This is a genomic window from Flavobacterium rivuli WB 3.3-2 = DSM 21788 (assembly GCF_000378485.1).
Lineage (GTDB): Bacteria > Bacteroidota > Bacteroidia > Flavobacteriales > Flavobacteriaceae > Flavobacterium > Flavobacterium rivuli.
On the sequence record NZ_KB899981.1, the window covers coordinates 1 to 43,771 of the forward strand.

The following is a 43,771-nucleotide window of genomic DNA, read 5'->3' on the forward strand; positions in this document are numbered from 1 at the left end:
CTTGGTGCTAATGACGCAAACTTTGCCATTTGCTTGTTGGCTTCTTCATACTTGCCTTCTGCCTTTAGCATCTGGGCATATTTGTAATAGGTCTCGGCATCCTGCTGTGTCTCTGTTGCCTTGGCAAACCAGGTCACGGCTTCTTTGGTGTTAAACATATTATAATATGTTTCTGCCAGCTGCTTATTTACATAAGCGTCTTTGTTCTTTATGTCAAGGTAGGCTTTTGCGGCATCTACATATTCGTAGCGGGCATACAGCTTATCTGCTTTTTCGGTATCCTGGTTTTGTGCCGTTACTGCTGTGGCGGCGAACATAAAACTAAGGGTAATATATAAATTCTTCATGTTTTGATGGGTCGCTTTAGGTTAGAAATAACGTGGTGAACGTGATACTTTTTTCGGGAAGTTTAGGTCGAACAGCAGCATGAACTCATGCGATGCCGGGGTGGTTACCTTAAGGTCGCTTGTTATGTGGTCATACGCATACCCTATTTTAATGCTCGGGGTTATGGCATAGTTTACCATACCGCCAAAGCTGTCGTCTACCCTGTAGGTGGCACCTATCTCGAACTTATCGAAGAACAATGCGTTAAGCGACCCGTCTATCGATGGGTCTACCCCAAAGGCTGACTTTACCATGAACGATGGCTTTAGCTTAAAGTTGTCGCCTATCTCGAATACATACCCTCCCGTTAAGAAATAGTGTGATACTTCTGAACCGTAGTTAACCCCGTTAAAATCAAGGTGTTTGCTTTTTAGCATATTGGGTACAGAGAAGGCTACATAGTATTTTTGGGTGTAGTAAAAGATACCCGTACCTACGTTAAAATAGGTTTTGCTCAGGTTTTGCGAAAAGGCAGGGTCACCGGGAGCCGGTACATAGCCGTTGCCTATATCGTCATACAGCCCTACTTTATGGAAGGTCGCTCCTGCTTTTAAGCCTAATGCCAAACGGTGCTCTCCGCCCAGCTTAAGGGTGTACGAGAAATCTGCATATACGTTGGTTTCGTTTACAGGGCCTATCTTATCGGTTATGGCCGATAAACCAAGGCCTACATTTTTACCCACGGGGCTGTGGCCTGAAAATGTCCCGGTGCTTGGTGCACCCGAGATATCTACCCACTGCTTGCGGTACAAAAGGCCAAAGGACAAGTGCTCTTTTGAACCTGCATACGCCGGGTTAATAACATTCATGTTGTACATGTACTGTGTGTAGTGGGGGTCTTGTTGTGCTAACGCATCGGCGATCCCAACCAGTGCCAATAATGCAGCAAGGTATATTTTTTTCATGTGTTTGGTTTTCTTTATTTGGTTTTTTCGAATGTTAATACTACGTGCTTAAACTCCATTATTACTAAAGTTTGAGCTGTCATTGGCAAAAAAACAAAGTTTATTTTGGATAAAAACGTTTTCTCTGTTATTTTTTTAAATAGCCGCGCCCAAATTTATAATAAATTTATTGTAAAGCCCTAATAATTAGTTTCGGAAATATTAATTATTTTATAACTAAATCCTACTTTTAACTCTTTTGTGAGGTAGGTTTTGCAAAGGAGCCGACATAACATGAAAAACATTAAAATAGTATTTTCTCATAAATTGTTTACTTAAGATATTCTTTAGTTCTCGAAAATAAGCAAAAAAAATTAAGATTTGTTAATAACTGTTAAGCATAATGCAATTTTAACTAAAAGAAACAAATTAGATTGCATTTGTTACAATTTTTTGAACTCCAAAAAAAAGCGCATACATAAAGCAAAAGCCATACATTATATACTGCACAGTCTTTATATATTTGCATTACTATATATTATAATGAGTACCACACACAAAATATACTTCGCATCCGATCAGCATTTTGGCGCACCAACACCCGAAAAAAGTTTTCCGCGTGAGCAAAAATTTGTAGCCTGGCTGGACGAAATTAAAAAAGACGCTACCGTAATTTTCCTTTTAGGCGACCTGTTCGACTTTTGGTTTGAATATAAAACAGTTGTACCTAAAGGCTTTATAAGGGTATTAGGCAAACTGGCCGAACTTCGCGACAGTGGCATTGCTATACACTATTTTGTGGGCAACCATGATTTATGGATGAGCGACTATTTTGAAAAAGAGCTTAATATACCTGTTTACCACCGCCCACAGGAATTTATTTTTAACGACAAGATATTCTTTATAGGCCACGGCGACGGTCTTGGCCCCGGTGATAAAGGATATAAACGCATGAAAAAAGTTTTTACAAATCCTTTCTCTAAGTGGCTTTTCCGCTGGCTGCACCCCGATGTGGGCGTTAGGCTCGCACAATACCTTTCTGTAAAAAACAAATTAATTTCCGGCGACGATGATGTAGTTTTTCTTGGCGAAGAAAACGAATGGCTGGTATTATACAGCAAGCGCAAACTGGAAACCAAACATTACGACTACCTTATTTTTGGCCACCGCCACCTGCCTATGGTTATTAAACTGGGCGAAAAATCGGAGTATATAAACTTAGGCGACTGGATAAGTTACTTTACCTATGGTGTTTTTGATGGTGCTACGTTTGAACTTAAGGAATATAGATCGCCAGGAGAAACCGCTTAATTCCTGCAAACCGACCCCAAATAGTCTAACAAGTTTATATTAAAAATAGTTCCCTCAACAAGGTCTTTAATTTGCATTAGCTCTGTTTTATTAACGGCAAGATCTATCTGGTTCAACGGTGTTTTTAGTAAAAATTTATGGCATTGAGCGCGATGGCAGCAGCTACCACAACTATTTTCGCGGCAGGTTTCGTCTATAATATCTGCAAATTCTGCAATTTGTTGATGGGTAAAATAAAAACCGGTTTCTTTAAAAATAATCTGCACTTTTTCTCTCAGCACCTCATCATCTTTTTTCCAGTGAAAAGCTACGCCAAAATCATTATGATATATTTGTTCAACTTCTTTCATGCTAACTTGATTTGAGACAAAAATAGTAATTATTTAAAATCATTCTAAATAAAATTAAAATAATTTCTAATAATTTTTCAAAGCACAACACAAGGCATTTTAATAACGTAATTCCTGCTGTTCGCTATATCCCTCCTGCGTCGCGGATGTCGCTTCCATCAGGGCTACACTACTACTTTGGTGGTTTTTTTAAGGCTTGGGATTTGAACTCAATTGGAATTTAAATTTTGACCTTTGGTATTTATTCCTCACACCTAATATCCCTAAGCCTCAGCTGCAACGTAGTTTCGCCATTCCATACATTTTCATCGATAGAATATACTGCATCAAAAGCATTGCCTTTACAGGCAAGATCTTTTTTGGCGGCAAGCCCAAAGCCTATCGCCCCAAATCCTTCCGTGCCTTCCTGCTTAACATAAAGTTTAAGATGCTCTTCGCCTTTGCCTATTGCTTTACCAAAGCCACTATCTATAAGGTTTTGGGTTAAAAATACCGGCGTCATATTGCCGGGGCCAAAGGGCTCAAACTGTTTTAATATCCTGAAAAACTTAGGCGTAATATCACCCAGATTAATTTCGGCATCTATAGATATTTCAGGAATTAGCAGGTCAGGATGAATAGTATCAGCCACCACGGCTTCAAACTTTTGCCTGAATTGTGGGTATTGCTCTTCTTTAAGTGTTAAGCCTGCCGCATACATGTGCCCGCCAAATTGTTCCAGATGTTCGGCACAGGCTTCGAGGGCATTGTACACATCAAAATCTTTTACAGATCGTGCCGACGCTGCTAACTTATCGCCGCTCCGTGTAAATACCAGTGTAGGGCGGTAATACGTTTCTATAAGCCGCGACGCTACAATACCTATAACACCTTTATGCCAGTCTTCCTGAAACACAACTGTGGTTTTTTTATCGTGGTCGCTGTTACGCTCTATCTGTAAAAGTGCCTCGGCAGTAATTTGTTTATCAAGGTCTTTGCGGTCGGCGTTGAGGCCTTCAATTTGTGCAGCAAAACCTTCGGCTTCTGCAAGGTTAAATTCGGTTAGTAACTGTACTGCATAGTTACCATGTTTAATGCGGCCGGCGGCATTAATGCGCGGGGCAATTACAAATACCACATCGCTTATGGTAAGCACCTGCTTTTTAATATTCTGGATAAGTGCTTTTATTCCCGGCCTGGGACTGGTATTTATAACCTGTAACCCAAATTTTGCAAGTACACGGTTCTCTCCCGTTATGGGTACAATATCGGCAGCAATAGCCGTAGCTACAAGATCAAGATACGATATAAGGTCATTTATAGTCTGGTTCCGGTTCATGGCCAGTGCCTGTACAAGCTTAAAGCCCACGCCGCAGCCACAAAGCTCATCATACGGGTAATTACAATCGTCGCGTTTAGGGTCGAGTACCGCAATGGCAGCGGGCAAGGTATCGCTGGGGCGATGGTGGTCGCAGATGATAAAATCTATTCCTTTACTATTAGCATAGGCTACTTTATCTATGCTTTTTATACCACAGTCGAGCGCTATAATAAGGGTACAGCCGTTATCATCGGCGTAGTCTATTCCGGCGTCAGATACTCCGTAGCCCTCCTTATACCTGTCCGGGATATAGGTATCTACATTAGGGTAAAAACTTTTTAAGTATGATGACATTAACGATACGGCGGTAGTACCATCTACATCATAATCGCCAAAAACCAATATGTTCTCGCCCTTTTCTATAGCGGTTTCTATACGCTCTACCGCCTTATCCATATCTTTCATTAAATATGGGTTATGAAGGTCATCCAGCGATGGGCGAAAAAACTGCCTTGCCTCATCATACGTATGCACCCCGCGCTGTGCCAGTAACGAGGCCACAGCACCATCTACCCCAAGAGAAGTTGCTAAATGGTTAACGTTTATAGGGTTGGGTTGTGGTTTTAAATTCCAGCGCATGGTAATGGTTTAGGCACCCAAAAGTAGAAAAAGCAGCCCTGATTTCCCTGCAAATCTATATATTTGTTTTAACCAACCCGCCTTATGCACAGCAAACAAAAATTGTTAATCAGGATTACCTGTTTTTTTTGGCTTATAGCTAAAATTTGTGCCTGCAAAGCGTGGCTGGCCACCTGCAGGACCTATCCTGTTGTTGCCCCTCTGGATTTTCTGGATGCTGTACCGCCCATTATACATACCATATTGTATGGCCTGACGCTATGCGGACTGGTGCTCTTACTTATCTTTCCTCAAAAGAGATTGTTTATTGCCGCAACATTTATAGTAATACTATGCTCCTGCTCGCTCGATGTGCTGCGCTGGCAACCGTGGGAATACCAGTTTTTATTTTTTCTGCTTATTTTTATTATTAACCACAACAATACTAAGGCATTATACAGTGCCATTGTTTTTGTAATGGCATCGGTTTATATTTACAGTGGTCTGCATAAAATAAATGGTGGCTTTCTATATTCCGTCTGGGAGTTGCTTATGTTAAAGAGGTTCTTTGGGTTGTCTAACGCCACAATTGTATTATACAAATTACATTATGCAGGGCTTGCATTGGCGGTAATAGAAACCGCTTTGGGAGTTGGCCTGCTGGTTATGAAAAATAAAAAGCTTCCTGCCGCCCTGCTAATAGTTATGCACGTTTTTATAATAATTATGCTGGGTAAAACGGGAATTAACCACAACAAAATTATACTGCCGTGGAATGCTGCCATGATATGCTTCCTGTATTTTTATTATTATAAAGAACATTACCGGTTTTCGTTTACCGTTATAGCAAACCCAAAAAATGCGATGATACTTTTGTTTTGGGGAATAATGCCGGCCCTGAGCTTTATAGGATATTGGGATGCTTTTTTATCGTCCAGCCTTTATTCCGGCAATTCAAAACAACTGCACATCTGTATTAAAAATGTCGAACCTGTACAATCACTCAGCCCTTACTTCTCTAAAAATGACCGCCGCAATCTGTGCAACGGACAGGTAAAAATAAGTATGTATGAATGGACGTATACCGAAACAAGCATGCTGCCCTACCCTGCAGACTGGTACTTTAAAAAATTTAAAGCCAAATTTAAAAAAATGTACCCCGGTACCGAAGCCCAATTTGTTATCATTGCTTTTCCTTACAAGGAGAGGGAAACACTGAAGTAAATTATTTTAAAATAATTGTTGCAGGCTGCAATAGTATTTGTTTCTCTCCCTTAGATACTACGAGGTTTGCAGGAGGCGAATCTTCCGCACCGATTATTAATATCTCTATTGCATAAGTATATCCATCTTTTTTAAACACATAGCTATGGTTGCCCCCGCTACCGTCAGGTACATACTTACCATTGGTAATAATTATATCCGGCTTGTCGGTCATTTTTGCCGAAACCTTCCAGGCGGCATAACGGTAATTGGCATGGTCAAGGTCGTCTATCCTTATAAGGTATTTTTTAGTCTTTAAAATATGTACCGGCCTTGCAAAATTACTTAAAGAAGCATGTACCGATTTTCTATCCTTAGCAATAAGCTGTTCTTTAATCTTCGCTTCCGCCGCCGACTGGTAATTTACCGATGTTAGCCTGCCATCATAATCCAGCCACACCTCGCCATCCAGAAACATCATGCCGCGCCAGCCACCGGCATACCAGTCATGATTAGCATCGGTTTTTGATATAAGCCCAACAAGCTTAGCATCAAAAACTTCATCGTAACGCTTTATAAATTCAACTTTATTTTTAATGGTGGGTATAGGGTATTCGCGTTCAAAAGGGAAAGTAATCCTTTTTGCAATTGCTGCCTTATTAACGGCTTTAACCTCGGCAATAAAAGCATTTATCTCTTTTTTATGCTGCGATGTTAAACTATCCTGAGCATGGAGCGAGAACATAAACAAGATACTGCAAAAAGTAAAAAGAAGCTTTTTCATATTTTAATGATTGGTTATATAAATATATGCAATATCTAAGCCAATCATTTTAAAGGAAGGTTAAACTATTAGCCACCAACAAGAGCAACAAAGGTTGCTGTATGATGCGGACAAACTATCTTTTCCTCGCCACAAAACGTATTACAGATCCTTTTCCATTATGATAAATACCTTCGTTAAGGTCGATCTCTTTTTCTTCAAGTTCGAGAAAATCATAATTAGCAAAATCAGAACGCACCTCATCAATCGAAAATAGCGAATCGATATCTTTTGGTCCGCCCACTTTTTCGTCGCGGGCTATATACTCAAGGTGTTTTTTACTAAAGGCTTCAAAAATTACAATACCGCCACTACGCAGGTACTTATCAAGCCCTTTGTGAATAGCCGATTTTATTTCAGCCGGAAAGTGAGCATAGATTAACGCAACAGCATCAAAAGATTGCGGGCTATAGCCTAATGTGTCAAGCTCGCCTACTTTATAATTGATAGTAACATTATTTCTTTCAGCCAGTTTTAGTGCTTTGTTTTTGCCCTCGCTGCTAATATCAAAAGCCGAAGCCTCCCATCCAAGCGTTGCAGCAAAAACAGCATTACGCCCTTCGCCCTCAGCAGGAAAAAGTATCGTGCCTGCTTCGAGTTTTTCTAACTGTTCTTTTAAATAATTATTGGGTAGTTCGCCATAAGCAAATGCCTCGGCGCTGTATCGGTTATCCCATCGGTCAAGCCACTGGTCTTTCATTTTTGGTTTATGCTTTAAGAGGCGAAATTTTTAACATAATACTCTTTACACTTTACATTCATTAGAAATCGTTAGCACACTCACATTCTTTACAATAATCTTTAGTGTAAAAATTCATAAATGCAGCAACAGCTTCAAAGGTTGCATCATATTTAAAATTAATAATGTAATTAAATTTTAAGCAAACCTCATTTAACTTATATCTTTTCTATACTCAATATATTTCCTGAAAGTTCTAATTAAATTTAATCTTGTGCTTCCTCTATATACCCTTCTTCTCCTCGACCTACCTTCCTCACTTTCCCCTCCGGCACAAAACCACCTACCACCACAACAATTTCCCCTCTCGGTTCTTTCTTGTCAAAATGCGCATGCACTTCGGTTGCGGTGCCGCGCACGGTTTCTTCGTGCAGTTTACTCAACTCCCGCGATACCGATACCGGGCGGCTTTCGCCAAAGTACTGTATAAATTCGGCCAGGGTTTTAACCAGCTTGTGTGGCGATACATAAAATATCATGGTGCGGGTTTCTTCCTGCAATGCTAAAAAGCGCGTTTGGCGGCCTTTTTTATCTGGCAGGAAACCCTCAAACACAAACTTATCGTTTGGCAGGCCGCTGTTTACCAGTGCCGGCACAAAGGCCGTGGCACCGGGCAGGCACTCTATGGGTATTTTATGCTGCACGCAGGCACGGGTAAGCAAAAAACCGGGATCTGATATTGCCGGGGTGCCTGCGTCGCTTATAAGGGCAATGGTTTCGCCATTTTGCAACCGCTGAATAATACCCTCTACCGTTTTGTGCTCGTTGTGCATGTGGTGGCTGTGCATGTGCGTGCCTATCTCGAAATGCTTAAGCAACTTGGCGCTGGTGCGGGTATCTTCAGCCAGGATAAGGTTAACTTCCTTAAGCACTTTTATGGCGCGAAAGGTCATATCGTCAAGGTTGCCTATGGGCGTAGGTACAATATAGAGTTTACTCATTAATTAAATCTTTTCTCTACAATAGCCATAAAGCGCTCTTCATACTCTTCTTTGCCCACCCAGTTGTTATAATCGGGCTTAACAAGGTCTTCTATAAAGTTTTGCGCCTCACGCTGCGAGTTTAGTGTATTAAGCTGTGAGATAACGCGGTTAAGGTCGTCGCTGCTGCCGGCAAACAAATGTTTTTCGAACGCTATACGGTCGTTAAGTGCCAGGCTTATGGTTTTGCCAAAGCTGTCATTAAGCGTCTTTGGTGCCGTGGGTTTCTCGTCTTTTACCAGTTCTTTTTTAGGCTCGTCCCAGCTAAAGCCCTGTTTAGGTTCGGCAGGCTCAGGCTCATTCCAGTTAAAAGATGGTGGTGTTGCAGGTTTTTCAGGCTCGGCAGATTTTGCAGGCTCCCAGTTTTTCCAGTCGTCAGACTCCGGTACTTTTATTGTTTCTAAATTTGCCTCCCAGTCAAATTTAGGGGCAGTTTTTGGCGTTTCGGGCTCTGATTTTTTAGGTTCCCAGTTTTGCCAGTCATCATTAGCTGCGCCATTAATTTCTTGTTTTACCTCTGGCGGAACCGGAGTTTTAGGCGCATCAAAGTCGGCAGGCCATGTTTCTTTCTTTACAAACTCAGGCTCTTTATAATCACGGAAATCTTCAAACGAGATTTCTTTTTGCTGCACAGGTTCTTCGGGCGCCGGTTTGCGCTCGTAAGCAAAGTCGAAACCAATTTTAGATTCCTCTACTTTGGCATTTGCATCGGGTGCTATGGTTTTAATTTCGGCATCGGCCGCTTTTTCTTCTTCTTCAGGGGTACTGTTGTGTGTGTTTTCAAATACCGCTGCCGCCGATTTTTCTTCGGCTGCAATAGTTTCCTCCGGTTTTACAACGGCAACTTTTACTTCCGGCTCTTCTGTTGGTTCTTCAACTTTAGGCTGCTCCGGTTTAGGTGCCTCTTCTGGAGCTTCCTTTTTTACAGGCTCCTCTTCCGCAGGCGTGGGCTGTGCGGTTTCCTGCTGAGATTCTTCTTCTATAACCTCTTCCTCATCGGCAGCTTCTGTTGCCTCTTCCTGAGTTTCGGCATCGGCCTCAGCTTCCTCTTCCGCAGGAACAGGCTCGCCTTTATCATCACCCGATTCCTCGGCTATTACTTCCTCTTCAGCTTCTTCTTTTTTATCGTATTTAGGAGCATCCTCAGTTTCAGTTTTAGGTGCATCGGCTTCGGCAGGAACTTCCTCGCCAGATTCTTCTGTTTCCTTTTTCTCAACGTCAGATGCCGCTTCCTCCTCCGTAGGTTCGGTCACTACACCTTCGCCGTCCTTATTTTCTTTATCTTCTTCAGGAGCTTCCTCTTGTTTAGATGCTGCATTTTTAGCCTTCTCCTCTTCCTTTTTTTCTTTTGCTTCCTCTTCTTTCGCCTCAATTTCATTCGCCTTAACATGCTGCGGCTCTTCAAGTCCGTAAGTCTCCTCCAGTTTAAACAAAGCAGAAGCATGCCCTATCGTAGGCTCGGCATCGCCAAACTGCTCCTCTACAAATTTAAGCACCAGCAATTTTTCATAAAGCTTAAGGGTTTCCTGCAGGAGCTGGTCCAGTTCTTCCCTATTCTTTTGTTTTAGTATGCGGTGGGCAATGCTTACCAGGTCGGCTTCTAACTTTTTCTTCATAACTTTTAGAATAATAAGGGGTGGCGCAATAGTTTTTTAATAAATTTGTTTGAATACAAAGTAACACAAAACATTTTTGTTTTACTGCCAGAAAAATGCAAAATGTTTCTTGAAAATACAGTAAATCATAAAGAACAGTTCGGGTGGATAGAGGTAATTTGCGGGTCTATGTTCTCGGGTAAAACCGAAGAGCTTATCCGCAGGCTTAAGCGCGCGCAGTTTGCCAAACAAAAGGTCGAAATATTTAAACCATCTATAGATACGCGCTACCACGAAGAAATGGTGGTAAGCCATGATGCTAACGAAATACGGTCTACTCCCGTTACCTCAGCATCCATGATTCGCCTGCTGGCACAGGAGTGCGAAGTTGTGGGCATAGACGAGGCCCAGTTTTTTGACGACGAGATCGTTGCCGTGTGTAACGACCTTGCCAATAGCGGCATACGCGTTATTGTAGCCGGGCTCGATATGGATTTTAAGGGCAACCCCTTTGGCCCCATGCCTGCCCTTATGGCCACCGCCGAATATGTTACTAAAGTACATGCCGTTTGTACCCGCACCGGTAATCTTGCCAATTATAGTTTTAGGAAAGCCAATAACAACAACCTTGTTATGCTTGGCGAAACCGAAGAGTATGAACCCCTGAGCAGGGCGGCTTATTATGAGGCTATGAAAACGCTTAATGTATTACCTAACAAAGGAGGGAATTTGCAGGAACCAAAATCGGAGTCGTTGTAAAAACCGATGACAAAAGTGAGTTATACGTGTAAATTTATTATATTTGTACGTATAACTATATTGACATGGACACAAAGCTGACTTTAAAATTAAATAAGGATATAATCCAAAAAGCAAAAGAACATGCTTCCAGTCAAAACAGAAGCTTGTCATCAATGATAGAATCACTGCTGCAAGTGATACTTAAAGAAGATAATACTAATTTGAAAGATTTAGAAATTACTCCTTTTGTAAGAAGCATGGCATCTGAAACTTCATTGCCTGCAAACAGTAACACTGATGACTATTTTGAATACATGCTTAAAAAGCATTCATAATGAGGCTATTTCTTGACACTAACGTTATGCTGGACTTGCTTGGTATGCGTGAACCATTTTTTGTAAATGCAGCCCGTATACTTTCGCTTGCAGATAGAGGAAAGGCACACATATCTGTTTCAGCATTATCTTACTCAACTACTGATTATTTTCTTAAGAAAATTCAATCTCCTGCCAAAAGCATAGAAGCCTTGAGAAAATTCAAAACAATTTCAGATATTATTGCCCTTGATGAAACTATTATTGAAAAGAGCCTCAACTCCGGTTTTTTAGATTTCGAAGATGCATTGCAATATTATTCTGCAATTAAAGGGGGTTGTAATTACATAATTACCAGAAACGTAAAGGATTTCAAAAAATCTGAACTTCCTGTTCTTACTCCAGATGACTTTATAGCCTTATTAAAAAACTAAAACCTTGAGCGTAAAAATCCAGGACCTTATACCCGCCATGCATTCCCGTTTTGAAGGAATACAACCTGATATGGAAATAGACAATGTGTCTATAGACAGCCGGTCACTGCAGAACAATGCAGGTACTTTGTTTTTTGCACTTAGCGGGCAAAACCGTGATGGCCACCAATACATTACATCTCTTACAGAAAAGGGCGTGGTGAACTTTGTAGTTAACCACATTCCCGCAACTGCCACGGGCAAAGCCAACTTTTTCGTGGTAGACAATACGCTGACTGCACTTCAGGATTTTGCTATTTATTACAGAAACCTCTATAATTTCCCTGTCCTTGTTATTACCGGAAGTAGCGGCAAGACCATTGTAAAAGAATGGCTTAACTATATGCTGAGCCCAGATTATACCATTATCCGTAGCCCTAAGAGTTACAATTCGCAGGTTGGCGTGCCGCTATCTATAATCGCTATTAACGAGCGCCATAACCTGGGGATTTTTGAAGCCGGAATTTCGACTACCGGCGAAATGGAAAAATTGGAGCCCATAATAAGGCCGGATATAGGGATACTCACAAATATAGGCCCTGCACACGATGAAGGATTTGCCAACCGACTGGAGAAAATACGTGAGAAGCTAAAAATATTTGCTCATACAAAACTCCTTATCCTCCAGAAAAATGCAGAGGTTGAAGCTGAATTAAACCCAGCTATAAAAACATTTACATGGAGTTTTGAGCCTGGGGCCGATGTGCTAATAAATACCAAACATAACAACGGCAATAGCATACTTTCTGTAACTTATAACGAGGTACATTTTGATGCGTCCATCCCTTTTACCGATGATGCCTCTATAGAGAACGCCATTAACAGCCTGATGTTTTTACTCTACCTGCAATACAGCCCTGCAACGATTATTAGCCGCCTGTCAGGATTGTACCCTGTAGAGCTTCGGCTGCAGGTTAAGAACGGCATTAACGGCTGCACCATTATAGACGACAGTTTTAGTTCAGACTATCAGTCGCTTAAAATAGCGCTCGACTTTTTAGAGCAACATAAAACGCACCAGAAGAAAACCATTATACTATCGGATGTTTTTCAAAGCGGGTTTGATGCTGATTTGCTGTATGCTAAGGTTGCAAAGCTTTTAGCAAGCCACAATATAAGCCGCGTGATAGGCATTGGCGAAAAAATAAGTACACAGCTTGCCGACTTCCCTAACTTTTACCCGTATAAAACCACGCAGGAATTTTTGGCACATTACCGGGCAAAATCTTTTGAGAACGAAACGGTACTGGTTAAAGGGGCACGCTCTTTTCGTTTTGATGAAATTGTGGTGTTCCTTGAAGAGAAAACGCACGAAACAGTGTTAGAAATTAACCTGAACGCGGTTGTACACAACCTCAACTTTTACAAATCTAAACTTAAGCCGGAAACCAAAATAATGGTTATGGTAAAGGCCTTTGGGTATGGCAGCGGCAGTTATGAAATTGCCAAAGCCCTGTCGCATCAAAAGGTAGATTATCTGGGGGTTGCTTTTGCAGATGAAGGCATCTCACTACGCAATGCGGGTATAAGCACGCCTATTATTGTAATGAACCCTGAGAGCAGTGCCTTTGCTGCAATGGCTGCCTATAACCTGGAACCCGAAATATACTCCGCTAAAGAGCTACGGGCTTTTATCGCTGTTGCACAACAAAAGAATTTATCTAACTATCCCATTCATATAAAGCTGGATACCGGTATGCACCGACTGGGTTTTGAAGGCTACCAACTGGAAGAACTTATAGATTTGCTTAAAAACAACAACCTTGTCACGGTAAAAAGTATCTTCTCGCACCTGTCATCCAGCGATGTGCCGGAGTTTAAAGATTTTACTTTAGGACAGATTTCAAAATTTGACGAATGGTCGAATACTTTAATTCAGGCATTAGATATTGACCCTATCAGGCATATACTGAATACATCGGGCATTTATAATTACCCGCACGCGCAGTATAACATGGTACGACTGGGTATAGGCCTGTATGGCGTGGGTAATGACGAGACAGAATACAAAAGCCTCGAAAATGTGGGCACGCTTAAAACCATCATCCTCCAGATAAAAGAACTCCCTGTTGGCGAGAGCATTGGCTACAGCCGCAGGTTCCGCACCAGCGAACCCATTACTATTGCAACGCTGCCCATAGGCTATGCCGATGGCATTCCGCGCCGCTGGGGTAATGAGACCGGCTACGTATTGATAAAAGGTAAAAAGGCCCAAATTACAGGAACCATAAGTATGGACATGATGATGGTTAACATAACCGGCATAGATTGTAAAGAAGGGGATACGGCTATAATATTCGGCAAAGACCCATCGGTAGTTACTATTGCAAAAGCGCTGGGCACTATTCCGTATGAAATTTTAACGAGTATTTCGCAAAGGGTAAAAAGGGTTTTTTATAAGGAGTAAAATCTTTTTTGTACCTTAGCAATTACCAAACAATTATTTACAACCTAAAAATACAAGATATGGGATTAGCTAAAGAGTTTAAAGACTTCGCACTTAAGGGTAATGTATTAGACCTTGCTATTGGTGTAATTATAGGCGCTGCCTTTGGTGCCATTGTAAAATCGCTGGTAGAAGATATTATCACTCCGCTTATACTATCGCCCATACTTGAAAAAGCCGGTCTCGAAGATATTAAACAACTTACCTGGGGTGCAGGGGTTAAGTATGGCAATTTTCTTAGTAATGTAATTACTTTTATAATCGTGGCGTTTGTATTGTTCCTTATTGTTAAGGCAGTAAACAGCACCCGTAAAAAAGAAGCTCCTGCTCCTGCCGCTCCACCGGCACCTACAAACGAAGAAAAATTGCTTATGGAAATAAGGGATGCTATACAAAGCAGGACGCTGTAATTAATTATGAAAAAGAGAAAAGATTTTGAAGATCTTACATGAATAATATGCATATTTGAAATGCTAATTGGTGTATTCTCTATTTTTGATTAGTGAGTATTTTTAGCTTTGTTATAAAAAGACGTTTCCGCTATACTACATATTCTATTATTCACAAAACCGCTTTTAAAAGGCGGTTTTTCTTTGTTATATTTTTGTGGTTTCAAACACTTTTATAACTAATTTTGCCTTATTCGTTTAATTAATAACCATCTTAATATGAAAGTTGCTGTTGTAGGCGCTACCGGAATGGTAGGTGAAGTAATGCTTAAAGTACTGGCAGAAAGAAATTTCCCAATAACCGAACTAATACCTGTAGCTTCAGAGCGATCTGTAGGTAAGGAAGTAGAATATAAGGGAACTAAATATAAGGTGGTAAGCCTTGAAACTGCCGTTAGCATGAAGCCCGAGATAGCATTATTTTCGGCAGGTGGCGACACAAGTAAAATCTGGGCACCGGTTTTTGCAGAGGCGGGAACTACTGTGATAGACAACTCGAGCGCATGGCGTATGGACCCAACAAAAAAACTGGTTGTTCCCGAAATTAATGCCGGCGAACTTACTAAAGACGATAAAATTATAGCCAACCCTAACTGCTCTACCATACAAATGGTACTGGCACTGGCGCCGTTGCATAAAAAATACAACATTAAGCGCGTAGTAGTTTCTACGTACCAAAGTGTAACCGGCACAGGAGTTAAGGCTGTTAAACAGCTCGAAAACGAGTATGCAGGCATTGAGGGCGAAATGGCATATAAATACCCTATTCACCGTAATGCGATTCCGCAGATAGACGTGTTTGAAGACAACGGCTATACCAAGGAAGAAATGAAAATGACACGCGAAACCAAAAAAATAATTGGCGACGACTCTATACAGGTTACTGCTACAACCGTGCGCATCCCAACTGTGGGCGGGCACAGCGAAGCGGTAAACGTAGAGTTTACTAATGATTATGAGTTGGCCGATATACGTACAATTTTAGAGGAAACCGATGGTATAACCGTACAGGACAACATTGCGTTGTTTGATTACCCAATGCCGTTATATGCAGAAGGCAAAGATGATGTTTTTGTAGGCCGTATTCGTCGCGATGAGAGCCAGCCAAACACACTAAACCTTTGGATAGTTGCCGATAACCTTCGTAAAGGTGCTGCTACAAATGCGGTGCAGATTGCAGAGTATTTAGTTGAGAATAAGTTGGTGTAACACTTTTTTAAAGTATAACCCATCTTGACTTTTTTGATTGAAGCGAAAAATAGAGATTTTTATTTCAGATTTTGGCTTTTTTGCATTGCATAGCAGCGCTACGGAATAATGAAACAGGTAAAATATGGAGCGAAAAGATCATTTTGCAGCCAATTGAAAAAAGTCAAGATGAGTTCATAGTTAATAACCCGCAGTATTTTAGGATGCTGCGGGTTATTATTTAATTATCGGAAAAAGATTAGTTGTTGCAAGACGAAGTAATAATCATGAATTAGCTTATATTTGAGATAAGTAAGTAACCCAGTAATGAACTGCCTTTACCTTATTGCAGTACTTTTTATCCTTCAGCCGATATATTGCCAGATTCCTAAAAAGGACGGCGATATAATTGTTGAAGTGATTACTCATGCTCTGACAACAGCTAAGGATATAACTACTGCAGATAAATCATCAACCGTATTTTACTTTGGCAAAAGAGGTTTATTACAGGAAAAGGTTCACTACATAAAAGTACCCAATAACCAGCCTGATTATGTAGAAGCCTATACTTATAAAAAAGATAAGCCTGTACAAATGGTTAAATGGGTGAATGGCGATAGCAAACTAAAACCTTTGTATGAAACAAAATATGTATATGATAGGGAGGAACGCCTTACCGATGCTTCTGTTTTTTATGCAGGAAAAAGGTCTGTTTTTGCAAAGGTAGTACATGAGTATGATAGCATTGGCAATAACATAAAAACAATACGCGAGCCTGATGATTTTCTGGAGAAAGCATATACCAAAGACAGGAAGCTTGAAGGCATACGCCAAATTCATGCCGATACCCTGAAGTGGGAGTGTAATTTTATGTATAAGGATAATTTCCGTACAGGTACATTTTCCAGCCAATATAATGACAGCAATAGTTTTATAAAAGAAGAAATTATAATTAACGGTAAAACCAGAAACCGATATACCAGCAATAGCAGCACTGATGATAAAACAAAGTATTATTACGACGAAACCGGTCTGCTCGAAAAAACAGAGTATTATACGTATTCTGCATCAAGTGGTTATGTGCTGCAATCTTATACAAATATAAAAGTTACAGGTAATGTTAACCAGGAGTTGGTAAAGAAAATTAATGAAGTAATTGTTGAATAGTGACATTCTACAGAGTGATTAGTCATTGCGAAGCACGAAGCAATCTGTGTATAGAATTATTATGTCAGATTCTCAATACTTCCTAACTTAAAAGATTGCTTCGTGCCTCGCATGACCGCTCTTTCCGGATTGCAACATCATATACAACATCATATACAACATTTTACGATTTTCATACCTTGATTAAAAAACTCTCCCCACTCTTCTTCATACTATTTACAATAAATACATTTGCTCAAAACACGTATGTGTTTTTTGGGTCGTACAACCAAAATCAGGTTAAAGAAGGTATTTATGTATATCAACTGGATACTGTAAGTGGCAGGCTATCTAAAATTACATCAGTTAAAGTAGGCAATCCATCTTATCTGACAGTAACACCAAATGGATTTATATATGCCTGTACCAATACTAAAACTCCTAATGAAGGCAGCGTTAGCGCATACAAATTTAATCCTACAACAAAAAGCCTAACGTTTATGAACAGACAGGAAAGCGGTGGCGAAAACCCTGTTTATGTAACGGTTGACGCATCAGAGAAATGGATTATAAATGCAAATTATACAGATGCAGGTGTTTCGGTGCACCACTTAAACCAGGATGGAAGCATTGGTGCAATGGTACAAAACTTTAAATTTACCGAAGGGAGTATAAACCCCGAAAGGCAGACAGGCGCGCACATCCATTCGGCTGTATTTGCACCTGATTTTAAATACATATTTTTCCCGGATCTTGGTGCTGATAAAATAAGAGCATATACATTTAATGAGACAGCAGCCAGTGAGCCATTACAAAATACTGCCAGTACTTATATACCTACCACTCCCGGTGGCGGGCCACGGCATTTTACGTTTCACCCAAACGGCAAATTTGCCTACTGCATAGAAGAAATGGGCGGCGCTGTAAGCGCTTATGTTTATAAGAACGGCGGGTTAGACAGCCTACAAAGAATTTACACCCATCCTGAAACAGTAACAGGAGGTTTTGAGAGTTCTGACATTCATATTTCTCCCGATGGGAAGTTTTTATACGCTTCAAACAGGGGAAAAGAAAACAATATTGCTATATTTTCGATAGGCGAAAACGGCACTTTAAAACCGGTTGGCTACCAGTCTACACTTGGCAATCATCCGCGCATTTTTGCCATTGATCCAAGTGGTAAATTTTTGATAGTCACAAACGTAAACAGTAGCAATGTAATTGTTTTCAGGCGCGATGCAATAACCGGGCTCCTGATTAAAACCGGCAAAGAAATTACAATTAAAAATGTATCCTGCGTGCAGATAACGAAATACTAACCATGCATTTTGCTTCCGGCAATGTATATTAATATCCTTCTTAAGATAATTAATATTTGTTAAGTAAATTTTTGGAGCCGTAAGTGATTTATGGCCGTCAGGTCATTAATTACTGTTTATCTCCCACCAGCTAGTCTGCATTAGTGAGGCATAATGTTTGTGTCGTTATCATCATCTTTTGCTTCATCAATAGCTTCCTGCTCTGTTACTTTGTTGCCTTTAAGGGCATTTAGTATTAACGGAACTGTTGTCATAAGTACAATGGCTATAATAATGATTTCAATATGTTTTTTAAGGTCGATATCAAACTCTTTTAAGAATAATGCCGAAAGATAGTGTCCTGCAAATATTAGTGCAAACGACCATAAAAAAGAACTGATGATGTTATACAGCATAAATTTCTTTTTCTCCATACCTACAACACCTGCAATAATAGGGGCAAACGTACGGATGATGGGTAGAAAACGCGCAAAAATTATAGCGCGGCCGCCGTGTTTTTCGAAAAACTCGTGCGACTGTATAAGGTATTTTTTCTTGAAAAGAAATGAATCCTGTCTTGAGTAAAGGAATGTACCGCTTTTAGCACCAAACCAATAGCCAAAGGTATTGCCAATTATACCCGAAATTGCGACCATGATAGCCAGAAGTGTAACATTTACAAAATCACTTTCTATGGGTATTATTGTACTCATTAAGTCAGTGCTGTAAATGCCGGCAAGAAACAACAAGCTATCGCCCGGCAGGAAAAAACCGGCAAAAAGACCTGTTTCGGCAAAAACAATGAATAAAATTACGTAAATACCTATCGTAACATTTCCTATTTTAAGGTTTATATAAAATTCAGGATTAATTAAGTCGGTCCATTGAAAACCCATGAGTGTTTAATTTTAGTTAATCGTTTTTGTTTCCCATTTGTCTACCGCACTGGTAGCAAGGGCATTTCCTAATACATTTGTCATACTTCGTGCCATATCACAAAAATGGTCTATGGGCAGTATAAGTGCTATCCCCTCGGCAGGGATATCAAACATGGCACAGGTAGCCACCACCACTATAAGCGATGCTCGGGGCACACCGGCCACACCTTTACTGGTAAGCATAAGTACGAGCAGCATTAGCAGCTGCTTCTCTATAGGCATATCTATACCGTACACCTGCGCTATAAAAAGCGAGGCAAAGGTCATGTACATCATACTGCCGTCCAGGTTAAAAGAATATCCTAACGGCAAAGTGAATGATACTATTTTAGGGTCGCAGCCAAAACGTTCCAACTCCTCTGTAAGTTTAGGGAAAACGGCCTCGCTGCTTGTAGTGCTAAAGGCAATAAGTAATGGGCTGGCAAGCCTTTTTAATAATACAAACAGCCTTTTGCCCAGTATAAGGTAACCCACGCTAAGCAATACTACCCATAAAAGCGCAATGCCCAATGCAAAATCTAAAAGATAATTGTAGTATAATTTCCAGATGTCGAAACCGTAAATGGCTACTGCCCCTGCTACGGCACCAAAAACACCAAATGGAGCAACCCACATAATGTAAGACACCATTTTTAGCACTACGTGCGATATGGTGTTGAGTGTGCGTATTACAGGGTTTGCAATTTCGCCAACAGACGATAATGCTATACCAAACATTATAGAGAAGATAACTATTTGCAGTATTTCGTTATTCGCCATTGCCTCAAAGAGGCTTTTAGGAACTATATGCACCACAAAATTTTCGAGAGAAAAGGAGCCGGTGTTATTTACAAGGTCGTCTGCCGGAGCAACGCTTTCCATGGTTACACTGGTGTTTTTTCCCGGTTCAAGCCAGTTTACCAGTACCATGCCCAGCAACAGCGACATAAGTGATGCCGAAAGGAACCATGCCATAGCTTTTACTCCCACGCGGCCTACCATTTTCATATCGCCCATTTTTGCAATACCCACAACAAGGGTGCAAAATACAAGTGGGGCAATAATCATTTGCACCATACGTATAAACAGGGTGCCCAGTAGTTTTATATTTTTTGCAAAACCGGCAGCACTATCGGCATACTGGTAATGCACAAGACCACCAAGGGCTACACCCAGTATAAGGCCAATAATTATAAATATAAACAGCTTGTTGTTGCTTTTCAATACGGCTAATTTTAAGTCCGTGAAATTACTGATATTTTTTTAATCAGCCTTTAGTTAAAGGGTAATTAAACCTTATATTTTTATTGTACCCAAGTGTAAGATATTTTGTTTTATGTAAGTATATGCTAACAAATACTATATGTCTTAATCTTTTTATCTTAAATAACATGTATTTAATCGAAAATTAACGCAAGTTATAGATATTGTGATGGTATTAATGTATATTTATATTTTACACAGGAGCTGGGTTTAAATGATATGGCTACTGAAGTAAAACTATTTGTTATGAGTTAGTTAAGAGTAAATATTTGTGTTAGTTAGTTTTTAAAGCTGCTTTATAGCAGCTTTTTTTATGAAATGTGAGTTTTTCAAAAGCTATTAACTAAAGCTATTAAAAAAATAACCCGCTTAAATGAGCGGGTTAGTAAAAGTTATCTTTTAAACTGTATTACTTTTTAACTGACAGGTTCATATTATATAGTGTAAAAGCCTGTATATCGGCAGCTTCTGCAATGGTTTGTGCTACCGATTTTCCTGCCCCATGCCCTGCATTAGTTTCTATGCGAATAAGCACAGGTTCGTTACCTGCCTGATTTTCCTGTAATGTTGCGGCAAACTTAAAACTGTGTGCCGGCACTACGCGGTCATCATGGTCGCCCGTAGTTATTAGCGTGGCAGGGTAATGTGTGCCTTTTTTTATATTGTGCAAGGGCGAATAACCTTTTATGTAATTAAATATTTCTTTACTATCTGACGATGTACCGTAATCGTATGCCCATCCTGCACCCGATGTAAAGGTGTGGTAGCGAAGCATATCAAGCACACCAACTGCCGGTAATGCAACTTTAAAAAGATCGGGACGCTGTGTCATTGCCGCGCCTACTAAAAGGCCACCGTTAGAACCTCCTTTTGCGGCAAGGTATTCTTTAGAGGTATAGTGGTTTGTATTTAAGTATTCTGCTGAGGCAATAAAATCGTCAAATACATTTTGCTTTTGCAGTTTGGTGCCGGCATCGTGCCATTTTTTACCATACTCGCCACCGCCGCGCAGATTAGGAACGGCGTAGATTCCTCCATTTTCCAGCCAAACGGCATTGGCAATGCTAAAGGCAGGAGTAAGGCTTACATTAAAACCACCATAGCCATACAGCATAGTTGGGTTAGTGCCGTCTAATTTTAAATCTTTACGGTGTGTAATTATCATGGGTACCTTCGTACCATCTTTAGAGGTGTAAAATACCTGCTTAGACACATAATCATCACTATTAAAATCTACTTTTGGCTTGGCATAAACTTCCGACTTCCCTGATTTTGGATCGAAAGAATAAATGGTTCCCGGTGTTATGTAGTTGGTAAACGAATAGTACAAAACTTTTTCGTCTTTATCTCCGCCAAAACCCGCTGCAGTACCCGGTCCCGGTAATGCTATATCACGAACGAGTTTGCCTTTATGGTCATATTGTTTAATTACAGATATAGCATCTTGCATGTAGCTGGCAAAAATGTATCCGCTTCCGCTTGATGCAGAAAGCACATGCTCTGTTTCCTTAATAAAATCTTTCCAGTTAGCTTGTTGCGGTTGGGATGCATCTACAGTTACTACCCTTGTGTTAGGGGCATTGTAGTTGGTGGAAATGTAAAGCGTTGTACCGTCGTTATCTATTACATGGCTGTCGCTGTCAAAATTATCAGCAATAGTTATCATGCCACTTCCTGGTTTGCTCAGGTCGCTTAAGTATAATTCACTGCCCGATGTGGAGTTTGCGGCGTTTACAATTAAAAAGCGTTCGTCTTCTGTAAGGTAGGCGCTTATGTAGCGCCTCTTTATATCATTGCCAAAAATAACCTTATCTTCTTTTTGTGGTGTGCCTAATTTATGGTAATACACCTTATGCTGGTCTGTCATGGCAGATAGCAGGCTACCTTCGGGTCTCTCGTAGGTTGAGTAGTAAAAACCATCGCTGCCTTTCCAGGCAATGCCGCTAAACTTTACGTTTTCTATAGTTTCGCCAAGCGGTTTTTTAGTAATGGCATTAATCAGGATTATTTTACCCCAGTCGCTTCCGCCTTCAGATATCATGTAAGCAGCCAGTTCACCTTTTTTGGTAAACTTTACAAATGACAATGATGTTGTGCCATCCTTACTAAAAGTATTAGGGTCCAGAAACACCTCTTCTTTACCCTTGCTGTCTTTTCGATATAAAACGCTTTGGTTTTGAAGGCCGTTGTTTTTATAGTAATACGTATAGCTGCCCTCTGTAAATGGTGCCGAGATGCGCTCGTAATTCCATAGCTTTTCCATGCGAGCCTTTATGGCATCACGAAATGGTATTCTCGATAAATAATCAAAGGTTACCTGATTTTCGGCTTTTACCCATTCGGCAGTTTCTTTGCTGCGGTCGTCTTCAAGCCAGCGGTATGGGTCTGGTACTTCTGTACCAAAATAAGTGTCTTTAGTGTTGTCTTTACGGGTGTTGGGGTAATTAATTTTTTGGTTCATTTGTGCGGTCATGCCAAGGCCGGTAGCCATAGCAAGTGTAACTATAGTTTTATTCATTTTGGGTTGGGTTAGTCACCACAAAAATACTAAAAAAGCAGTGGTTATTCTGCAAACAGCGGTTTGTATTTACGCCTGTTTTTGTACAACAGCACGCCATTTAAAATAACTACTAAAAGTGCTGTGCCTATGGCAGGAACATCTAAAAAAAGATGGAACAATAGTATGTTTAACGATATGGGTACGAGTACTAAAAGCGCAAACGGAACCCATAGCCTAAAGATAAGCATAAGCCCAATAATGATTTCTAATACGGCTACTACGGTAAGCACATAACCGGTAGCGGCTAACGACTCCATAAAGCTTGCGGCTTCGGGAGGTGGCGAGGGGAGTGGAATGAAGGAATAAATTTTATTAGCACCAAAAATAACAAGGATAAGGCCAAGCAGGATTCTTACAATTTGAGTAAATTTTGAATTCATAAAATAATGTATTAATTGGTATAACTTTAAATTTTATCCAAGTTAATAAATTATTAGTAAATATTTTGACATTAATTTAGCAATCAGGCAATTGCCTGATTTTTATTAATTGCATTTTATAGTCGCCGTTTTGATAAGTTTTGATGCATTATCGGCATTAAAAATATCATATTACTGAAATTAAATTTACAGTGTGAAATGAAAATGTTGTTAAAGACTTATTTATGAATTAATTGCAATTTTATAATGTGTAGCAAAATAAATAAAAATAAGCATGGCAGGTTGAGAAAAAACCAACCCCGAACCTTGCTGTAGATAAGCCAAATTCGGGGTTAAAATAATAGATATTATTGTACTACAACCGGGAAGGTAACCTCAGCATCAGTACCACCGCCTGCATTTGTAATATCACCTGCAGATACATTTGCGCCCGATTTATTAGGTAAATGCCTTAACGTAATGGTTAAGTTACCTCTTGCCGATGCGGCAGCCGCTTTATAGGTAAAACTTAGCCCTATAGGGTGGTCGTTTGCATCCCTGTCGGCATATGCAAAAATACCTAAGCCAGACTGCTGAAAAAACAGTTGGTGATCTAACGATTCTTCCTGAATTTCAAGTGTGGTATTTGTTACAGGAGTTGTTGTTTCGTTTAAAAAAGTAACAGCCCCTGTGTAATCTGATCCGGCAGTAAAATTGCCGGACACGGTAACAACCGGTGCAGCAGGCCCTTCGCCATCAAGATCGCGGGACATAAGTACAATAGGTGTACCGCCTGTTGCAGGTGTAAATGTTGCCGTTATAGTGGTTAAAACCTCTTCTTCGTTTACCGGTGCCGCTACAGAGTCGTCGTCGCTGCAAGAAGAAAATGAAACGATAGTTGCCAATGCCAATGCAAGGATTTTGAAATTTTTCATGTGATAAAATATTTAATTGATTAATAATTGAACTTTAATTGTAATTGAAAATTGCGGCCTGGCTCATCAGTATATAACCTCTGGCGATTTAAGTAGTCGCGGTAAGCAATATTGAAAATATTATTGACTGAGAAGTTGACAGCTATTAGCGATTTACCCGTCTTAAATTGCATACCTGTTGTAAAATGCAGTAGGTGGTACCCTTTTGGTGCTGTGCTGATATCTGTAAGTGTAGATACAAACTCATTATTTACAAGTACATTTGCATTAAAATTATAATCGGGGTAGCGGGTTTGGGTAAAGACGGCTTCACTGCGCAATTCAGCAAAAAAACTATTCCATTCGGTTTTCGTAAATCTTATTGTGTTGGAAATGTTAACCGGTGGCATATCGATGAGCGGAAGATTTTCGGCAGTGTTTTGCCCGTATACATATGCGCCACTAAAAATGTACTTAAAGCGGTTTGTAATATTCCAGTCGGCATGCAAATCCAGCCCTGCCATAAAAGCATCCGTCTGCTTGTAGCGAAAAACAGGAAATGTTCCGCGGTTAGTAGCTTCTGCCTGGCCGGGTTGCAGGTATATGAAATTATTGATGCGGTTAATGTAAGGGGTAGCTTCAAAGCTAAAAACCTTACCTGTCTTTAACAGCGTAGCCGAAACTTTAATAGCCTCCTCTTTTTTGTTACCCAGATTACCCAACTCTATAGTGGCATTGGTATGGTTTAGGCCATCGCTAAAAAGTTCTGCAGCGTTAGGGTTTCGCATGGTAAGGGCCGCATTTGCTAACAGGCTAAGGTTGCCGTTAAGCTCTTTACGTATCCCTAAACTTGCCGATACATTATGATAGGTAAATGTGGGTTTGGTAAAATACTGGGTGCCAAAATCCTGAATTATAAATTTGTCATAAACTCCTACGTACCCTAAATCCTGCCAACGGGTTATCTGGTAATATTTAGATGCCTGTATGTGCGAAAAGTCATAGCGCACGCCTGCATCTGCGGTTAGTGTATTGCTAAAAGCATAGGAATAAATTCCGTAAGCTCCGACATCATAACGTTCATAGGTAGGTATTAGCGGACGGACTCCTGTGTAAGGGCTTGCTTCATTGTGTTGCATCAATCCGCTTAAGCCTGCTTTAATTGTGGCGTTGCCATTAATTTGTTTCCAGTCGGCATTAACGCTGTGGGTAGCAAGGGTAAGATCGAGTGCAGGTTTGTTTATCAGGTCGGCTCGGCGCAGGTCATACTCTTCACGCTTGTTAAGCTGAAAAGCATACTGCACAGCAAGCGATGTATTGTCGTCTATTTTTTTGTTGAAGTTTATCTTAGCCAAATGGTGCTGTATTTCCTGCCTTGGTGCACCTATTTTATAAGTAAACGGGCGGACCACATTAGGCTCACGGCTGTTTATGGCACGAACAAGGTCGGACGTGCTGCCGGTGTGCGTAGCTTCGGCAATGCCTATGGTTGCATTGTAAAAACTATAGTAAGCGGTAAGGTCATAATTGCTGCCAATGTATTTTACATCTCCGGCAAAATTAGCTTCTCTATTTCCTGTGTTAGACAATACATAATTAGGTGATTCGCGGTCGCCGTAATATTTAAACGTGCCGGCAGCGTTCCATGCCCAGCCCTTTTCGGCACCCTGATGCAGGCTTGAGGTTACGCTTCCGCCGCGGCCGTTACTGTCGCCGGTAAGTATAGTTCGCCCAAAAAGTGTGTCTTTAAGCACGGTAAGCGGCTCTACCAGCACAAGACCGCCCACGGCATCGCCACCATATTGCAATGCCGATGCGCCCTTAATAACAGATACCTTTCCGGCGGCGTTAATATCCAGGTTAGGCGCGTGCTCTGTACCCCATTGCTGGTCTTCCATCCGCACATTGTTAGATACTATGGGAACCCTGCTGCTGTGCAGGCCGTTAATTACAGGCTTTACAATGGTACTGCCCATTTTTACTGCGCTCACCCCCGCAATCTCTTTTAGGGCATCGCCTAACGAAGCGTTGCTGTACTTTTCGAGTGTTTCGGTTTTTAGCTTCTGTTCATGCGTGGTGCTTTTTGCTGAAACGTTTTCTGTAAGTACAACCTCCTGCAACTGGGTGCTTGTAGGTTTTAGCACAACATTAAGCGTTAAGTTGTGATAAATATCTACAAGCGTATCCATGCTTTTATAGCCAATGAACGATACCACAACACGATGGTTGCCTGCCGGAATACCGGGTAGTGTATACGAGCCATCTGGCAGGGTCATGGCATGCAGGTCGTCAATATGAATATGTGCGCCATCTAAGGGCTGTCCTTGTGTGGTGGTTACCTTTCCGCTCGAAGTGTTTTGGGCGTAGGTGCACCAGCTTCCCGCTGTAATAAGCAGAAGCGTAAAATAAATTCGCATGGTAAGATTGCTTGAAGTAAATAAATGGATTTACCTCACCTACAGTCCTTTTTCAAAATTTTATACTTATTGGATATGAATTCTACCACAAAGATGCGCAAAGGGAGCGCGGAGATTCGCAAAGGATCGACAAATTGAGATTACGCTTAAAGCGAGAGAATATAAAGCTGTGTGAATAATATAGAATATGACTATAGCTTTATGCCACTATAACATAACGCTTTGCATACTCGCAACGAAGTTGCAAACTTTCTCTCTCTGTAAATCTTTGTGCTCTCTTTGCGCATCTTTGTGGTATAGCTTTCCTAAATAGTAATATTGAGAAGGATAAGGTGAGTTTTAGCTATGCTAAAACAGGAGGTGCCCTAAGGGCAAAGAGGCTACCGGCAAAGAAAGTATTACTTTCTAAACTGCTGTAGCTGTAAGGAATTTGTGTAAAAGGGAAATTGAGCGTTAAGCAAAACTGCTGTGGTGCCACAAAGAAATCAAAATGAAAATCGCAGACAGAGCAGCTTTCATCATCGTGCACATGGTCTTGGGCAACATCATGTTTTGAGTCTTTTTTTAGCTCATACTGTTTATGCGATTCGGCATAATGGGTATGGCTAAAGGCATGAAAAGACTGGTAAGCAATAGTGAACTGCACTAATGCCATTAAAACCAGGTTGAATAAAGCAAACTTTCTTTTCATGAACTGCAAAGATAATTATAAAATGTATTGAAAATGCAATTAGATTGCATTTAGCAAATTTTTAAGAGGTAATCTGTCCAATTATTTTCAATTAAAGACTCAGCTATATGTTCTTAATTTCAATATCGTACAATCAAAAACTGGTTTAAAAGAGCAGGTTAAAACAAGTATAGATACTTTAAAGTGTAGTTTTACAAATATATGGGCATAACATTATTTTCATGCTAAAAATCACTTTTAGGTAACCGCTAAATTTGTAATTTCGCATCTGCTAATCCCCTATTCTGTATGCTGCGAAAAATACTCCGCATTTTTTATAAAGCCCTGCTTTGGTTTATAGTCCTATCGGTATTCTCTGTTGTAGTTTTCCGTTTTGTTCCTGTTCCGTTTACACCCCTTATGATAACACGCGCCTTTGAACAAAAAGGCGACGGTAAAGAAATGCACAGCAGCCACGACTGGGTACCGCTCGAAGAAATTTCGCCCAACCTGCAAAAGGCAGTTATTGCCAGCGAAGACGATCGTTTTTTAATACACCACGGTTTTGATTTTGATGCTATGTTTAAGGCATATAAAAACAACAGCAAAGGCAAACGCATAAAAGGCGGCAGTACCATAAGCCAGCAAACTGCCAAGAATGTATTTTTATGGCAGGGGCGCAGCTACCTTCGCAAAGGGCTTGAAGCCTATTTTACAATGCTTATAGAGCTGCTATGGAGTAAAGAGCGCATAATGGAAGTATACCTTAACAGTATAGAAATGGGCGACGGTGTTTATGGAGCCCAGGCTGCGGCACAACACTGGTATCATAAAGATGCTGCTAACCTTACTAAATATGAAGCAGCGGGTATTGCCGCAATATTGCCTAATCCTTTTAAGTTTAAAGCAGTAAACTCGTCGCGATATACACAAAGACGTAAAGGCAGGATAGTAAAATTAATGCGCTACGTAAAACTGGATTATTAAATGAAATCACGCTATGGGTTATTATTCGCTTTGTTATACAGCACTTTTGGTTTTGCTCAAAAGCCTGCCGAAATTAGCATTATAAGCGATAACGACCTGTACACATCTCCCATAAACGACCAGTATTACACTAACGGCATCGAACTTATTTACCGTTACCTGGGCAATTCTAAAAATGAAAACGTTGCCAAGAAAATAACCGAGTTTCGGTTAGGGCAATATATTTACAATCCGCAATCTGTTCGTGCGGCAGATATTAATGTAAACGACCGCCCGTTTGCAGGCTACCTTTTTGCCGAAGCAGGCATCAACACTTTTTATAAAAATGAAAGCGTACTGAAACTCAACTTTCAGGGTGGTGTGGTAGGGCCGGAGTCGTATGCTGAGCAGTTACAAAGGGGGCTGCATAAAATTATTGGCTACCCCACGGTACAAGGCTGGCAATACCAAATAACCACTACCATTGCCGCGCAGGCGCAGGCTGTATATTCGCATAAAATACTATCCGGCAGGTTTCACGAAAATGTAGATTTTCATGTACAGGGAGAACTCAACGTGGGTACCATCTGGATGGGAGCATCGGTAGGGCCAATGATGCGCATCAGCCTTAAAAGGGAGCTGTTGCCCATGTACGATTCGGCACTACACGGTGCTGCACTTAATATAGATAAGGAACTTTCGCGGCAGCAGCGGGAATTATTTTTATACATAAACCCGGTACTCAATTATCAAAATTATGATGCTACCATACTGGGCAGCATGTTTAACAATAACAGTCCGGTTACTTTTCCGCTTATTCCCTTTCGCTTTAATGCTGAAGCCGGTGTTAAATACCGTTACAATAACTGGACCTACTCCTACTCTTTTAATTACCGCAGTAAAGAACTTACTAACCGTGTTATTACCGGTTACTATTACGGCTCTATAGTGTTGAGTTATCGTTTGTGATTTAACTGCAGTCGTAGTTTTCGTTTGATAGGTAATACATACCCCAAGCCTCTCTCAAGAGCTATCGTGTGGATAAAATTTAAATAAATAATTCCACTAAAAGTCCTCTCCCCCGGCCCCTCTCCGAAGGAGAGGGGAGCCAACAAAACGAGTAAAGTTCGACAAAAATCAATGTAGAATTAAGGCTAATCTATAGTCAAAAATATTCCAGTGTATCTGCTCCCTCTCCTTTGGAGAGGGTTGGGGAGAGGACTGTAAAAAATATATACACACTACAACTTTGCGATGGTCAGGGGTATGTAAATTCAAAATCGCTTTAAAAAATTAAATCCTCCCTCTTTACCCGCTACCTGCCAACTATTAATTATTTTTGGTACACTTTTATAACCCTTCATAAAAATGAAAAAAATACTTCTCTTAACTTTAAGCATTATGGGATTATCTGCTTCGGCACAACAAGTAATGACCCCCGAACTGCTTTGGAGCCTTGGCCGCGTGAGTGCCGTGGGCATATCTAAAGACGGGAAAACCATTGTATATAAAGTTTCGGTACCTGATGTTGCCGAAAATAAATCGGATTCAAAATTTTATACCATTCCTGTTAACGGCGGCACTGCTATCGAGATACATAATTCGAAAAGTCTGGTAAAAGACACAAGTATTTCTCCCGATGGAAAATTTGGACTTACCAGTGAAGAAATTAAGGTTGATAAAGTACTGGGCAGCGATTTTTATCCGGAACTGACAAAATCTACCGTACAAATTTACAACGGATTAGATTACCGCCACTGGGATACATGGAACGACGGTACACACAATCATATATGTTATTATCCTGTAGAAAACAGGGAGGGGTTTATAGATATCATGGCAGGAGAACCTTACGATTCTCCTCAGAAACCTTTTGGCGGCGAAGAAGATTATACCTGGAGCCCCGATGGCAAAAGCATCATCTACGTATCTAAAAAGAAGGCGGGTACAGCCTATGCCACGAGTACTAATACAGACCTTTATGAGTATAACCTTGCTGCCAAGACCACTAAAAATTTAACGCCCGATAATCCCGGGTATGACACTAACCCGGCATTCTCTCCGCAGGGCGACCTTACCTGGCTTCAAATGAAACGAGACGGCTATGAGGCAGATAAAAATGATATTATTGTAAGCCATAAAGGTACCAAGATTAACCTTACCGCCGGATGGGATGGCACTGTTGATAGTTTTACTTGGAGTGCCGACGGCAAAAAAGTATATTTTTTAGCACCTGTAGACGGCACAAAACAGTTGTTTGAAGTCAACTTTCCCGGACTTACAAAAATCGCTGTTAGAATAACACAGCTTACCGACGGTGCTTTTGACGTGAACGGTATTGTAGGCTTTAACGGTAACAACATTATTGTAGAACGTGCCGATACCAACCACGCCTCTGAGATATACAGTTACGACCTTAAAAAGAAATCGTGGAAACAGCTTACTACGGTTAACAATGCCGTTTTCAGCAAACTTGCGCTGAGCAAGACCGAAAAACGTTACGTAACTACTACCGATGGTAAAAAGATGCTGGTATGGGTTATCCTGCCGCCCAACTTTGATGCTACAAAAAAATACCCAACACTATTGTACTGCCAGGGTGGGCCGCAAAGTGCGTTGACGCAGTTTTATTCGTATCGATGGAATTTTCAGCTGATGGCGGCACAGGGATATATAGTTGTAGCGCCTAACCGAAGGGGCATGCCGGGCCATGGTGTAGAATGGAACGAGGCTATTAGTAAAGACTGGGGCGGCCAGGTAATGAACGATTACCTAAGCGCTATTGATGATGTAGCTAAAGAATCGTATGTAGATAAAGCCCGCCTGGGCGCTGTGGGTGCCAGTTATGGCGGCTACTCTGTGTTTTATTTAGCAGGTATACACAATAAACGCTTTAAAACCCTGATTGCCCACGATGGCGTTTTTAACCTGCAAAGTATGTATGGCACTACCGAAGAAGTGTTTTTTACCAACTGGGATAGTGGTGGCCCGTACTGGGAGAAGGACAATGCTGTAGCCCAAAAAACGTACTCACAATTTAACCCTGTAAACTTTGTAGATAAATGGGACACACCTATACTTATTGTACAGGGCGGTAAAGATTTTCGTGTGCCTATAGGCCAGGGACAGGAAGCTTTTCAGGCAGCACAGTTAAGGGGTATAAAAAGCCGTTTTCTTTATTTCCCTGATGAGAACCACTGGGTATTAAAACCGCAAAATGCTATGGTGTGGCAGCGTGAATACTTTAAATGGCTTAAAGAGACATTGTAGTTATCACTTAAACTGCCGTTTTGTAGCCAAAGCCTTATATCTTCGAATAATTAATTTACATTAATGGTGTATAATTATTGTAATGGCGTGCTTTTTGAATGCAATGCGTTACAGAATTTTTAAAGAAAGTTAACTATTTATAAATTTTCTGTACATTAGCAGCCTATTACGATTAAATTAAAAAACAAAAACTATGTACAAATTTTCTTTAAAGCCATTTGTAGCAGCCTCTCTTTTATTAGGAGGTATAAGCATGGGCTTTGCACAGGACAACCTTGTAAATTCGCTTAACGGCAACCTTAGTGCTAATAGTAAAGACTCTTTTGTTTTTACAGATGTTATAAGCCTTGATAATACTCCGGTAAAAAACCAGGGATCATCAGGCACATGCTGGAGCTATTCTACAAATTCGTTTCTTGAATCAGAAATGATACGTATGGGCAAACAGCCTGTAGAATTGTCGCAAATATATACTGCGCGTAATGCTTATATAGAAAAGGGTAAAAATTATGTACGCATGCACGGTGCCACCACTCTGGGCGACGGTGGTGCACTACACGATGTTATAAATATGTACCGCCAGTATGGTGCGCTTCCGCAGAGTGCATATACAGGCCTTAACTATGGTACTGCAAATAATAAATTTGCCGAAATGGCTGCTATACAGGAAGGATTGCTTCAGGCAGTGGTTAAAAACCCTAATGGCGAGCTTACTCCTAACTGGGAAAAAGCCTATACTGCTGTTATAGATTCTTACTTAGGTGCAGTACCTCAATCTTTTGATTACAAAGGAAAAAAGTACACTCCGCAATCTTTTGCTAAAGAAGTAGTAGGTATTAACCCTGATGAGTATGTAGAGATATCGTCGCTTAAAGACCACCCTTACTACGAAAAAATGGTACTTATGGTGCCTGACAACTGGTCTTTAGATCTTGTTTATAATGTAAAGATGAACGACCTTACCACTATTATAGACAATGCCCTTAAAAAAGGGTACACAGTAGGCTGGGCCGGCGACGTAAGCGAAAAAGGCTTTAGCTGGAAAAATGGTGTGGCTTACATACCTACCAAACCATTTGCAGAAATGACTCCTGAAGAGAAAGAAACTATCTTTAAAGGGCCGCAGCCGGAACTTGACGTTACCGAAGAGATGCGCCAAAAGGCATTTGACAATTACCAGACTACCGATGATCACGGTATGCACATCATTGGCCTTAGTAAAGACCAGAATGGTAAAGAATATTACATTGTTAAAAACTCATGGGGAGCAAGCAACGATTATAAAGGCTACCTGTACATGAGCAAAAACTTTGTGAAATATAAAAGTACTGCTATAATGGTAAACAAAGGCGGCCTGCCTGCCCCGCTTGCCAAGCAAATGAATATTAAGTAACAGCAACGCTTTTACTACTTATCCCGAAGCAAAAACGCTTCGGGATTTTTTTTTGCTTGCAGGTTGGCTGTGAAATTAATAATCTTAAATTCGCTTTTGAATTATCAAATCACCAAAAAATTATATGACAATCAAAAAGTTATTTATAGCAGCACTTTTATCCTGCTATAGTTTTAGTGCATCGGCACAAACAGATGTACCTCAAGCACAAGCCGGAGCAGTAGAATCTTTATTTAATGTACAGGCAGGTATAGTTGGCATTTATGTAAATTATGAGATGCCGCTTAGTACACGCTGGGCTTTACGTGCAGAGGCAGGGCTCGACCTATGGTATTATGATGCATATAAATACAATGGCACATCTGTTATAAAAGATAAAGGGACATTTTTTGCACCGGATATAAGTATAGAGCCACGCTGGTATTATAATATAGAAAAGCGTGCACGCAAAGGCAAACATACAGAAAACAACAGTGCTAACTTTATAACACTAGCCGTTAAATATTATCCTGACCTTTTTAAAATAGGCGGGCCTGATTATATATATGTACCTAACCAAATAAGTTTTACACCTAAATGGGGAATACGCAGGGCAATAGCTAAAAGTAATTTTAACTATGAGCTGGGTATAGGTGTTGGATACCTCAGATATATTTCAGATAGCCAGTTCTTAGCCCGAAGGGATGACGTAGTAGTTGATGCCCATATACGTATAGGCTATACTTTTAAATAAAACAAAGAATCCCAAAAGCATAACTTTGGGATTCTTTGTTTTTGATATTACAGTCTTTTAATGATGGACAATATTAGAAACTGATTTAGAAAAAGCCTGGGTCTCTTTTCTATTGGCTATGGCTTCATTATTTGCAAACGCACGCTGTTCTTTAATAAGTTCTGTTGCTTTGTAAATAAATTTTTGGGCGTCATTATAATTAGCTTTAGCAACGTGTATGGTTTTTAACGACCCGTTAACCATCTTTATGCGTACGGTATACTTTTTTTGAACTTTTACCAGACATATTACGGTAAAAGCAAATGCTATGCCGCATAAAAATACTTTAATAAAAGTATCGTCATCTCTAACCAGGCGAGACAATATAAAAACGGCCGCCGGCAGGGCCAAATATAGTAAGTTGCTCAAATTAATCGATTTTTTTAAAGATATATATTTTATGTCTTCTACAGGTAATATAAACTCTCTGTTAACCAATGCAAAAACGACAGTATCGGCATACAGTTTGCCACACGTATTACTAAATAGTGGCATATCAAAATTTTTCATTTTTCATAGGTATATATCATAGTAAATATAACACTCCCAGTAGCAATTATAAAAATATTAACAATACAATAACTATTTAATCGACGTGTAACATCATTATCGCTAAAAATATGTATGTATAATTATATTATTGATACTAAAACTTACTATGCAGAATTATTAAAAATAAGCTTTGAAATATTTATTTTAAAATAAGTGTTAGAGATTAAACTGCCAGATATATTTATTTTTGTATGGCATCTTTAACACAGAACAAACTGAGCCACACACATGAGAAAAATATTTATACTGTTTAGCATAACCTCGTTAGCCATAATAGGCATTCTAACTTACATAACCCCAAAATCGGCTTTACTGTTGTTCATCTTTTTACCGTTAATTTTAATGGGATTGTATGACATGTTCCAGTCCAAGAAAACCATACGCCGCAACTTTCCCCTTGTGGGCAGGCTGCGCTATTTGCTGGAATCTATAGGGCCGGAAATAAGGCAGTACTTTGTTGAGACAGACCTTGACGGCAAACCCTTTAACCGCCTGCAGCGCAGCATTGTTTACCAGCGCAGTAAAAAAGAAACCGACACAATGCCATTTGGAACCCAGCTTAACGTGTATGACGAAGGTTACGAATGGATAAATCACAGCATACGTGCCATCCCTTTTGCCGATGTAAACATGAACCCACGTGTTGTTATAGGCTCTTCTCAATGCACCCAGCCTTATTCTGCCAGTTTATTTAATATAAGTGCCATGAGTTATGGTTCGCTTAGCAAAAATGCCATTATAGCCCTTAACAGGGGAGCAAAACAGGGCGGCTTTTACCACAATACCGGCGAGGGTGGTTTATCTCCTTACCATTTACAGGAAGGCGGCGATGTGGTTTGGAACATTGGTACAGGCTACTTTAGCTGCCGAGATGATGATGGCCATTTTAGCTACGAGCAGTACACAAAACGCGCCATGCTGGATAATGTAAAAATGATAGAGATAAAATTCTCGCAGGGTGCCAAGCCCGGCCACGGCGGGATTTTGCCTAAAGAAAAAGTAACCGACGAAATTGCAGATATCAGGCTTGTAAGTAAAGGCCATGATATCATATCGCCACCGTATCACTCAGCATTTACAACACCGTTAGAATTGATGGATTTTGTAAAACTGCTTCGCAAAGGGTCTGGCGGTAAGCCCATAGGTATGAAAATATGTATAGGCAACAAGCACGAGTTTATTGCTATTTGTAAGGCAATGGTACAAACCCACACCTACATGGACTTTATTACTGTAGATGGTGGCGAGGGAGGTACAGGAGCCGCCCCACAGGAATATAGCGACCACGTGGGCATGCCGCTTCGTGATGCCGTAGCATTTGTTTACGACTGCCTTGTAGGTTACGGAATTAAAGACCAGATAAAAATTATTGTAAGCGGCAAAATCATTACCGGTTTTGATATTATCAAGGCATTATCTATAGGTGCCGATCTTTGTAACTCTGCCCGCGGAATGATGTTTGCCCTGGGCTGTATACAAGCGTTAGAATGCCATAACAACACCTGCCCTACCGGCGTTGCCACACAGGATCCGCATTTAGTTAAGGGATTGGTTCCTGAAGAGAAGAGTGTGCGTGTATACCGTTTTCAGCATGAAACCGTTAAAAGCGCTATGGACCTTATGGCATCGGCAGGTATATGCCACCCCGATGATGTAGACCGTAGTGTGGTAAGCATGCGTACAGATCGTACAACTATTAAAACCTACCTGCAAACCTATCCTGAACCTATACCGGGCTGCATGCTGGAGGGGCACTCTGTACCTACAGATATGTTTTACTTCTGGAAAAAAGCATCTGCAGAGAAATTTTAGATCCCCATTTGAAATAAAAGCAACAAAAAACCCGGAATTTAAGTTCCGGGTTTTTTGTTATTCTTTAGCAGGAAGTAACGCTTTTAGCTTTTTGGTGTTCTCACCCCTGTTAGCCACAAATATTTTATATTGGTCTGCAGTAAGGACAGATTTTAGTTTTGTATCCCTGTCTTCTTCTAAAGCTTTTATTTTTTTAGCTTTATCCAGCTTGTTGGCATTACTCTTTTCGCTTTCTTTAGCTTTAGTAACAAACACGCGGTTAATATCATTAACCTTTACATACTGGCTATCGTTTAATGACAGCTGTGTTTTCATGTGGTCGTTAAGCTTAGTAAGGTTTTCGGCAGCTTTGTCCTGCGCCAGGGCAGCTGTGGTAAACATTACTACCAGTGCCATAGCACCTAACATTAGTTTTACAGCCGATGTGATTTTCTTAATCATCTTGTTCTAATTTATATTTGGTTAATTTTCTATTAATGCAACCGCAGCATTCATTGCAAAAATATATGATATTTTGAATTGAATGATAAAATCCTATTTAAAATGGCCAACTTTTCAAATATTTATTTATCCATACATCTTTTCCGTTTTAAAGCAATGACAATAAGGATTATTGAAAGAACCTGAAAGAGAAACCAAATTTCAAGTTCTAAAATTGATGCATGCCCAGTTTCTATTGTATAACCTTTGTGTCTAAAATAAATATGCAACCGATTAAATATTTCAGCAAGAGCGTAAACTGCTGATAGGTACAAAACAGACGTAATAATAAATATTGGAACTGAATATTTTGAAGTAAGAATTTTAAAAAATCCCAATGCTAATATTAAATCACTTATTACATATAAAATTACAAAAACAGCTGTATTCATGTGCTACAATTTTATTACAAGACAAAATTCACTAAATAATCCGGCTCATCCATAAAATTAAGAAACCCCGCCAAAGGCGGGGCTCAAATATTATTCTGTTACGCGCTCCTTCATTTTGAAGCTTTCCATAAACTTAGTAGTGTAGTTACCGGCTACATAGTCCGGCTCATCCATTAACTGCCTGTGGAATGGTATGGTTGTTTTAATACCCTCTATTATAAATTCATCAAGCGCACGTTTCATTTTACTTATAGCTTCCTGCCTTGTTTGTGCAGTAGTAATAAGCTTCGCTATCATAGAGTCATAATTAGGCGGAATTGTATAACCACTATATACATGCGTATCAAGCCTTACACCATGGCCTCCCGGCATGTGCAGGGTCGTAATTTTACCCGGCGACGGCCTAAAGTCATTATAAGGGTCTTCGGCATTAATACGGCATTCTATAGAGTGCATTTGCGGTAAATAATTTTTACCTGTAATTGGCACACCTGCAGCAACAAGTATCTGCTCGCGTATAAGGTCGTAATCTATTACCTGCTCAGTAATAGGGTGCTCTACCTGTATACGGGTATTCATTTCCATGAAATAGAAATTCCTGTGCTTATCAACCAAAAATTCTACTGTACCGGCACCTTCATAAGCAATATATTCTGCAGCTTTAACAGCAGCAGCACCCATTTTTTCACGAAGTTCATCGGTCATAAATGGCGAAGGAGTTTCTTCAGTTAGTTTTTGGTGGCGTCGCTGTACAGAACAATCCCTCTCGCTAAGGTGGCAGGCTTTACCAAAAGCATCTCCCACAACCTGAATTTCTATATGGCGTGGCTCTTCAATAAGTTTTTCCATATACATACCGTCGTTACCAAAAGAGGCGGCTGCTTCCTGCCTGGCACTATCCCATGCTTTTTGCAACTCATCTTCTTTCCAAACGGCGCGCATACCTTTACCCCCGCCTCCGGCAGTAGCCTTAAGCATAACAGGGTAACCAAATTCGGCAGCCAGTTTTTTAGTATGTTCGTACGATTCAAGCAATCCGTCAGATCCCGGCACACAAGGTACACCTGCAGCCTTCATGGTAGCTTTGGCTGTAGCCTTATCTCCCATTTTATTAATCATCTCTGGCGAAGCGCCTATAAATTTAATACCGTGCTCTTTACAAATTTTAGAGAACTTTGCATTTTCAGACAAGAAACCGTAACCGGGATGAATGGCATCGGCATTAGTTATCTCTGCAGCGGCAATAATGTTAGATATCTTAAGGTAAGACAGGTTACTTGGCGGCGGCCCTATGCAAACAGCCTCATCGGCAAATTTTACATGCAGGCTTTCCGCATCGGCAGTACTATATACTGCCACCGTTTTAATGCCCATCTCCCTGCAGGTGCGTATTACACGAAGTGCAATCTCTCCCCTGTTGGCTATTAGTATTTTTTTAAACATCGTTCTTTGTAATTTTAAATTATGAATTATGAATTTCAAATTATTTAAACACCAAAATCATCCGGCATTTAAAATTCAAAATTTAAAATAATTAAGAAGGGTCTACTAAAAATAAAGGCTGGTCATACTCCACCGGAGACGAATCGTCTACCAGTACCTTAACGATCTTACCTGAAATTTCAGATTCTATTTCGTTAAACAGCTTCATTGCCTCAATTACACAAACAACATCTCCCTTAGAGATCGTGCTGCCTACCTCTACAAATGTAGGTTTATCCGGCGATGGCTTTCTGTATAAAGTACCAATAATAGGCGATTTAATAACCAGGTATTTAGCGTTGTCATCTGCAACCGGGGCAGCCTGTATAGCAGCGGGAGCCTGTGGCTGTGCAGCGGCAGGAGCCTGTTGTTGCACCGGCTGGCTTGCTGGCAACTGCTGTATGTAAGTAGTTGTACCCTCTGTGCTGGCGTCGCTTGTGGTTTTTATGGTGATCTTAATATCATCCATCTCTAATTTAACTTCTGTAGCTCCGGACTTTGCCACAAACTTGATTAGGTTTTGAATTTCTCTGATATCCATATTTCAGTTTTTATTTGTAGTTTGTTTAGTTTTTAGTGTATGCCCATTTAAGGTATATAGAGCCCCAGGTAAACCCTCCGCCAAAAGAGGCAAAGATAATGTTATCGCCTTTTTTAAACAGGTGCTCAAAATCATGAAGCAGCAACGGCAGCGTGGCCGATGTTGTATTACCGTATTTTTCTATATTTATAAGTACTTTGCTTTCGTCTACACCCATACGGTGTGCCGTAGCATCTATTATCCTTTTATTAGCTTGGTGTGCTACAAGCCAGTTTACATCATCATGCGACAGGTTGTTTTGCTGCATGATCTTTTCGCTTACATCGGCCATGTTAGACACTGCATATTTAAACACAGTTTTACCATCCTGAAAAACGTAGTGCTGTTTATTATCTACCGTTTCATGGCTTGCAGGCAGTATAGAGCCGCCGGCTTCAATTTTAAGGTAATCGCGGCCTATGCCATCACTCCTTAATATCTCGTCCTGCAACCCAAGCCCTTCAAAATTAGGCTCAAATAACACAGCCCCGGCACCATCACCAAAGATAATGCAGGTTGCCCTGTCTGTATAATCTATAATCGATGACATTTTATCGGCACCTATAACCAGTACCTTTTTATAACGGCCGCTTTCTATATAAGCAGCAGCATTGCTCATAGCATACAAAAAACTCGAACAGGCAGCCTGAAGGTCGTATGCAAAAGCATTTACTGCACCTATTTTTGTGGCCACATATACAGCCGTTGCTGCAACAGGCATATCCGGCGTGGCCGATGCCACAAGTACCAGGTCAATCTCTGCAGGGTTAGTCCCTGATTTTTTAAGTAAGTCTTCTGCCGCTTTTATAGCCAGGAACGAAGTACCCTGATTTTCTTCTTTAAGAATACGCCTTTCCTTAATACCCGTACGGGATGTTATCCATTCATCATTTGTATCTACCATTGTTTCGAGCAACTGGTTTGTAAGCACAAAATCCGGCACGTAAGCCCCAACGGCAGTAATGGCAGCTGTTATTTTACTCATAGGAATAATATATCATTCTGTTTCAGGCGGAAATACCCCCGAAAAGTGGTGGAAATTACAAAAATTTTATAATATGGCGGGAAATAAGCCTGCCTAATTTAAAAAAAAGGGTATTTAACAAAAAAACTCCCACCAAGTGAGAGTTTTACCCTTTACTTCCAGCAATTATGCTACAGCCTCTTCTGATTTGTCTATAACAACCTGACCTCTGTAGTACATTTTACCTTCAAACCAGTAAGCTCTGTGGTATAAATGTGCCTCACCTGTTACAGGGCATTTAGCAATTTGAGGAACCGATGCTTTATAATGCGTCCTTCTCTTATCTCTTCTTGTTTTCGAGGTCTTTCTCTTAGGATGTGCCATTTTACTATATTATTTATTATCCGTTAATAGTTTTTTTAAACCGTCCCAACGCGGGTCGGTGCTTTCTTCTTCTTTTTTTTCTTTGTATTCTTCTTTTGGAGCAAGCTCTTCCAGTTTATCTAATATATCTGCGGTAAACGTACCGTCTTTAATTCCCGGGTGAACCCGTTTTGTTGGTACAGACAACACGATCATTTCATAAATATACTGGGCTACGTTTACCTGATATTCGCCATGCGGCAGTACCAGCAGCTCATCATTATCATCGTTATACTCATCGCCAAACTTTACAATAAGGGTTAACGCACCTTTTACAGGCAGGTCAAAATCCTCATTGGTAAGATCGCAGGGAACATTTACTGTACCCTTATGCTTAAACGTGAGCTCGAGCATAGTGCTTTTCTTTTCCAAAACAAGATTAACTTTAATATTGACGTCGTTATACTCGTCAAATTCAAAGCCATCAAAGAACTTTTTGTCAATATCAAACTCAAACTGGTGTTTTCCCTGCTTCAATCCCACAAACGGGATTAAAAAATCCTTGTTCACTTTCATGTACTTCCAGTATTTTAACTGTTATTATTAATAAGGCGTGTACTTTGTATACCGCAACTTGTTTTACTACAACAGTTTTGAGCGTGCAAAGATATAAAATAATTGCAAATCCAAGACTGTTATGAATATTTTTTTGATTCTTCCTGCTTTTCTCTAATTTTTAGCGGGTTTTTGGTCAGTTCTGCATACTCCTGCCTGCTATGATACACATCTATAGCAAGATAAACGGCTTCTTTAAACGAATTATTGTCGGCCACTCCCTTACCAGCTATATCATAACCCGTGCCATGATCTGGCGAAGTGCGTATTCCTTCGAGCCCGGCGGTATAATTAACACCATTTCCAAACGATAATGTTTTAAAAGGAATAAGTCCCTGGTCGTGGTATGCCGCTATTACAGCATCGTACTTTTCATACTGCCCACTGCCAAAAAAACTATCGGCACTGTAGGGGCCAAAAACCATAACACCTTCTTCAAACAGTTTTTTAAGTGCGGGTTTTACAACCACATCGTCTTCTTTACCTATAACACCGTTATCGCCACTGTGGGGGTTTACACCCAGCACCGCAATTTTAGGCTTATTTATCTTGAAATCTTTTTTTAGCGACGTATTTATAGTAAGTATCTTTTTGCGTATAAGCTCCTCGGTTAAATGCGACGACACTTCGTTTACCGGAATATGGTCTGTAAGCAAACCTACCCTCAGGTCGCCCTGTACCATAAACATTAATGCATCGCCTTCCAGCTCCTGATCTAAATAATCAGTATGCCCCGGGAATTTAAAATCTTCGCTTTGTATGTTATATTTATTAATAGGAGCCGTTACCAGCACATCTATTTTATTATCCTTAAGGGCAGCTACAGCCTCGGTAAACGACTTTATAGCATACTTACCTACTGTCTCATCATTCTTACCAAAATCTACATTAACGCCTTCTTTCCAAATGTTAAGTACATTTATTTTACCAATCACTAATTGTTCAAGAGTATCAATACCGTGAAGGTTGCAGGTAAGCTGAAACGTTTTTTTTATGAAAGACAGCACTTTAAAATTGCCAAAAATAACCGGCGTGCAAAATTCCAGCATGCGGGCATCTTCAAAAGTTTTTAGTAAAACCTCTGTACCTATGCCGTTTAGGTCGCCTATGGATATGCCTACAATTACATTTTCTGCCTGTTTTGTCATGATGCTGTTTATTGCTTAATTTTGTACCCTACAAATTTAGTAAAATTAATCAGCATGTTTACAGGAATTATTGAAACTGCCGCAACCATTGCGCAAATAGAAAAAGATAACGACAATATCAACATAACGCTAACCTGCCCTATTGTACCCGAACTGAAGATAGACCAAAGCCTCTCTCACGACGGTGTGTGCCTTACTGTGGTTGCATTATCGCCAGATAGCTATACGGTAACAGCCATTAAAGAAACCTTAGAGAAGACCAACCTGGGCAGCTGGGCTGTGGGTAGCGAGGTAAACCTGGAGCGCGCCATGAAACTGGGCGACAGGCTGGACGGGCATATAGTACAGGGGCATGTAGACCAGGTAGGAACATGTGTATCTGTAGAAGATGCATCGGGCAGTTGGTACTTTACCTTTAAATATGATGCCGGCCCTAACAATATTACTATAGAGAAAGGTTCTATTACCGTAAATGGTGTTAGCCTTACCGTAGTTAATTCTAAAGCAAACGAGTTTAGTGTGGCCATTATACCTTACACCTATGAGCACACTAACTTTAAAAATATAAAACCCGGCACCGTTGTAAACCTTGAGTTTGACGTTGTAGGCAAATATGTAGCACGCCTGCATGCCTTAAGGAGTTAATATTCTTTAATACGTTTATATAAGAGCTTCACAACTGTGAGGCTTTTTTTATTGCAGCACAATGCCTGCGCATTCTTTAAACCTTGTTCCTGCCTTTCGCTATATCTCCCTCCTGCGTCGGGAGGATGCCACTGCAGTCAGGGCTATGTATCACTACAGGTGTTTTTTAAACGTTTGGTATTTGCTCGTTGTTAAAACTAATTCCAGATGAGGACTAGAATAGAGATTCTTCAACTCCGCTGCGCTGCGTTCAGAATGACAAACGCGTAAAAATAACATGTTTACCATTTAGTAAATTACTGCTCATTTTCCTGTAGACAATTTTAAGAGATTCTTCAACTCCGCTGCGCTCCGTTCAGAATGACACAAACACGTCAAAAATGATAAGTTTAGTAAGCGGCTACTTATTTTTTAAGGAATTCCAAGAGGTTCTTCGGCTTCGTTGCACTTCGCTCAGAATGACAAAATATTTAAAACGTTACACCACCAAAGAATTACAGTTGCCCTTTTAATAAAGGGAGAAATACCATGAAAAAGATTATCCGGATGCACCTGTCATTCTGAGCGAAGTGCAACGAAGCCGAAGAATCTTAAGAACCTGAAATTCCTCCCTGATCAGATGACATACATTGCGTTTTGAAAGAGAAGAAAACAAATACATAAAACTAAGTGAACTCAAGGCTTCTATACAATGACATTACCACAAAAAAGCAAGAAGCCGTCTCAAAACTGAGGCGGTTTTTTTATGCATTTTTTTGGCAGAAAGTTTATTTTTTATTATATTCAAGTATTGATTATCAATATTTTAAGCGATGAAATTTAAGCCCTACAACCAGAACCAGTCGACTCTTTTCCCTCATTCGTTTGATGAATTAATACCTGCGCATCATCCGGTCCGGGTTATTAACTCCGTTGTAGAGAAAATAAATATCCAGCCGTTACTTGAAGCCTATAGTAAAGAAGGAAATCCTGGGTACCATCCCAAAATGCTT

General features: G+C 40.4%; 41 protein-coding genes and 1 pseudogene. 18 read left to right on the top strand and 24 right to left on the bottom strand.

The window, feature by feature from the left end:
- Positions 1-347: pseudogene (locus F565_RS22105) on the bottom strand (OmpA family protein); the annotation flags it as partial.
- A 21-nt stretch (positions 348-368) separates the two neighbouring features.
- Complete coding sequence (locus tag F565_RS0120140) at positions 369-1,292, bottom strand: PorP/SprF family type IX secretion system membrane protein (RefSeq protein WP_020214030.1); 924 nt, start codon at positions 1,290-1,292, stop codon at positions 369-371.
- Positions 1,293-1,814: 522 nt separating this feature from the next.
- Here F565_RS0120140 and F565_RS0120145 point away from each other — a divergent pair.
- Positions 1,815-2,582 (top strand): UDP-2,3-diacylglucosamine diphosphatase, encoded by a 768-nt coding sequence (locus F565_RS0120145; protein WP_020215057.1) that lies wholly within the window; start codon positions 1,815-1,817, stop codon positions 2,580-2,582.
- Here F565_RS0120145 and F565_RS0120150 read toward each other — a convergent pair.
- Both F565_RS0120150 and recJ read right to left on the bottom strand, forming a co-directional pair.
- Positions 2,579-2,932: a hypothetical protein gene (locus F565_RS0120150; protein WP_020215058.1), complete on the bottom strand. Its 354-nt coding sequence runs from the start codon at positions 2,930-2,932 to the stop codon at positions 2,579-2,581. The two genes, F565_RS0120145 and F565_RS0120150, sit on opposite strands and share 4 nt — an antisense overlap.
- Before the next feature lie 241 nt (positions 2,933-3,173).
- Positions 3,174-4,871 carry a single-stranded-DNA-specific exonuclease RecJ gene (gene recJ, locus F565_RS0120155; protein WP_020215059.1) on the bottom strand — a complete coding sequence of 566 codons (1,698 nt, stop codon included), beginning with the start codon at positions 4,869-4,871 and terminating at the stop codon, positions 3,174-3,176.
- An 84-nt stretch (positions 4,872-4,955) separates the two neighbouring features.
- On the opposite strand from recJ, the gene F565_RS0120160 reads away from it, so the two are divergent.
- Entirely contained in the window at positions 4,956-6,074 is a 1,119-nt protein-coding gene (locus F565_RS0120160) for a hypothetical protein (RefSeq protein WP_020215060.1), read from the top strand.
- A 1-nt stretch (position 6,075) separates the two neighbouring features.
- On the opposite strand, the gene F565_RS0120165 is transcribed toward F565_RS0120160, so the two are convergent.
- From F565_RS0120165 to F565_RS22565, 4 genes are all read right to left on the bottom strand, one after another.
- Positions 6,076-6,837, bottom strand: a complete 762-nt coding sequence (locus tag F565_RS0120165; RefSeq protein ID WP_020215061.1) for a hypothetical protein — start codon at positions 6,835-6,837, stop codon at positions 6,076-6,078.
- Positions 6,838-6,952: 115 nt separating this feature from the next.
- Positions 6,953-7,576 (bottom strand): class I SAM-dependent methyltransferase, encoded by a 624-nt coding sequence (locus F565_RS0120170; protein WP_020215062.1) that lies wholly within the window; start codon positions 7,574-7,576, stop codon positions 6,953-6,955.
- Between the two features lie 245 nt (positions 7,577-7,821).
- Positions 7,822-8,556 (bottom strand): 16S rRNA (cytidine(1402)-2'-O)-methyltransferase, encoded by a 735-nt coding sequence (gene rsmI / locus F565_RS0120175; protein ID WP_020215063.1) that lies wholly within the window; start codon positions 8,554-8,556, stop codon positions 7,822-7,824.
- Positions 8,556-10,211 (bottom strand): hypothetical protein, encoded by a 1,656-nt coding sequence (locus F565_RS22565; protein WP_020215064.1) that lies wholly within the window; start codon positions 10,209-10,211, stop codon positions 8,556-8,558. Before F565_RS22565 ends, rsmI begins: the two co-directional genes overlap by 1 nt.
- A 102-nt stretch (positions 10,212-10,313) precedes the next feature.
- Here F565_RS22565 and F565_RS22115 point away from each other — a divergent pair, with 102 nt between their 5' ends.
- The 8 genes from F565_RS22115 (at position 10,314) to F565_RS0120220 (ending at position 18,266) form a co-directional block, all read left to right on the top strand.
- Positions 10,314-10,949: a thymidine kinase gene (locus F565_RS22115; RefSeq protein ID WP_035643045.1), complete on the top strand. Its 636-nt coding sequence runs from the start codon at positions 10,314-10,316 to the stop codon at positions 10,947-10,949.
- Positions 10,950-11,014: 65 nt separating this feature from the next.
- Positions 11,015-11,266: a DUF6364 family protein gene (locus F565_RS0120190; protein WP_020215066.1), complete on the top strand. Its 252-nt coding sequence runs from the start codon at positions 11,015-11,017 to the stop codon at positions 11,264-11,266.
- A complete protein-coding gene (locus F565_RS0120195; protein ID WP_020215067.1) occupies positions 11,266-11,679 on the top strand; it encodes a type II toxin-antitoxin system VapC family toxin in 414 nt (137 codons plus the stop codon). The genes F565_RS0120190 and F565_RS0120195 overlap by 1 nt, the downstream gene beginning before the upstream one ends.
- A gap of 4 nt (positions 11,680-11,683) precedes the next feature.
- Positions 11,684-14,125 (top strand): bifunctional UDP-N-acetylmuramoyl-tripeptide:D-alanyl-D-alanine ligase/alanine racemase, encoded by a 2,442-nt coding sequence (locus F565_RS0120200; protein WP_020215068.1) that lies wholly within the window; start codon positions 11,684-11,686, stop codon positions 14,123-14,125.
- Between the two features lie 59 nt (positions 14,126-14,184).
- Entirely contained in the window at positions 14,185-14,574 is a 390-nt protein-coding gene (gene mscL, locus F565_RS0120205) for a large conductance mechanosensitive channel protein MscL (RefSeq protein ID WP_026300203.1), read from the top strand.
- A gap of 258 nt (positions 14,575-14,832) precedes the next feature.
- Entirely contained in the window at positions 14,833-15,822 is a 990-nt protein-coding gene (locus F565_RS0120210) for an aspartate-semialdehyde dehydrogenase (protein WP_020215070.1), read from the top strand.
- Between the two features lie 306 nt (positions 15,823-16,128).
- Positions 16,129-16,968, top strand: a complete 840-nt coding sequence (locus F565_RS0120215) for a hypothetical protein (protein ID WP_020215071.1) — start codon at positions 16,129-16,131, stop codon at positions 16,966-16,968.
- 179 nt (positions 16,969-17,147) lie between these two features.
- Positions 17,148-18,266, top strand: coding sequence for a lactonase family protein (locus tag F565_RS0120220; RefSeq protein ID WP_026300204.1), 1,119 nt, complete (start codon positions 17,148-17,150; stop codon positions 18,264-18,266).
- Positions 18,267-18,406: 140 nt separating this feature from the next.
- Here the strand turns inward: F565_RS0120220 and F565_RS0120225 are convergent, their stop codons facing one another.
- The 7 genes from F565_RS0120225 to F565_RS22570 form a co-directional block, all read right to left on the bottom strand.
- Positions 18,407-19,141 (bottom strand): DedA family protein, encoded by a 735-nt coding sequence (locus tag F565_RS0120225; RefSeq protein ID WP_020215073.1) that lies wholly within the window; start codon positions 19,139-19,141, stop codon positions 18,407-18,409.
- 12 nt (positions 19,142-19,153) lie between these two features.
- Positions 19,154-20,386: a dicarboxylate/amino acid:cation symporter gene (locus F565_RS0120230; RefSeq protein WP_020215074.1), complete on the bottom strand. Its 1,233-nt coding sequence runs from the start codon at positions 20,384-20,386 to the stop codon at positions 19,154-19,156.
- A 448-nt stretch (positions 20,387-20,834) separates the two neighbouring features.
- Positions 20,835-22,943, bottom strand: coding sequence for a prolyl oligopeptidase family serine peptidase (locus F565_RS0120235; RefSeq protein ID WP_020215075.1), 2,109 nt, complete (start codon positions 22,941-22,943; stop codon positions 20,835-20,837).
- A 44-nt stretch (positions 22,944-22,987) separates the two neighbouring features.
- Entirely contained in the window at positions 22,988-23,365 is a 378-nt protein-coding gene (locus F565_RS0120240; protein ID WP_020215076.1) for a DoxX family membrane protein, read from the bottom strand.
- Between the two features lie 347 nt (positions 23,366-23,712).
- The gene (locus F565_RS0120245; protein ID WP_020215077.1) at positions 23,713-24,279 is read right to left on the bottom strand and encodes a hypothetical protein; all 567 of its coding nucleotides are present in this window, start codon (positions 24,277-24,279) and stop codon (positions 23,713-23,715) included.
- A gap of 20 nt (positions 24,280-24,299) precedes the next feature.
- Entirely contained in the window at positions 24,300-26,675 is a 2,376-nt protein-coding gene (locus tag F565_RS0120250; protein WP_020215078.1) for a TonB-dependent receptor, read from the bottom strand.
- Positions 26,676-27,018: 343 nt separating this feature from the next.
- Positions 27,019-27,366, bottom strand: coding sequence for a hypothetical protein (locus F565_RS22570; RefSeq protein ID WP_020215079.1), 348 nt, complete (start codon positions 27,364-27,366; stop codon positions 27,019-27,021).
- Positions 27,367-27,654: 288 nt separating this feature from the next.
- Here F565_RS22570 and mtgA point away from each other — a divergent pair, with 288 nt between their 5' ends.
- The 5 genes from mtgA to F565_RS0120280 all read left to right on the top strand — a co-directional run bounded on the left by mtgA (position 27,655) and on the right by F565_RS0120280 (position 33,707).
- Complete coding sequence (gene mtgA, locus F565_RS0120260) at positions 27,655-28,332, top strand: monofunctional biosynthetic peptidoglycan transglycosylase (RefSeq protein ID WP_020215080.1); 678 nt, start codon at positions 27,655-27,657, stop codon at positions 28,330-28,332.
- A complete protein-coding gene (locus F565_RS0120265; RefSeq protein ID WP_020215081.1) occupies positions 28,333-29,280 on the top strand; it encodes a lipid A deacylase LpxR family protein in 948 nt (315 codons plus the stop codon).
- Between the two features lie 399 nt (positions 29,281-29,679).
- On the top strand, positions 29,680-31,581 hold the full coding sequence (locus F565_RS0120270; RefSeq protein ID WP_020215082.1) for a S9 family peptidase: 1,902 nt from the start codon (positions 29,680-29,682) through the stop codon (positions 31,579-31,581).
- 193 nt (positions 31,582-31,774) lie between these two features.
- Positions 31,775-32,974, top strand: a complete 1,200-nt coding sequence (locus tag F565_RS0120275; protein WP_020215083.1) for a C1 family peptidase — start codon at positions 31,775-31,777, stop codon at positions 32,972-32,974.
- A gap of 124 nt (positions 32,975-33,098) precedes the next feature.
- On the top strand, positions 33,099-33,707 hold the full coding sequence (locus tag F565_RS0120280) for a hypothetical protein (protein ID WP_020215084.1): 609 nt from the start codon (positions 33,099-33,101) through the stop codon (positions 33,705-33,707).
- 57 nt (positions 33,708-33,764) lie between these two features.
- On the opposite strand, the gene F565_RS0120285 is transcribed toward F565_RS0120280, so the two are convergent.
- Positions 33,765-34,256, bottom strand: coding sequence for a hypothetical protein (locus F565_RS0120285; protein ID WP_020215085.1), 492 nt, complete (start codon positions 34,254-34,256; stop codon positions 33,765-33,767).
- A 270-nt stretch (positions 34,257-34,526) separates the two neighbouring features.
- Here F565_RS0120285 and F565_RS22125 point away from each other — a divergent pair, with 270 nt between their 5' ends.
- The gene (locus F565_RS22125; protein ID WP_020215086.1) at positions 34,527-36,110 is read left to right on the top strand and encodes an FMN-binding glutamate synthase family protein; all 1,584 of its coding nucleotides are present in this window, start codon (positions 34,527-34,529) and stop codon (positions 36,108-36,110) included.
- Positions 36,111-36,167: 57 nt separating this feature from the next.
- On the opposite strand, the gene F565_RS0120300 is transcribed toward F565_RS22125, so the two are convergent.
- From F565_RS0120300 to pdxA, 8 genes are all read right to left on the bottom strand, one after another.
- Positions 36,168-36,551, bottom strand: a complete 384-nt coding sequence (locus F565_RS0120300; RefSeq protein ID WP_020215087.1) for a hypothetical protein — start codon at positions 36,549-36,551, stop codon at positions 36,168-36,170.
- A 122-nt stretch (positions 36,552-36,673) separates the two neighbouring features.
- Positions 36,674-36,982: a hypothetical protein gene (locus F565_RS0120305; protein ID WP_020215088.1), complete on the bottom strand. Its 309-nt coding sequence runs from the start codon at positions 36,980-36,982 to the stop codon at positions 36,674-36,676.
- Between the two features lie 90 nt (positions 36,983-37,072).
- Positions 37,073-38,425 carry an acetyl-CoA carboxylase biotin carboxylase subunit gene (gene accC, locus F565_RS0120310; RefSeq protein ID WP_020215089.1) on the bottom strand — a complete coding sequence of 451 codons (1,353 nt, stop codon included), beginning with the start codon at positions 38,423-38,425 and terminating at the stop codon, positions 37,073-37,075.
- Positions 38,426-38,516: 91 nt separating this feature from the next.
- Positions 38,517-39,005: an acetyl-CoA carboxylase biotin carboxyl carrier protein gene (accB, locus tag F565_RS0120315; RefSeq protein ID WP_026300206.1), complete on the bottom strand. Its 489-nt coding sequence runs from the start codon at positions 39,003-39,005 to the stop codon at positions 38,517-38,519.
- Between the two features lie 25 nt (positions 39,006-39,030).
- Positions 39,031-40,029, bottom strand: coding sequence for a beta-ketoacyl-ACP synthase III (locus F565_RS0120320; RefSeq protein WP_020215091.1), 999 nt, complete (start codon positions 40,027-40,029; stop codon positions 39,031-39,033).
- Between the two features lie 165 nt (positions 40,030-40,194).
- The gene (rpmF, locus tag F565_RS0120325) at positions 40,195-40,392 is read right to left on the bottom strand and encodes a 50S ribosomal protein L32 (RefSeq protein WP_020215092.1); all 198 of its coding nucleotides are present in this window, start codon (positions 40,390-40,392) and stop codon (positions 40,195-40,197) included.
- 9 nt (positions 40,393-40,401) lie between these two features.
- Positions 40,402-40,947 carry a YceD family protein gene (locus F565_RS0120330; RefSeq protein WP_020215093.1) on the bottom strand — a complete coding sequence of 182 codons (546 nt, stop codon included), beginning with the start codon at positions 40,945-40,947 and terminating at the stop codon, positions 40,402-40,404.
- A 119-nt stretch (positions 40,948-41,066) separates the two neighbouring features.
- On the bottom strand, positions 41,067-42,134 hold the full coding sequence (gene pdxA, locus F565_RS0120335; protein ID WP_020215094.1) for a 4-hydroxythreonine-4-phosphate dehydrogenase PdxA: 1,068 nt from the start codon (positions 42,132-42,134) through the stop codon (positions 41,067-41,069).
- Between the two features lie 54 nt (positions 42,135-42,188).
- Here pdxA and F565_RS0120340 point away from each other — a divergent pair, with 54 nt between their 5' ends.
- Both F565_RS0120340 and F565_RS23140 read left to right on the top strand, forming a co-directional pair.
- Positions 42,189-42,779, top strand: coding sequence for a riboflavin synthase (locus F565_RS0120340; protein ID WP_020215095.1), 591 nt, complete (start codon positions 42,189-42,191; stop codon positions 42,777-42,779).
- Positions 42,780-43,591: 812 nt separating this feature from the next.
- Positions 43,592-43,771: transposase (locus F565_RS23140; protein WP_020214885.1), on the top strand; the 180-nt coding region annotated here is incomplete at its 3' end.

Excerpts from the sequence above, each read along its gene's own strand:
- F565_RS22570 (WP_020215079.1), bottom strand. The coding sequence starts at position 27,366 with ATGAAAAGAAAGTTTGCTTTATTCAACCTGGTTTTAATGGCATTAGTG.
- F565_RS22565 (WP_020215064.1), bottom strand. The coding sequence starts at position 10,211 with ATGAAGAAAAAGTTAGAAGCCGACCTGGTAAGCATTGCCCACCGCATA.
- F565_RS0120250 (WP_020215078.1), bottom strand. The coding sequence starts at position 26,675 with ATGCGAATTTATTTTACGCTTCTGCTTATTACAGCGGGAAGCTGGTGC.
- F565_RS0120150 (WP_020215058.1), bottom strand. The coding sequence starts at position 2,932 with ATGAAAGAAGTTGAACAAATATATCATAATGATTTTGGCGTAGCTTTT.
- F565_RS0120195 (WP_020215067.1), top strand. The coding sequence starts at position 11,266 with ATGAGGCTATTTCTTGACACTAACGTTATGCTGGACTTGCTTGGTATG.
- F565_RS0120270 (WP_020215082.1), top strand. The coding sequence starts at position 29,680 with ATGAAAAAAATACTTCTCTTAACTTTAAGCATTATGGGATTATCTGCT.
- accB (WP_026300206.1), bottom strand. The coding sequence starts at position 39,005 with ATGGATATCAGAGAAATTCAAAACCTAATCAAGTTTGTGGCAAAGTCC.
- mscL (WP_026300203.1), top strand. The coding sequence starts at position 14,185 with ATGGGATTAGCTAAAGAGTTTAAAGACTTCGCACTTAAGGGTAATGTA.
- F565_RS0120165 (WP_020215061.1), bottom strand. The coding sequence starts at position 6,837 with ATGAAAAAGCTTCTTTTTACTTTTTGCAGTATCTTGTTTATGTTCTCG.
- F565_RS0120245 (WP_020215077.1), bottom strand. The coding sequence starts at position 24,279 with ATGAAAAATTTCAAAATCCTTGCATTGGCATTGGCAACTATCGTTTCA.
- F565_RS0120330 (WP_020215093.1), bottom strand. The coding sequence starts at position 40,947 with ATGAAAGTGAACAAGGATTTTTTAATCCCGTTTGTGGGATTGAAGCAG.
- F565_RS0120300 (WP_020215087.1), bottom strand. The coding sequence starts at position 36,551 with ATGATTAAGAAAATCACATCGGCTGTAAAACTAATGTTAGGTGCTATG.
- F565_RS0120170 (WP_020215062.1), bottom strand. The coding sequence starts at position 7,576 with ATGAAAGACCAGTGGCTTGACCGATGGGATAACCGATACAGCGCCGAG.
- F565_RS0120190 (WP_020215066.1), top strand. The coding sequence starts at position 11,015 with ATGGACACAAAGCTGACTTTAAAATTAAATAAGGATATAATCCAAAAA.
- F565_RS0120215 (WP_020215071.1), top strand. The coding sequence starts at position 16,129 with ATGAACTGCCTTTACCTTATTGCAGTACTTTTTATCCTTCAGCCGATA.
- F565_RS0120140 (WP_020214030.1), bottom strand. The coding sequence starts at position 1,292 with ATGAAAAAAATATACCTTGCTGCATTATTGGCACTGGTTGGGATCGCC.
- mtgA (WP_020215080.1), top strand. The coding sequence starts at position 27,655 with ATGCTGCGAAAAATACTCCGCATTTTTTATAAAGCCCTGCTTTGGTTT.
- F565_RS0120240 (WP_020215076.1), bottom strand. The coding sequence starts at position 23,365 with ATGAATTCAAAATTTACTCAAATTGTAAGAATCCTGCTTGGCCTTATC.
- F565_RS22125 (WP_020215086.1), top strand. The coding sequence starts at position 34,527 with ATGAGAAAAATATTTATACTGTTTAGCATAACCTCGTTAGCCATAATA.
- F565_RS0120340 (WP_020215095.1), top strand. The coding sequence starts at position 42,189 with ATGTTTACAGGAATTATTGAAACTGCCGCAACCATTGCGCAAATAGAA.
- rpmF (WP_020215092.1), bottom strand. The coding sequence starts at position 40,392 with ATGGCACATCCTAAGAGAAAGACCTCGAAAACAAGAAGAGATAAGAGA.
- F565_RS0120235 (WP_020215075.1), bottom strand. The coding sequence starts at position 22,943 with ATGAATAAAACTATAGTTACACTTGCTATGGCTACCGGCCTTGGCATG.
- F565_RS0120145 (WP_020215057.1), top strand. The coding sequence starts at position 1,815 with ATGAGTACCACACACAAAATATACTTCGCATCCGATCAGCATTTTGGC.
- F565_RS0120320 (WP_020215091.1), bottom strand. The coding sequence starts at position 40,029 with ATGAGTAAAATAACAGCTGCCATTACTGCCGTTGGGGCTTACGTGCCG.
- F565_RS22115 (WP_035643045.1), top strand. The coding sequence starts at position 10,314 with ATGTTTCTTGAAAATACAGTAAATCATAAAGAACAGTTCGGGTGGATA.
- F565_RS0120160 (WP_020215060.1), top strand. The coding sequence starts at position 4,956 with ATGCACAGCAAACAAAAATTGTTAATCAGGATTACCTGTTTTTTTTGG.
- accC (WP_020215089.1), bottom strand. The coding sequence starts at position 38,425 with ATGTTTAAAAAAATACTAATAGCCAACAGGGGAGAGATTGCACTTCGT.
- F565_RS0120285 (WP_020215085.1), bottom strand. The coding sequence starts at position 34,256 with ATGAAAAATTTTGATATGCCACTATTTAGTAATACGTGTGGCAAACTG.
- F565_RS0120280 (WP_020215084.1), top strand. The coding sequence starts at position 33,099 with ATGACAATCAAAAAGTTATTTATAGCAGCACTTTTATCCTGCTATAGT.
- F565_RS0120225 (WP_020215073.1), bottom strand. The coding sequence starts at position 19,141 with ATGGGTTTTCAATGGACCGACTTAATTAATCCTGAATTTTATATAAAC.
- F565_RS0120210 (WP_020215070.1), top strand. The coding sequence starts at position 14,833 with ATGAAAGTTGCTGTTGTAGGCGCTACCGGAATGGTAGGTGAAGTAATG.
- F565_RS0120275 (WP_020215083.1), top strand. The coding sequence starts at position 31,775 with ATGTACAAATTTTCTTTAAAGCCATTTGTAGCAGCCTCTCTTTTATTA.
- rsmI (WP_020215063.1), bottom strand. The coding sequence starts at position 8,556 with ATGAGTAAACTCTATATTGTACCTACGCCCATAGGCAACCTTGACGAT.
- F565_RS0120305 (WP_020215088.1), bottom strand. The coding sequence starts at position 36,982 with ATGAATACAGCTGTTTTTGTAATTTTATATGTAATAAGTGATTTAATA.
- pdxA (WP_020215094.1), bottom strand. The coding sequence starts at position 42,134 with ATGACAAAACAGGCAGAAAATGTAATTGTAGGCATATCCATAGGCGAC.
- F565_RS0120265 (WP_020215081.1), top strand. The coding sequence starts at position 28,333 with ATGAAATCACGCTATGGGTTATTATTCGCTTTGTTATACAGCACTTTT.
- recJ (WP_020215059.1), bottom strand. The coding sequence starts at position 4,871 with ATGCGCTGGAATTTAAAACCACAACCCAACCCTATAAACGTTAACCAT.